This is a genomic window from Sphingobium nicotianae, from assembly GCF_018603885.1.
GTDB classification, from domain to species: Bacteria; Pseudomonadota; Alphaproteobacteria; order Sphingomonadales; family Sphingomonadaceae; genus Sphingobium; species Sphingobium nicotianae.
Window position 1 is genome coordinate 167,755 of sequence record NZ_JAHGAW010000009.1, and the last position, 57,302, is coordinate 225,056.

Annotated in this window: 50 protein-coding genes and 1 pseudogene (2 of these 51 only partly in view); 31 read left to right on the forward strand and 20 right to left on the reverse strand. The window is 65.3% G+C overall.

Annotated features, from left to right (window positions below; all coding sequences use genetic code 11):
- A protein-coding gene (locus KK488_RS14685; protein ID WP_214624446.1) for a MarR family winged helix-turn-helix transcriptional regulator crosses the window boundary here: on the forward strand, positions 1-316 show its 3' end. It extends 764 nt beyond the left edge of the window; 316 of the gene's 1,080 nt are visible here — the last part of the coding sequence; its start codon lies off the left edge, out of view; its stop codon occupies positions 314-316.
- Between the two features lie 143 nt (positions 317-459).
- On the opposite strand, the gene KK488_RS14690 is transcribed toward KK488_RS14685, so the two are convergent.
- Complete coding sequence (locus tag KK488_RS14690; protein WP_214624447.1) at positions 460-891, reverse strand: DUF6152 family protein; 432 nt, start codon at positions 889-891, stop codon at positions 460-462.
- Positions 892-1,147: 256 nt separating this feature from the next.
- On the opposite strand from KK488_RS14690, the gene KK488_RS14695 reads away from it, so the two are divergent.
- The 3 genes from KK488_RS14695 to KK488_RS14705 all read left to right on the forward strand — a co-directional run bounded on the left by KK488_RS14695 (position 1,148) and on the right by KK488_RS14705 (position 3,724).
- On the forward strand, positions 1,148-1,924 hold the full coding sequence (locus KK488_RS14695; protein WP_214624448.1) for a hypothetical protein: 777 nt from the start codon (positions 1,148-1,150) through the stop codon (positions 1,922-1,924).
- A gap of 67 nt (positions 1,925-1,991) precedes the next feature.
- A complete protein-coding gene (locus KK488_RS14700; RefSeq protein WP_214624449.1) occupies positions 1,992-2,762 on the forward strand; it encodes an SDR family NAD(P)-dependent oxidoreductase in 771 nt (256 codons plus the stop codon).
- Positions 2,759-3,724 (forward strand): glycoside hydrolase family 130 protein, encoded by a 966-nt coding sequence (locus tag KK488_RS14705; RefSeq protein WP_214624450.1) that lies wholly within the window; start codon positions 2,759-2,761, stop codon positions 3,722-3,724. The genes KK488_RS14700 and KK488_RS14705 overlap by 4 nt, the downstream gene beginning before the upstream one ends.
- A gap of 52 nt (positions 3,725-3,776) precedes the next feature.
- Here KK488_RS14705 and KK488_RS14710 read toward each other — a convergent pair whose 3' ends face one another.
- Positions 3,777-5,018 (reverse strand): MFS transporter, encoded by a 1,242-nt coding sequence (locus KK488_RS14710; protein ID WP_214624451.1) that lies wholly within the window; start codon positions 5,016-5,018, stop codon positions 3,777-3,779.
- A 195-nt stretch (positions 5,019-5,213) separates the two neighbouring features.
- On the opposite strand from KK488_RS14710, the gene KK488_RS14715 reads away from it, so the two are divergent.
- Positions 5,214-5,591, forward strand: a complete 378-nt coding sequence (locus KK488_RS14715; RefSeq protein WP_214624452.1) for a VOC family protein — start codon at positions 5,214-5,216, stop codon at positions 5,589-5,591.
- A 161-nt stretch (positions 5,592-5,752) separates the two neighbouring features.
- On the opposite strand, the gene hglS is transcribed toward KK488_RS14715, so the two are convergent.
- The 6 genes from hglS to KK488_RS14745 form a co-directional block, all read right to left on the reverse strand.
- Positions 5,753-7,090, reverse strand: a complete 1,338-nt coding sequence (gene hglS / locus KK488_RS14720) for a 2-oxoadipate dioxygenase/decarboxylase HglS (protein ID WP_214624453.1) — start codon at positions 7,088-7,090, stop codon at positions 5,753-5,755.
- Positions 7,087-8,370: an N-succinylarginine dihydrolase gene (locus tag KK488_RS14725; RefSeq protein WP_214624454.1), complete on the reverse strand. Its 1,284-nt coding sequence runs from the start codon at positions 8,368-8,370 to the stop codon at positions 7,087-7,089. Before KK488_RS14725 ends, hglS begins: the two co-directional genes overlap by 4 nt.
- A gap of 130 nt (positions 8,371-8,500) precedes the next feature.
- A complete protein-coding gene (astD, locus tag KK488_RS14730; protein WP_214624455.1) occupies positions 8,501-9,919 on the reverse strand; it encodes a succinylglutamate-semialdehyde dehydrogenase in 1,419 nt (472 codons plus the stop codon).
- Positions 9,920-10,036: 117 nt separating this feature from the next.
- A complete protein-coding gene (locus KK488_RS14735; RefSeq protein WP_214624456.1) occupies positions 10,037-11,071 on the reverse strand; it encodes an arginine N-succinyltransferase in 1,035 nt (344 codons plus the stop codon).
- On the reverse strand, positions 11,064-12,320 hold the full coding sequence (locus KK488_RS14740; protein ID WP_214624457.1) for a hydrolase: 1,257 nt from the start codon (positions 12,318-12,320) through the stop codon (positions 11,064-11,066). Before KK488_RS14740 ends, KK488_RS14735 begins: the two co-directional genes overlap by 8 nt.
- 83 nt (positions 12,321-12,403) lie before the next feature.
- On the reverse strand, positions 12,404-13,711 hold the full coding sequence (locus KK488_RS14745; protein WP_214624458.1) for an MFS transporter: 1,308 nt from the start codon (positions 13,709-13,711) through the stop codon (positions 12,404-12,406).
- Positions 13,712-13,964: 253 nt separating this feature from the next.
- On the opposite strand from KK488_RS14745, the gene KK488_RS14750 reads away from it, so the two are divergent.
- Together KK488_RS14750 and KK488_RS14755 are read left to right on the forward strand one after the other, a co-directional pair.
- Positions 13,965-14,759 (forward strand): CmcJ/NvfI family oxidoreductase, encoded by a 795-nt coding sequence (locus KK488_RS14750; protein ID WP_214624459.1) that lies wholly within the window; start codon positions 13,965-13,967, stop codon positions 14,757-14,759.
- A 45-nt stretch (positions 14,760-14,804) separates the two neighbouring features.
- The gene (locus KK488_RS14755; protein WP_214624460.1) at positions 14,805-15,260 is read left to right on the forward strand and encodes a DUF3788 domain-containing protein; all 456 of its coding nucleotides are present in this window, start codon (positions 14,805-14,807) and stop codon (positions 15,258-15,260) included.
- Between the two features lie 47 nt (positions 15,261-15,307).
- On the opposite strand, the gene KK488_RS14760 is transcribed toward KK488_RS14755, so the two are convergent.
- Complete coding sequence (locus KK488_RS14760; protein ID WP_214624461.1) at positions 15,308-16,621, reverse strand: spinster family MFS transporter; 1,314 nt, start codon at positions 16,619-16,621, stop codon at positions 15,308-15,310.
- 217 nt (positions 16,622-16,838) lie between these two features.
- Between KK488_RS14760 and KK488_RS14765 the strand changes: the two genes are divergently transcribed.
- Positions 16,839-17,249, forward strand: a complete 411-nt coding sequence (locus tag KK488_RS14765; protein ID WP_214624508.1) for a low affinity iron permease family protein — start codon at positions 16,839-16,841, stop codon at positions 17,247-17,249.
- A gap of 37 nt (positions 17,250-17,286) precedes the next feature.
- Here the strand turns inward: KK488_RS14765 and KK488_RS21610 are convergent, their stop codons facing one another.
- Positions 17,287-17,409, reverse strand: coding sequence for a hypothetical protein (locus KK488_RS21610; protein WP_284732205.1), 123 nt, complete (start codon positions 17,407-17,409; stop codon positions 17,287-17,289).
- Positions 17,410-17,422: 13 nt separating this feature from the next.
- Positions 17,423-18,205, reverse strand: coding sequence for an SDR family oxidoreductase (locus KK488_RS14770; RefSeq protein ID WP_250890459.1), 783 nt, complete (start codon positions 18,203-18,205; stop codon positions 17,423-17,425).
- A gap of 277 nt (positions 18,206-18,482) precedes the next feature.
- Here KK488_RS14770 and KK488_RS14775 point away from each other — a divergent pair, with 277 nt between their 5' ends.
- The 5 genes from KK488_RS14775 to KK488_RS14795 all read left to right on the forward strand — a co-directional run bounded on the left by KK488_RS14775 (position 18,483) and on the right by KK488_RS14795 (position 23,586).
- Positions 18,483-19,427 (forward strand): helix-turn-helix domain-containing protein, encoded by a 945-nt coding sequence (locus KK488_RS14775; protein WP_214624462.1) that lies wholly within the window; start codon positions 18,483-18,485, stop codon positions 19,425-19,427.
- Between the two features lie 104 nt (positions 19,428-19,531).
- The gene (locus tag KK488_RS14780) at positions 19,532-19,990 is read left to right on the forward strand and encodes a nuclear transport factor 2 family protein (protein ID WP_214624463.1); all 459 of its coding nucleotides are present in this window, start codon (positions 19,532-19,534) and stop codon (positions 19,988-19,990) included.
- A 151-nt stretch (positions 19,991-20,141) separates the two neighbouring features.
- On the forward strand, positions 20,142-21,413 hold the full coding sequence (locus KK488_RS14785; protein WP_214624464.1) for a sialidase family protein: 1,272 nt from the start codon (positions 20,142-20,144) through the stop codon (positions 21,411-21,413).
- Between the two features lie 29 nt (positions 21,414-21,442).
- Positions 21,443-22,732: a sialidase family protein gene (locus KK488_RS14790; protein ID WP_214624465.1), complete on the forward strand. Its 1,290-nt coding sequence runs from the start codon at positions 21,443-21,445 to the stop codon at positions 22,730-22,732.
- A gap of 23 nt (positions 22,733-22,755) precedes the next feature.
- A complete protein-coding gene (locus tag KK488_RS14795) occupies positions 22,756-23,586 on the forward strand; it encodes a dienelactone hydrolase family protein (protein WP_214624466.1) in 831 nt (276 codons plus the stop codon).
- Positions 23,587-23,969: 383 nt separating this feature from the next.
- Here the strand turns inward: KK488_RS14795 and KK488_RS14800 are convergent, their stop codons facing one another.
- From KK488_RS14800 to KK488_RS14815, 4 genes and pseudogenes are all read right to left on the reverse strand, one after another.
- Positions 23,970-25,253: an RNA polymerase sigma factor gene (locus KK488_RS14800; RefSeq protein ID WP_214624467.1), complete on the reverse strand. Its 1,284-nt coding sequence runs from the start codon at positions 25,251-25,253 to the stop codon at positions 23,970-23,972.
- Positions 25,254-25,376: 123 nt separating this feature from the next.
- Positions 25,377-25,736: pseudogene (locus tag KK488_RS14805) on the reverse strand (YciI family protein); the annotation flags it as partial.
- Between the two features lie 139 nt (positions 25,737-25,875).
- Positions 25,876-26,310, reverse strand: a complete 435-nt coding sequence (locus KK488_RS14810) for a YciI family protein (RefSeq protein WP_214624469.1) — start codon at positions 26,308-26,310, stop codon at positions 25,876-25,878.
- 158 nt (positions 26,311-26,468) lie between these two features.
- Complete coding sequence (locus KK488_RS14815; RefSeq protein WP_250890461.1) at positions 26,469-28,541, reverse strand: nuclear transport factor 2 family protein; 2,073 nt, start codon at positions 28,539-28,541, stop codon at positions 26,469-26,471.
- Between the two features lie 259 nt (positions 28,542-28,800).
- On the opposite strand from KK488_RS14815, the gene KK488_RS14820 reads away from it, so the two are divergent.
- The 9 genes from KK488_RS14820 to KK488_RS14860 all read left to right on the forward strand — a co-directional run bounded on the left by KK488_RS14820 (position 28,801) and on the right by KK488_RS14860 (position 39,522).
- On the forward strand, positions 28,801-29,781 hold the full coding sequence (locus KK488_RS14820; RefSeq protein ID WP_214624470.1) for an amidohydrolase family protein: 981 nt from the start codon (positions 28,801-28,803) through the stop codon (positions 29,779-29,781).
- 477 nt (positions 29,782-30,258) lie between these two features.
- A complete protein-coding gene (locus KK488_RS14825; RefSeq protein WP_214624471.1) occupies positions 30,259-32,913 on the forward strand; it encodes a TonB-dependent receptor in 2,655 nt (884 codons plus the stop codon).
- A gap of 209 nt (positions 32,914-33,122) precedes the next feature.
- Positions 33,123-34,049, forward strand: a complete 927-nt coding sequence (locus KK488_RS14830) for an amidohydrolase family protein (protein ID WP_214624472.1) — start codon at positions 33,123-33,125, stop codon at positions 34,047-34,049.
- Positions 34,050-34,071: 22 nt separating this feature from the next.
- Positions 34,072-35,238: a sialidase family protein gene (locus KK488_RS14835; protein ID WP_214624473.1), complete on the forward strand. Its 1,167-nt coding sequence runs from the start codon at positions 34,072-34,074 to the stop codon at positions 35,236-35,238.
- Positions 35,239-35,417: 179 nt separating this feature from the next.
- Positions 35,418-36,107, forward strand: coding sequence for a GntR family transcriptional regulator (locus tag KK488_RS14840; protein WP_214624474.1), 690 nt, complete (start codon positions 35,418-35,420; stop codon positions 36,105-36,107).
- 150 nt (positions 36,108-36,257) lie between these two features.
- Positions 36,258-37,280, forward strand: a complete 1,023-nt coding sequence (locus tag KK488_RS14845) for a helix-turn-helix domain-containing protein (RefSeq protein ID WP_214624475.1) — start codon at positions 36,258-36,260, stop codon at positions 37,278-37,280.
- 39 nt (positions 37,281-37,319) lie between these two features.
- Positions 37,320-37,619: an antibiotic biosynthesis monooxygenase family protein gene (locus KK488_RS14850; RefSeq protein ID WP_214624476.1), complete on the forward strand. Its 300-nt coding sequence runs from the start codon at positions 37,320-37,322 to the stop codon at positions 37,617-37,619.
- Between the two features lie 26 nt (positions 37,620-37,645).
- Positions 37,646-38,677: a peptidyl-alpha-hydroxyglycine alpha-amidating lyase family protein gene (locus tag KK488_RS14855; RefSeq protein ID WP_214624477.1), complete on the forward strand. Its 1,032-nt coding sequence runs from the start codon at positions 37,646-37,648 to the stop codon at positions 38,675-38,677.
- 125 nt (positions 38,678-38,802) lie between these two features.
- Positions 38,803-39,522, forward strand: coding sequence for a ThuA domain-containing protein (locus KK488_RS14860; RefSeq protein ID WP_214624478.1), 720 nt, complete (start codon positions 38,803-38,805; stop codon positions 39,520-39,522).
- Between the two features lie 137 nt (positions 39,523-39,659).
- Here the strand turns inward: KK488_RS14860 and KK488_RS14865 are convergent, their stop codons facing one another.
- From KK488_RS14865 to KK488_RS14875, 3 genes are all read right to left on the reverse strand, one after another.
- Positions 39,660-40,055 (reverse strand): DoxX family membrane protein, encoded by a 396-nt coding sequence (locus KK488_RS14865; RefSeq protein ID WP_214624479.1) that lies wholly within the window; start codon positions 40,053-40,055, stop codon positions 39,660-39,662.
- A gap of 107 nt (positions 40,056-40,162) precedes the next feature.
- Complete coding sequence (locus KK488_RS14870; protein WP_214624480.1) at positions 40,163-40,819, reverse strand: GNAT family N-acetyltransferase; 657 nt, start codon at positions 40,817-40,819, stop codon at positions 40,163-40,165.
- Between the two features lie 239 nt (positions 40,820-41,058).
- Entirely contained in the window at positions 41,059-42,114 is a 1,056-nt protein-coding gene (locus tag KK488_RS14875; protein WP_214624481.1) for a mandelate racemase/muconate lactonizing enzyme family protein, read from the reverse strand.
- Between the two features lie 300 nt (positions 42,115-42,414).
- Between KK488_RS14875 and KK488_RS14880 the strand changes: the two genes are divergently transcribed.
- The 4 genes from KK488_RS14880 to KK488_RS14895 all read left to right on the forward strand — a co-directional run bounded on the left by KK488_RS14880 (position 42,415) and on the right by KK488_RS14895 (position 48,552).
- Positions 42,415-43,629: a cobalamin-independent methionine synthase II family protein gene (locus tag KK488_RS14880; RefSeq protein WP_214624482.1), complete on the forward strand. Its 1,215-nt coding sequence runs from the start codon at positions 42,415-42,417 to the stop codon at positions 43,627-43,629.
- A 200-nt stretch (positions 43,630-43,829) separates the two neighbouring features.
- Positions 43,830-45,665: an ABC transporter ATP-binding protein gene (locus KK488_RS14885; RefSeq protein WP_214624483.1), complete on the forward strand. Its 1,836-nt coding sequence runs from the start codon at positions 43,830-43,832 to the stop codon at positions 45,663-45,665.
- Positions 45,662-47,551, forward strand: coding sequence for an ABC transporter ATP-binding protein (locus tag KK488_RS14890; RefSeq protein WP_214624484.1), 1,890 nt, complete (start codon positions 45,662-45,664; stop codon positions 47,549-47,551). The genes KK488_RS14885 and KK488_RS14890 overlap by 4 nt, the downstream gene beginning before the upstream one ends.
- A 104-nt stretch (positions 47,552-47,655) precedes the next feature.
- Complete coding sequence (locus KK488_RS14895) at positions 47,656-48,552, forward strand: LysR family transcriptional regulator (RefSeq protein WP_214624485.1); 897 nt, start codon at positions 47,656-47,658, stop codon at positions 48,550-48,552.
- Between the two features lie 121 nt (positions 48,553-48,673).
- On the opposite strand, the gene KK488_RS14900 is transcribed toward KK488_RS14895, so the two are convergent.
- Positions 48,674-49,915, reverse strand: a complete 1,242-nt coding sequence (locus KK488_RS14900; RefSeq protein ID WP_214624486.1) for an acyl-CoA dehydrogenase family protein — start codon at positions 49,913-49,915, stop codon at positions 48,674-48,676.
- Between the two features lie 12 nt (positions 49,916-49,927).
- Positions 49,928-50,536, reverse strand: a complete 609-nt coding sequence (locus KK488_RS14905; RefSeq protein ID WP_214624487.1) for an FMN-dependent NADH-azoreductase — start codon at positions 50,534-50,536, stop codon at positions 49,928-49,930.
- 514 nt (positions 50,537-51,050) lie between these two features.
- Here KK488_RS14905 and KK488_RS14910 point away from each other — a divergent pair.
- The 5 genes from KK488_RS14910 to KK488_RS14930 all read left to right on the forward strand — a co-directional run.
- Entirely contained in the window at positions 51,051-52,940 is a 1,890-nt protein-coding gene (locus KK488_RS14910; RefSeq protein ID WP_214624488.1) for an extracellular solute-binding protein, read from the forward strand.
- Positions 52,937-54,019 carry a microcin C ABC transporter permease YejB gene (locus KK488_RS14915; RefSeq protein ID WP_214624489.1) on the forward strand — a complete coding sequence of 361 codons (1,083 nt, stop codon included), beginning with the start codon at positions 52,937-52,939 and terminating at the stop codon, positions 54,017-54,019. The genes KK488_RS14910 and KK488_RS14915 overlap by 4 nt, the downstream gene beginning before the upstream one ends.
- Positions 54,019-55,095 (forward strand): ABC transporter permease, encoded by a 1,077-nt coding sequence (locus tag KK488_RS14920; RefSeq protein ID WP_214624490.1) that lies wholly within the window; start codon positions 54,019-54,021, stop codon positions 55,093-55,095. The genes KK488_RS14915 and KK488_RS14920 overlap by 1 nt, the downstream gene beginning before the upstream one ends.
- Positions 55,092-56,729 (forward strand): ABC transporter ATP-binding protein, encoded by a 1,638-nt coding sequence (locus KK488_RS14925; protein ID WP_214624491.1) that lies wholly within the window; start codon positions 55,092-55,094, stop codon positions 56,727-56,729. The genes KK488_RS14920 and KK488_RS14925 overlap by 4 nt, the downstream gene beginning before the upstream one ends.
- Before the next feature lie 139 nt (positions 56,730-56,868).
- On the forward strand, positions 56,869-57,302 hold the 5' end (the start) of the coding sequence (locus KK488_RS14930) for a helix-turn-helix domain-containing protein (RefSeq protein ID WP_214624492.1). 517 nt of this gene lie beyond the right edge of the window; only the first 434 of its 951 coding nucleotides appear in the window; it begins with the start codon at positions 56,869-56,871; its stop codon lies off the right edge, out of view.

Consider the following 57,302-nt stretch of genomic DNA (forward strand, 5'->3'; position numbering starts at 1 on the left):
CGAGACGCCGCCGGTGCCGCTTGCACGACTGATCGTCATGATGGGCCGCGACAAGAGCCAGGTCGGCCGCACCGTCGCGCATCTCGAGCAGGCTGGTCTCATCGAGCGCACCCGGCCGACCCGCCGGCGCGACATCATGCTGGAGCCGACGGCGAAGGGGGCGGATTTCTTCCAGTCGCTCTACGATCTCGCCATGCGGCGCGAGGATGCGCTGTGGAGCGGGCACGACGCCGCTGGCCGGGCCTTCTACATCGCGACGATCGACCGGCTCACCGTCAACGCGCGGGATATGCTGGAGAAGGAAGAGGCGGCTTAATTCCTGTTCCTCCCAAGCTTACTTGGGGAGGGGGACCGCGCAGCGGTGGAGGGGAGTCGCCGACAGGCGACAGGCCGCGCCATTTCCCCTCCACCAGCTTCGCTGGTCCCCCTCCCCATGTTCCATGGGGAGGAATGAGGGTGTCAACTCCCCGGCTGGTCCGGACGTGTGCCGGGGCTTTCGAGCTGCTTCTTCACCTGCCCGTTGGGAAGCTTGATCGTCACGTTGAAGCCGCCTTTGCGGCCGTCCTTCAGCGCGTAGTAAGTGAGGTCGATCTTGTCGCCGGGCTTGAGCGTATGCTTGGTCCAGCCGATGCGGCCGAGATGATTGGGGCTCATCCCCTCGAAGGCCCAATGCTCGGGGCCGGCTTTTCCGTTGATTGTCACGTAGAGAAATGTGTGCGGATTGGTCCAGTCCCAGCGCTCGACGGTGGCGCCGGTCATGGGGATTTCCTTGCCCCAGTTGAACATCGCGGTCGAGTGATGCGCCGGCGAAGGAATGGCGGTGAGCGCGAGGCCGCTCGACATCAGCACGGCAAGGCCGAGGCGCAGGGCGCTTTTTGTCGTCTGGGCCATCATTCCCTCCTGAAAAGTCTGCCGCGCCGAGTCAGCCCGGCGCCTATTGGCTCCTCCCTTGCCACGAGCGAGCCGACGTTGACAAGATCAACGGTCATGCAAAACCAGCGGGAAAACATGCCTGGGCGACATGGCTCAAATGGCGCGTCGGTGCCACGCGACATAGCGCTTGACTTGGAGTTGCGCGAATCCACTATGGCGGCCAGCAAGCGCGACCGGAGATGTCCGGCGACAGGCTGACCGGGAGGATGAGCGCATGAGGCGATCAATGAAATGGGCGATGATCCTGGCCGCGAGCGGCCTGCCGATGACGGCGGGTCTGGTCGCGCCCGCGCTGGCGCAGGACATGCCGGCGGTGAAGCCCGCCACGCCCGCCGACTGGGCCGCGATCGCCAAGCTGCCCGACTGGAGCGGCATCTGGCAGCCCGACTGGGGCGGCCTGTTCGGCAAGCCGACGCTCGCGCCGCCGGTGCTGACGCCCGAGGCGAAGAAGGTGCAGGACGCGTTCAACGCCAAGAAGGCGCAGGGCGAGAATCTGCAGCACGAGCAGGCCAACTGCATTCCGCCCGGCATGCCCGGCATCATGCGCCAGCCCTATCCGATCGAGTTTCTGTTCACGCCCGGCCGCGTGACCCTGGCGCACGAGACATACAGCCAGGTGCGGCGCATCTACACCGACGGGCGCAAGCAGCCCGAGGACCCCGATCCCGCCTTCAACGGCTGGTCGATCGGGCATTGGGAAGGCGATACGCTGGTGGTCGAGACGATCGGCCTCGATCCCTCGACCTATGTCATGGAAGGCATCCACCCGACCGAGAACACGAAGATCGTCGAGCGCATCCACCTCACCCAGCCGGATGTGATCACGATCGAGACCGCGATTACCGATCCGGCGCTGTTCGTGGGCACCTACAATCTCAAGAACAATTATATGCGCAAGCGGGACTGGATCATCCGTGAATATGTTTGCGAGCAGAACAACCGCGACAAGGCTGACGAGTTCGGCCGGCCCTCGCTGAACATCGACCAATAAGGCCGGGAACCAAGCGCTTCTCCTGCCATTTCTCTACCGACAGGGTTGTCGGGTGGAGTGGGCTTGGATGACTCGAGTCGTGGTGGTGACAGGTGCCGAGTCCGGGCTTGGCGCGGCCTGTGCGGAGGCGTTCGGGGCGCAATGTGATCGGGTGGCTCTGCTCTACCATGCGGACGCTGCTGCCGCCGAGGCGAGAGCAGCCCTAGCGCGCGCGGCCGGCGGCGAGGCTCTCACCATCCAGTGCAGCATCGATGAAGAGGCGTCAGTCGACGCGGCCTTCGATGCTGTCGAGGCACGATGGGGGTATGCCGATGTTCTGGTCAATTCGGCGGGACTCAACATGAGCGGTGTGCCTGTGCGCGACATGTCGCTGTCACAATGGCGGCGCCTGCTCGACACCGATCTCACCGGTGCGTTCCTCACCTCGCGCCGTTTTCTGCGCGGGCGGGGCCGGGTGACGGAGCCGGCGCCCGCTTCGATCGTCCATATCTCGTCCATCCACGCTTATGCGGTGCGCGCGGGCGGGGCGGATTATTGCGCGGCCAAGGGCGGGCTCACCAATCTGGTCGAGACGCTGGCGATCGAAGAGGCGAGGCGTGGCATCCGCGTGAACGCGATCGAGCCGGGCATGATCCTGACGCCGATGAATGGGCGGGCGATTACCGACCCGGCCTATCTCGCGCGGCTGGAGCACCATATTCCGCTGGGCCGCGCGGGCGAGCCGGCGGAGGTGGCGGACCTGGCGGTGTTCCTCGCCTCGGACAAGGCGCGCTACATCACGGGCGCGCGGCTGGTGATCGATGGCGGCCTGTCGCTCATGCAGGCGCTCGGCGCATGAGCGCGGCGCCGGACCACGGCGCGCCGGCCGATCCGCACGTCAAGGACGGGGTGGACGATCAGGCGAGCACGGTCGACTTCAATGTCGAGGCGATCGAGAATGTGCTCATCGAGGGTCCGCCCGCGCTGATGGCGCGCGATCTGATGAGCCCTTTCGTCTGGCAGGAGAAGGATGGCCGCTTCGGCATCATGCTGCGCGCCGTGACCAAGATGGGCGAGGCGATGACCGACACGGGCGTCATCTGGGCGGGCTGGAGCGCCGATGGCCGGCACTTCTCGATGCACGATACCCCGGCGATCGTGCCGGGACCGGACGCGCATGACGCCGGCGGGGTCGAGGATCCCACCGTGGTGCGCCTCAGCGACGGCAGCTATGTCGTCTATTATACCGGCGTGCTCGCCGACATGGCTCGTGGCGAACTGTCCTATGCGACCGGCCCGTCGCTGGATCGGCTGACCAAGGCCGGCGTGGCGCTCGCCTCCTCCAAATCGGAAGGCAACACCAAGGAAGCCACGGTCGAGCAGACGGCGGACGGTCAGTGGCGGCTCTTCTACGAATATGCGGCGGACAATGCCTCGCGCATCGGCCTCGCCATCGCTCCCGGCGTCGCGGGTCCCTGGACCGAGCAGGCGACCCCGTTCATGCCGCGCGAACATAGCTGGGACAACTGGCACCTCTCGACCGGGCCGCTGCTGACCCACAATCCGGACATGCCGGTGATGTTCTACAATGGCGCGACGCGCGACGCGCGCTGGCGCATCGGCTGGGTGGCGTTCGACCGCGATTGCCGCCATGTCGTCGATCGCGGGATCGAGCCGCTGATCACGCCGCCGCCGGTGGATGACAGGACCGCGACCGACATTGCCTTCGCCGGGTCGGTGGTGGTCGTGACAGGTCGGATCTGGCTCTATTATTCGCTGGAGGACCGCCGTCTGGCGCGGGCGACGATCCGGCGGAGCTGAGAAAAAACTCCCGATCGGGGACGTGCTCCTGCAAGCGCGGAAGCAGGTCGTTTCAGGCCGTTGCGAGACCCCGCCGTGCCAGCACCGCCGGGTTGGTCTCGCGCAGCCCGATCGCCACCAGCCCGCAGGCGAGCGACATGCCGGCCTGGATGGCCAGCGGCAGATAGAGGCTGCTCTGGTCCGCGATCCAGCCCGACAGGATCGGCGCGAACACGCCGCCGAAAATCTCGCCGATCGCCACGACGATGCCCATGGCCGCCGCCGTGTTGCGGAAGGCGAGGGTCTCCGCCGGGATCACGCCCATGAACAAGGGGAAGATGCCGATGCCGATCCAGCTCACGAACATGAGCGCCGTCATCGCCACGATCGAGCCGGTGACGTACATGGCGGCGAGCGGGCAAAGCGTCATCAGAAGGCCGAACAGGATCATCGGCGTGCGGCGGCCGATCCGATCCGACAGCCAGGTGACGACCACGCCGCCGATGGCCGGGCAGAGACCAAGGATCGCCATGATATTGGCCATGGTCTCGGGCTTGTAGCCGCGCACCTGCGTCAGGAAGAGCGGCAGGAAGATCGAGCCGAGCACGATCGAGCCGACGCCGAGGCAGGAGATGATCGCGCATAGGACGATATTGCGGTGGGCGAGCATGGCGAAGAAGCCGTCCGTACTCTTTTCGCCAGGCGCGGGCGGGGCGAGATCCGTGGGGGCGGCCGGCGGCTCGTCGATATACTTCCAGATCACCAGCAGCAGGATCAGGCCCGGAATGCCGGCCGTGAAGAAGCTCGCCCGCCAACCATACTGGACGGCAATGGCGACGACGAGCAACGGCGCCAGCGCATTGCCGAGCAGCGAGCCGAAGCCGTTCTGGACGATGCCACTGTTGAGCCCGCGCCGTTGCGGGGCCGAGGCGGCGGCGATGATGGCGAGACAGATGGGCAGGAACGGCCCCTCTGCCGCACCCATGATCACGCGGCTGGCGAGCAATGTCCAGAAATTGGCGGAGAGGCCGGACAGCACCGAGGACAGCGAGAAGATGAGCAGGGCGGCAAGCAGAAACGGCTTGCGCTTGCCGATGCTGTCCGACCAGCGACCGATGAAATAGGCGCCCAGCGCCCAGGTGAGCGACAGGCCCGATCCCAGCGCGCCGACCTGTGTGTTGTTGAGGCCCAGATCCTTGACCACGAACGGCGAGAGAAACGCCATGGTCATGCGGTCATAGAAGGCGAAGCCATAGGCAAGGCCGAGCAGCAGGACGACGCGCAGCTCGTAACCGGTCTTCCGTTGGCTCGCCATCGGCGCTTCCCCTCCGCTTTGCTTTTGGGGCGAGCATAAGCAACGCGCGGATTGGCGCAAGCGGGGCTTGCGGTGGGTGGGGAGCGGGTTAAACCACAAGCCAATATTTCTTGCAGTCATCCCAGTGGAAGCTGAGATCTCGGGCCGGAAAAGATCCCAGCTTGCGCTGGGATGACGACATCGGGGAGGATGCGCATGCCTGTCGCAAAATTATCGTTTTTCAAGGTGATCGTGCGCGATCTTGAGAAAGCGAAGCGCTTCTACGAGCGCAGCCTGAGCTTCGTGCAGGAGGATTTTTTCGACACGCCGGATTTTCTGGAAGCGGTGATGCGGCAGCCGGGCACGGACTTCGCCATGATGCTGCTCGCCTACAAGGATGGCCGCGACATCAGCGCCGCGATCCGGCACGGGCCAACCGGTTTCTTCACCGACGACATCGAGGCAGCGCATACGAGGCTGGTCGCGGAAGGGGCAATCGCCAAGAGCGGGATCATCGTGGTTGGCGCGGGGATCAGGATCGCGCTGCTCGACGATCCCGAAGGTCATGAGATCGAGCTGTGCCAGATGCCGTGAGGGCGATGAGAGCAATTCCGTCCATTTCGAGCTGAGGTTCGGGCTTGTCGAGCGCCAGAGTCGAGAAAGGCCGTGTGGCGCCGCGTTCTCGACAACCGTCTCGACTTCGCTCGACGGCCGCTCGAACCGAACGGAGAGTGCGGGCGCTTCATCGGCGCGCCTTATAGCGCCTCGATCGACGCCTCTTCCTGTGCCAGATAGAGCCCGAACGGGTCGAGGCAGGTCGCGCCCAGAGCAGCTTCGAACTCGCTCTGCGAGGATCGCGCCGACAGCCGTTCCTCGTTCGCGTCGCTGAGGTTCGAGCGAAAGATGCCCGCTGCGCTCACCGGCAGGAAATCCTCGTAGGTGATCGGCGTGGCGGTCAGCAGGCCGGCATCGACCAGCTCGTCGGGCGAACCGGACGGGAGCGGCTTTCCTTCGCGCGAGGCGTCGCGCGCATAGTGGAAATAGGCCAGTCCTTCGGTGCGCAGGATCGCCGGATCGTCCGGGAAGCGGGCGAACGCGGCGGCGAGGCGCGCCGGATAGTCGCCGGCGTCGGCGCGGGCGGCCTCCACCTCGGCAAGGATCGCATCGTAAAGGTCGTGGCCGCGCGGGGTGAGGGCGATGCCGCGCTGCTCGATCTCGCCGAACCGGGCGGTGTGGGCGCCGGCCGATGCGCCGTCGCCGTCCCGGAACCGGATCGGCTCCTCGAGCGCCTGAAAGCTGGTCTGGCGCAGCAGGATCGGCGCGGCGCGGCGCGGCGGTCCCTCGATCACGGACTTGGCCCTGATGCCGCGCGCGATCATCTCGGCCTGGGCGGCGTCGATGTCGAGCGTACGCGGGGTCAGATGGTTGATGTGGGGGCCCCGGAAGCAGACGATGTCGGCGACAAGGCGATGCGCGGCGTTGAAGGCGTCATAGGTCGCATGATCGACCAGCGCGTCGCCGTGCCAGCGGAACGTCTCCAGCGCCTGCAGGACGAAACTTTCCGCATCTTCTGAGGAAAGGCCGCCATACTGCTCGAATTTCTCGATAAAGTGGAGAGCGCCATCGGTGACGATCTGGCGTCCGGCGAGGATGATCCTCGCCTTTTCGCGCAGATCGGCATCCGCAATCAGATCGATGCGGAGCAGGGAGCAGAAGATGCGGAAGGCGCAGCGGGAGAGGGCATCATTGTCGATCGGGCGGAAAGCCGTGGAGTGAACAGGGAGGCCGGCGGCGGCGAGGTCATAATAGCCGACCGGATGCAGGCCCATGACCGCGAACAGGCGGCGCACGAGGCTAAGCTCGGCGGGCGTCCCGACACGGATGGCGCCGTGGCGCTCGGCATTGAGGCGGCCGAGCTCGCCCCTCGCCGCCAGCGACGCGCGCAGGGCCGGGTCGGCGTCGAGCGCACGGGCATTGGTCGTCGCGACGATGTCCAGCAGGTCCCCATAGAGCGGCACTTCCGCGCGATACATGGCGGACATGGCGTCTGAGAATACGAGGCGGATCTCGTCAGGGGGGATGAAATTGGTCATGGGGTGAGGGTCTCCAGATAGTCCCCGAGCGCGGTCGTCGCTGCCCAGAGCGCTTCCCAGGTCTGCGGCAGCGCGATGTCCGACGGGGCGATGCGCTCCGGCCACCAGCGCCCGATCAGCGCCTCCAGCGCGTCGGCGCCGCGCGTGTCGAGCAGGTGGGCCGAATTGACGGCACGCTCGGCCTCCTCCGACAGCAGGACGCGCAGGCGCAGGCAGGCCGGGCCGCCGCCATTGTGCATGGATTCGCGCACGTCGATGAAATGGGCGGCGTGGATCGGGCCATTGGCGCCGACATTGCGGTCGAGCCAGGCCCTGGTCGCGGGCGTCTCGGCAGCTTCCACCGGCAGGATCAGCGCGCGACTACCGTCGGGCAGGGTGACGAGCTGCGAGTTGAACAGATAGGAGGCGCAGGCATCGGCGAGCGACACCTCGCTGGCCGGCACTTCGAGGATGATCAGGTCGGCGCAGCGCTCCTCCAGTGCGGCATAGAGCGCGGCCTTGTCGGCAAAGGCCTGTTCATGGGCGAGCAGGATATTCTCATGCGCGACGGCGACCACGTCGTTGTGAAAGGCGCCGGCCGCGATGGCCTCGGGCGACTGCTGGATGACGAGACTGTCCTCGATGCCATGCGTGCGGAAGATGGCGCGGCAGGCCTCGGGCGTCTGGCGGGCGGGAAAGGGGCCGCCACCCTGGCCATAGACCATGATCTCGGTGCCCTGCTCCTCGATCGGCGAGGCGATGCGCATGAAATTGGCCGCGCCCTCGTCGCCGAAGCGGCCCGGCACCGGCTCGTGGACCGCGAAATAGCGCGGATCGGGGAAGATGCGGCGCAGCTGCGCCAGCGTCTCGGGCCATTCGTGGCTGCGATGCGCCATGGTCGAGAGATTGGCGGGAGTGAAATGGATGCGCCCGTCGGCCGTGTCCGGCGCGGGCGAGACGGTCGCGGCGTTGGCCGCCCACATCGCCGAGGCGCTGATCGCGCCGGCGAAGAGGGTGGGCTCTTCGGCCCATGCTTTCGCGCAGACCTGCGCCGGGGTGCCGTCGAAGCCGAAATGCCGCAGCCAGCCGAGGTTGGGGCGGACATGCGGCGCGAAGAAGCCCTGGCCCATGCCGAGCGAGAGCATCAGGCGCATCTTGGCGAGGCCCTGCAACGCGGCCCTGCGGGGCCAGGCGGTCTCGCCCGCGTGGAGGGTGGCGGCGAGATTGCCGACGCTCAGGCCAGCGAAATTGTGGCTCGGGCCGATAAGGCCGTCGAAATTGATCTCGCGGAAGGCCGTCATTCCCCCCTCCCGCTTGCGGGAGGGGTCGGGGGTGGGCTTGCGACGGTGAGGTTGCGCGGGGTCGGATAGGCCGATTGCCCACCCCTAACCCCTCCCGCAAGCGGGAGGGGGACAAGGTTGTTCGACGCTGTCACGCCCGCACCCCCACGCCGAGCGCGCCCTCGATGACGGGCGCTTCCATCCCCGCCACCGGGAAGGCGCAGTAATCGGCCGCATAATAAGCGCTCGGGCGGTGGTTGCCGCTGTCGCCGAGGCCGCCGAAGGGGAGAGCGGAGCTGGCGCCGTTGGTCGGGCGGTTCCAGTTGATGACCCCGGCGCGGGTGCGCTGGCGGAACCGGTCGAACTGGTCGCGCGTGCCGCCGAGCATGGCGGCGGAGAGGCCGAAGCGGGTGGCGTTGGCGCGGGCGATGGCGACATCGAAGTCGCTTTCACGCCAGATCTGCAGGACGGGGCCGAAAATCTCCTCATCCGGCGCATTCTCGAGTCCGCTCATGTCGATGAGAGCCGGGCTGAGGAAGGGCAGGGCGGGATCGCGGCGGACGAGCGGGCGGATCGCCCCGCCGCCCAGCGCCAGCAGCGCGGCGACCTGGGCCTGCACCTTGTCGGCCGCGCGATTGTCGACCACGGGGCCCATGAAGGGCTGCGGCTGGTCGAAGGGGGCGCCGACGATCAGCGTGTCGATCGTCTCCGCGATGCGTGCGAGGAGCGTGTTGGCGAGGCGGTCCTGCACGATCAGGCGCCGCGCGCAGGTGCAGCGCTGGCCGGCGGAGAGAAACGCGGACTGGACGATGATCGCGGTGGCGGCATCGAGATCGCCATCGGCGAGATCCCAGACGAGCAGCGGATTATTGCCGCCCATCTCCAGCGCGAGGATGCGGCCCGGCGTCTCGGCGAACTGGCGGGCGAGCGCCTTGCCGGTGCCGGACGAGCCGGTGAAGAGCAGGCCATCGGTGCCGGCATGGCCCGCCAGCGCCTTGCCGGTCTCGCCGTCGCCCTGGACGATCTCGAGGACGCCGTCGGGGAGGCCTGCCTCGCGCCACAGGGTGCCGGTCAGCTCGGCGGTGGCGGGGGCCAGCTCGCTGGGCTTGAAGACCACGGCGTTGCCGGCGAGCAGCGCCGGGACGATGTGCCCGTTGGGCAGATGCGCGGGGAAATTATAGGGGCCGAGCACGGCCAGCACGCCATGGGCGCGGTGGCGCAGCGCCTGGATCAGGCCATTGGTGTCGGTCAGATGCGCGCCGGTGCGCTCGGCCTGCGCCTTGATCGAGATGTCGACCTTGGCGGCGACGCTGGCGGCCTCGGTCTTCGTCTCCCAGAAAGGCTTGCCGGTCTCCTGCGAGATGATCCGCGCGACGTCGTCGGCGCGGGCTTTCACCCGGTCGGCATAGGCGCGCAGGATGGCGATGCGATCGTCGAGCGGCGTCGCTTCCCAGGCCGGTTGAGCGGCGCGGGCGCGCTGGACGGCGGCGTCAACAGCGGCTTCGTCCGCGATCGGGCCGCGCCAAAGTTCGATGCCGGTGCAGGGATTGGTGGAGATGAGGTCAGCCATGACAATTCAACCCCGGAACTCCCGCTCCGTTCGCTTCGAGCGAAGTCGAGAAGCGTTTGCGCGGCGCGGGGCGTGTCTCGACTTCGCTCGACACGAACGGAAAGTGCATGAGACCTTTCACGGCGTCGGCACGTAGAGCGCGAAGTCGCCTTCGCGCAGGCGGCCCAGCGCCATGCTGTCCGGCGCGAGATGGAGTGTCTCGCCTTCGTCTGCAATGCGACCATGCCCCTGCCAGGCGCGGAAATCGAGCAAGCGGCCGGTGGCGAGCAAAATCCGCGTGCGCGATCCTTCCGGCTGGTCGTCGATCTGGGTGATCGCGCTCATGCTGTCCTTGACGGCGCGCAAGTCCTCGACATTGGCTTGCAGGGTCGGCCCCGCGTCGAACAGGTCGACATAGCCATCATGACGAAAGCCCTCGGCCTCCAGCAGCTTCATGGCGGCCGCTCCGGCGACGTGCGGCTTGCCTATCGCGGCCTGCGCCTCGGGCGGCAGCAGGATGGTGTAGATCGGGTGCTTGGGCATGAGATCGGCGATGAACTGATTGCCGTTGAGCGCGTGGAAACGATCGGCCTCGGCGAATTCCAGATCGAAAAAGCGCCTGGTGAGGCCCTCCCAGAAGGGAGAGACGCCCTCCGGCTCCTGATAGCCGCGTAGCTCGGTCAGCACCTGCTCGCCGAACCGCTCGCGGTGCAGGGCCATGAACAGGTAGCGGCTGCGCGCGAGCAGGACGCCGAGGCCCGAGCGGCGCAGGTCCGGCATCAGGAACAGGCCGCCCACCTCGCTGGCGCCGGCGAAATCATTGACCAGATTGAGCACGTTGGTGGTGACGATCCGGTCGAGCTGGCGCGAATATTGGGAGAGGCGGGTGATCTTGTAGCTGTAGAAGGGCTTCTTGGTGCCGACGCTGGCGAAGATGAGCGCGGTGCCGGCGATGCGGCCGCTTTCCTTATTCTCCAGCACGAACATGTAGAGCTCGTCGTCCGGCTCGGTCAGATCCGCCTCGAAGCTGCGCTGGCTGCGCTCCAGACGCTGACGCAGCGCATCGCGGTCGTGCGGCAGGTTGGTGAAGCCCGGTCCGGTCTGGCCGGCCAGCTCATAAACCGCCTCGACATCCGCGGCGGTCGCTGGTCGGACGACCCAGGCTTCAGACATGCACACTCCCTTTCCGGCTCAGCACGGCGTCGAGCCGCCCCTCCGCTATGCGTAATATTGTTACGGCAGCAAGAGAGGATCTTTCGCTGAGCGAGTCAAGGAGGAGGAATTCGTCGCCGGTGTGGATGGCGCCGCCACGCACCCCCATGGTGTCGACGACCACGACATTCTCGGCCGCGATATTGTTGCCGTCGCAGACGCCGCCGGAGGGTTGCCAGTCGATGTGGAGGCCAAGATCGGCCCCGGTGTCGCGCACCAGCCCGAACAGCGCCTGATGCGGCGCGTCGAAGGGCTTGGGCGGGCGGGCGAAGTGGCCGCCGAGCCTGATCGACACCTCATGCGCGGCTTCGACCGCCGCGATCGCCGCCGCGATGCCATGCTCCGCGCGATGCTGGGCCTCCGGATCGAGTGGGCGCATGTTCCAGGAGAGCGCGGCCGTGTCGGGCACGATATTGTTCGCCCCGCCGCCCGAGACGCGCGCGACGTTGACGAGCAGGCCGGGAATGTCGCGCTTCAGCGCATCGAGCCGCAGTGCGAGATCGGCGGCGGCGACCACGGCGTTGCGGCCCTGCTCGGGCGCGCGGCCGGCATGGGCGCTGCGCCCGGCGATGGCGGCGATGAAATTGCCGCTGCCGCGCCGGGCCGAGGCGAGGGTGCCAGTGGGCGTCACAGAGGGCTCGAAGGTCATGCCGATCTGGCACTGGCGGGCGGTCTCGCGCAGCAGCGCGGCCGAGCCGAGCGAGGAGACCTCCTCGTCGGCATTGACCACCACGTCCCAGCCCAACCCGTCGATCGCGCCGGCCTCTTCCAGCGCGGCGAGCGCCTCGATCATCACCAGCAGGCCGCCCTTCATGTCCGCCGTGCCGGGACCGTTCAAGATGTTTTGGTCGAGCATGCGGCAGGTCTGGAACGCGTGATCGGCCGGGAAGACCGTGTCCATATGACCGGTCAGGATCATGCGGCGATTGGCGCCCGGGCGCTTGCGGGCGAGGAGATTGGCGCCGTGGGGAACGGGCATTTCGCTCCCCTTGTCACTCAACGTGGTGACAGCGTCGGGCGGGCGAGTCTCGATGCTGTCGGCGAGCGGCTTCAGGCGCCCCTCGATCAGCCTGCGCATCGTCTCCAGCCCGGCCAGGTTGCGACTGCCACTGTTGACCTGCGCCCACTCGACGACATCCGTCGCCATCGCTGCCTGTCGGCCCTTGAGACGATCGACGATGCGGGTTTCAGACGGGGTGAGTCCGGGCATCGACACGTCTTAGCGCAACTCGCGAGGGCGGGCCAGCGTGGTCCCGCTCCCGCCCCAGGGCGATCTCGGCGCGTTGGTGTTCGCTAGGCGGAGACCCGCCGCGCGCCCATGAAGATCACTGCCGCCAACATCGCGGGAATGGCCAGCAGCAGGCAGATGATTGGCTTGTCGAAGCCGGCGGCCAGCAGATAGCCCGCCGTCAGCGGCCCGAAGATCGAGCCGACGCGGCCGACGGTGGTGCCGATGCCGAGGCCGGTCGCGCGCATCTGAGGCGGGAAGGCATAGGCAATGGTGAGCCAGCAGCCGCAAGCCGACGCGAACAGCATCGCGCCGAGCAGCAGCGCATTGGCGACGAGCAGCGGCAGGCTCGCCGGCAGCAGGCCGAAGGTGATGATCATCGCCGCCATGCCGAACAGGGTGAAGAAGGTCAGCCGCTTGACGCCGATCCGCCCGGCGATCCAGCCGGCGATCAGCCCGCCGAAGATGCCGCCGATCGAGACATAGATGGAATAGCCGATGCCCGCCGCGGTGGAGAGGCCCATCTCCGTCACCCACTTGGTCGCCCAGTTGATGATGAAATAGAAGGAGAGCATGTTCAGCGCCTGGGCGATCGCGGTGCGCAACATCACCCAGCGATGCTCCGGCGCGAAGATCTCGCGCAGCGAGGCGATGCTGTCATTGGCGACCTGCCTCGGCGGCAGCGCGTCCAGCGCGGGGAGGCTGAGCCGCGCCAGCACCTTGTTGGTCTTGGCCAGCGCATCGGGTGGCTGGCGGCTCAGGAGAAATTCGAGCGATTCGGGTAGCCACAACCAGGAAACCGGCAGCAGCACCGCCGAGAGCAGGCCGCCGAACCAGAAGATGCCGCGCCAGCCGAACTCGTCCAGCACGGCGATCGCCACGAAGCCGCCCAGGATCGTGCCGAACGGATAGGCGGCCGCGACGAAGCTCGGCGCGAACTCGCGGCGCTTGTCCGAGGCATATTCCATCGCGATGGCGCCCGCCGTGCTGGTCATGCCGCCGATGCCGATGCCGGTGACGAGGCGGGCGAACGCCATGCCCCAATAGCCGCCGGACAGCGCGGCCCCGAACATGCCGAGGCTCATGAGGACGAGGCAGAAGAGGATGGCGGGGCGGCGCCCCTTGGTATCGGCGAAGGGTGAGACGCCGGCAGCGCCAAGGAACATGCCGGCCAGGCTGAAGCTCAGCAGCTCGCCGAGCTGGGCAGGGCCGAGCCGCCATTCCTTCGTCAGCACCGGCGCGGCCTGGGCAAGGGCGAGCAGGTCATAGCCGTCCACCATGTTGATGGAGACGGGAATGAGGATCATCAGCCACTGAACAGGCAGCATCGGCCGCGCGCCGAGCGCCTTGCGCGGATCATAGTGGCTCGCCATCCTCATCCCCCTGAAGCGATTTTTCGCCTGGGATCACGCTATGGAGGGGCGAGGGGAAGTCAAACCAAAATCCTCCCCGGAACGGGAGGGGAACCATCCGAAGGATGGTGGAGGGGCCTGCAACGCTGCGCCGGGGCCCCCTCCACCATTTGCTGCGCAAACGGTCCCCCTCCCCGTACCGGGGAGGATCAGGTTCGCCTTGCCTCGATGCGGGCTCTGGCCTTAGACTTGGGGCGGAGAGGATATCGCGACAATGAACCCCGTCATGGCCAAGCTCAACTATGTCGTCCGGGGCGAGAGCGCGGTGTTCAATGCCGCGAACCGCGCCGAGAGCTACTGGCCGATCGAGGAGCATGTCGTCCCGATCCACGATCTGCGCGCGGTGCCGGGAGACCTCAGCTTCGATCGCAACGGCTTCGTGCTGTGGAAGGGCGAGTCCGCCGTTCCGGGTGCGGCGAGCGAGGTGGAGATGAAGCGCCTCCATGCCGAGGAATCCGAGGCGCTGGTCAAGCGGCTCACCGGCGCGGACAAGGTGATCAGCTTCGGCACGATGCTGCGCACCGACAAGCCGGGCGCGGGCGACGGCAACCTCCCGGCCTTCGGCGCGCATGTTGATTATGGCGCGCGCACGGTACGCGATTTCACGCTCGACCAGATGCCGGAAGAGGAGGCCGAACGGCGGCTGGCGGGACGGCACATGCTGATCAACATCTGGCGGCCGCTCAAGACCGTCGAGCGCACGCCGCTGGCGCTTTGCGACGCGAGCACGGTGCTGCGCGAGGACCTCTTCCAGAGCGAAGTGCGCGGCGGCCTCGGCGATGCCCGGCGGCGCTCGCTCTGGGGCTTCAACCTCGCTTATAATCCCGATCATCGCTGGTATTATGCGCCGCATATGCAGCCGGACGAGGCTTATGTCTTCCGCCTGTTCGACAGCGATCCGGACGCAGTGCAGTTCACCGGGCACAGCGCGTTCGAGGATCCGACCTCAGCGCCGGGCGCGCCGCCGCGCGAGAGCATCGAGATCCGCACGATCGCTTATCTGAGCTGAGGGCAGTGTCATTTGCGATGATCCAGCGATGAGAAGGAGAGCCGCTTGGACCACTCACCTCAGGTCGGAGATCGCCTCACCGATAAATCGGCGCCGCCGGATGACGCAATGATCCGCGACTGGCTCGGTCCCGCGGCGTTCGAGCATTGGGCCGCACTGCGGGACTGGATCGACGCGTCATACCCCGGCGTCTTCGCTGCAGACTGGATTTACGGCGGCAAGAAGCATGGCTGGTCGCTGCGCTACAAGAAATCCAGGGCTTTCTGCACGTTTCTGCCTGAATACCGGGCCTTCTCCGCCGTGGTGGTGTTAGGAGCTGCAGAAAGGGAAAAGGTCGAGGCGCGGCGCGACGAGCTGAGTTCCCGTCTCATGGCGCTCTATGACCAGACCGAAACATATCATGATGGCAAATGGCTCAAGATGAGGATTTCCTCCGCCGAGGAACGCCGGGACGTGACAGAGCTGCTGGCGCTCAAGCGCCCGCGACGCGCAATCGCCTGAGGTCTAATGGCGGTTTGTCCGCCTGTAGTCGGTCGTGTTCGTCGCGATCAGACCGCGCGCTCACTCTCGTTCTGCGCCAGCCTGCCGGCCCACAGGAAGCACAGGCCACCCAGCGCAGAGCAGACCGCGACCGCGAGCATCGAGTAGCGGATCGCGTGCTCGCCATAGGTGGGCGCCAGATAGTCGTTGAGCGCGCCGACGATCAACGGGCCGAGCACCTGCCCGACCAGACCGGTGAAGAAGATGTTGATCGCCACCGCGACCGTTTTCATCCGGTCGGGCGCGAGCGCCATGGTGGCAGCGAAGATCGGTCCTTGAAAGGAGGCGTAGAAGGCTGCGGTGATGCCAAGGCCGGCGATCCATATGGCCGGCGTGTCGCTGAGCAGCATCATGACATAGGCGGGGGCAAGGATGATCGAGGCGATCGCCGGCACGCGGAAGCGCCAGCGCGGATCGCGGCGACCGAGCCGATCGGTCAGCCAACCGGTGGCCATGATGCCGACGATGCCGATGACCCCGCGCAGGGGCGTGACGATGACGCCGATCTCGGTGATGCTCAGGCCGTGGACTCGAGTCAGCAGGGCGGTCGTCCAGGTACCCGTTGCATAGAGCGCGCCGCCCATGAAGGAGACGCCGATCATGATCACCCGAAATGCGGGCGAGCGCCACAGGACGATGATCGCCTCGCCGAGCGGCACCTTGTTGGCGGCGGTCACTGGCCCGGAGACGCGATCCGGTTCGCGCACGGTGAAGTAGAACAGGATCGCAAGGAGGAAGCCGCCAAGCCCGGCGACCTCGAAGGCCACGCGCCAGCCGTACAGATCCGCCGCCCAGGCCGCGAGCGGCAGGAAGATGAGCGCGTCGATGGCACTCGCCGTCGTCAGGATCGCCAGCGCCAGCGGCCGGCGCGCGCGCGAGAAGCTGTCGGCGATCATCGACTGCGAGGGCGCCAAGCCGGCCGCTTCGCCCGCACCCATCAGGAAGCGGCAGAAGGCCATCTGGATGCCGCTGCTCACATAGGCGGTGAGCGCCGTCATCAGGCTCCAGAAGCCGAAGCCGATCGCGATGATGTTGCGCCGGCTGTAGCGGTCGGCAAGGCCCGCGATCGGGATGCCGAGCGTCGAATAGAAGATTGCGAAGGCGAGGCCGGAGATGAGCCCCAGCGCCGTGTCGCTCAGGTGCAGGTCGGCCTTGATGAGCGGCAGCAGCAGCCCCAGCAGCGAGCGGTCCAGATAGTTGAATGTCGAGATGACTGTCAGGAAGCCGATCATCCAGCCGAGCCGCGGGGTCCAGCGGTCGCCCTGTTCGGCTGTCGGTTCGGCGGGAAGGGGGGACTGGTCCGTCGGAGCGGCTTGGGCCAAGGAGCAACCTCTCGATATGCGGGCGCCGACGATCCATGGCGTCAGCCTGCCAGCCTCATATCAGGATGATCGCGCGGGTCCATGGACGAGTTCAACATATGGCCGCGAAGAAATCCGGCCATCGACCCTCAAGCGGAGGGGCTCGCGATGGACGCACGCCGGCAACCTAATGACTCGCTCCGTGTTCACCCCTCGTCGCAATTTGAGGAACCAGCTCATGGACCGAATTTTCACGAACATCGCCACAAAATGCGCCCAGCTGATGGGCCAGCCCCTCGCCTTCATCATCTCAACATTGCTCATTGGGATCTGGGCGCTGAGCGGGCCGCCATTGCACTATTCAGATACGTGGCAGTTGATCGTGAACACCGCGACGACGGTCCTGACCTTCCTGGCCGTATTTCTGATTCAGAACAGCCAGAATCGCGACGGGGCGGCGATGCAGGCGAAGCTGGACGAGATCCTGCGCGCGCTGGACAAGGCGCGGGTGGAGTTCGTCGGCATCGAGCATCTGACGGACGCGCAGATCAGCGAGATACGCAAAGCCCTTGAGGCGGACATCAAAGGAGAGGACGGCAAGCAGAAGACCGCCGCTCCCACCGTGGAACGTCTGCTTGCCAGATATTGAGCTTGTTCATCGGCGGAGCCTTGTCGGCTTCCGACCTTCAGAGCACCTCGCCGAACATCAGCCCGAGCATGATGAACCAGGCGAACAGGCCGGCGATGCCGATGATCAAACTCATCCGGCGGTGCAGCCAGGCCGGCACCTTATCCTCTCCGTCGCTCATCGCGCCGCGCGCCTCAGAGCGCGGCGATATAGCCACCGTCGAGCGGGATCACATGGCCGTTCACATAAGCGCCAGCGCGAGAGCAGAGGAACAGCACCGCGCCCTGCGCATCCTCGGCGGTACCGGCGCGCTTGAGCGGGATATAGGTGTCGATGCTGCGCTGTGTGGCCTCGGAGTCGGTGTCGTGCATGGCCGAGGGAAAGGGGCCGGGGGCGATCGCGTTGGCGGTGATGTGATCCTTGCCCAGCGCCTTGGCGAACGAGCGGGTCATGTGGTGGATCGCGGCCTTGGAGGCCCCATAGCTGTGCGCCTCCCAGTTGGGCACGTGCAGCCCGCCGATCGAGCCGGTATTGATGATCCGCGCCGGGTCAGCCGGGGTGGCCGCCGCGCGCAGAAGGGGGAGCAGTTCGCGGGTCAGAAAGAAGACCGAGCGGACGTTGACGTCCATCACGGCATCCCAATCGTCGAGCGTCGCGCTGGCGAGCGCGCCGTTGCGCAGGGCGCCGGCATTGTTGACCAGAATGTGAAGCGTCGACTCGCGCTCGGCCAGGCCGGCGGCGAGAGCCGCCGGCGCCGCGGGATCGGCGAAGTCGGCGGCGAGGCCGATGCAGGTGCCGCCCTGCGCGGCGAGCTGTGCGGCGGCAGCTTCCGTACGCGCCTGATCGCGGCCGGTGATGTAGGTCTTGACGCCGCGCGCGAGGAAGCCGCTGGCGATCATCGCGCCGATGCCGCTGGTTCCGCCCGTTACCAGCGCGGTCTTGCCTGAAATATCGAACAACGGATCCGCCATGGTCATGTCTCCAGCCTGGTCCAGCAAAGCCCTGAAGGGCGTCTAACGGCGGAAATCCGCGCTTTGCAAGTAGCTTGCGACCGGGGCGCAAATATAGCGCTTCGTGCAATTCGCGATGCCGGTTTGATCAAGCATGGCTACGGCGAAAATCGCATTCTACTTCCGACAGAGTTGTCACTTGGGGCATGAGTGATAACGTCAGGGCTTCGCAGCCGCCGACAGAGCGCGCGGCATTGAGGTCACCGGCGCGCAGAAGCCGGGGTCGAACAGGGAGGAACACCGGATGGAAACCTATAGCACCGCGGGGCTGCCGACGATGGGACGCGCGGCCGCCTGGAGCGCTCTTTACGCCACCAAGATGAGCCGCGGCGGCTTCACGCCGGGCGATCAGCAGGAGCCGTTCGACGCCGAACTGCGCATCGGCAATCTGGGGCCGGTGAAGCTGGCCCGGCTGCAGGTGGACGGGTGCAGCTTCGAGCGCTCGCAGAGCGACATCATGCGCTCCTCGCCGCGCATGTATAATTTCCTGCTGCAGGCGAGGGGCAACTCGACTTTCTATCATTGCGGTCACGAGTCGCAGCTGCAGGAAGGCGACTTCGTGCTCTGTGATACGGGCATGCCGCATTACTGGCTGACCAAGGACGCCTCGACGACGATCATGGTGCGGGTCGAGCCGGACGTGCTGCGCGAATATCTGCCGACGCCCGAGCAGTTCTGCGGCCTGCAGCTTGGCCGCGCCGTCGGCCTCACCGACACGGTCGGCGCGATGGTCCAGTCGCTGACCGACCAGGTCGAGACCGGCAATTGCGCGGGCCATGAGGGCCGCATCGCGCGCTATCTGCTCGAGATGATCTCGATGTCCTATACGATGGGCTTCGAGCAGACGACCAAGGGGTCGGCCGTGCTCTGGCAGCGCCGCAACGACATCATCCGTTATATCGAGGATCATCTGCGCGATCCGGAGCTGTCGCCGGCGTCGATCGCCGCGGGCCTGCGCGTCTCGCCGCGCTATCTGCGCACGATCTTCTCGATTTCGGGCGAGCGCGTCTCGGCCTATATCCTGCGCCGCCGGCTGGAGGAATGCGCCCGCCAGATGCGCAATCCGGCCTGGAACGGCCACACGCTGACCGAGATCGCCTTTTCCTGGGGTTTCAATTCGGCGGCGCACTTCACGCGCTCGTTCCACGAGCAATATGGCGCGGCGCCGAGGGAATATCGGCGGCAGTAGGGGCATCGGCAGGGCGTCCGGCGCAACTTCCGATTCCGCTCGGGACAAGATCGCCCTTCCTGCGCGTGGCACCGCATGCCGACTGGCCATAGCGGAGATTTCTCGTGACTCATGACGACGTGCTGAAACTGAATGCGGAGCTGTCGCTCCAGCTCGCCAATTACTGGCACGAGATCGACACCAATGGCGGCAGGCAAGCTTCGTCCTATTACACCGAGGATGCCGTCTTCCACGGCCAGTTCGCCTCTTATGAAGGCGTCGCGAAGATCCAGCAATTCTATGACTGGCGCGTGGCGCAGGGGCCGCGCCTCGCCGTCCACGGCTTCTCCAATTTCCGTGCCTGGTTCACCGGCGACGACACCGCCGAGGCGACCAACTATCTCTACCTCTACGCGGCCAACGGCGTGAAGCCGCTGCCGACCCACGCACCGATCACCGTCAGCCTCGCGACCGACAAATATCGCAGAGTCGGCGACCGATGGCTGTGCACCTACCGCCGCTTCGAGCATCTGTTCGAGGGTGACACGCCGATCACCAATCCCAAGCTCGACGACGACAAATGAGCGCGTTGCCTTTCCCCGGCGGAGTGCAGGGAAGGGCAGTGGCTTTCGTCAACCACGGCAGGTTTTCCCTCCCCTTCGGACAAGCGGTCGATCCGGCCCGCCCCTAGCAGGATAGCAGCGGAGCCACACGCGCCTCGAAGGGAGAGATGGAATGGTCGACGAAACCAGGCGTGCTGGGATCGACACGACGCTCAGCAGGCGCGGCGCGCTCGTCGGCGGCTCTGCGGCCGGCGGGCTGCTTCTCGCCACGGCCGCGAGCGCGCAGCGCAGCGCGGCGATCATCCGGCGCTATGCCGCGCCCCGGCAGGTCAAGGCCGATCACGCCGTGGTCTATCGCCGCGAGAACGAGTTCGCCGGCTGGCCGCATACCATGGGCTTCTGGAACCTGGGCGACGGCGAGATCGTGCAATATGTGACCTCGCTCAACACCAGCTATGGCAGCGCGGACGCGATCAGCCACGACAATATCGGGCGCGACGGCGGCAAGCAGGTGGGCCTGCGCTCCAAGGACTGGGGCCGCACATGGGACGGCGCCATTCCGGTGATCAACCCGCAGCAGACCATCGCCAGGGACATGGCCAATGCGAAGACGATGGGCGATCTCCAGCCGATCGACTTCCTCGACAGGAACATCCTGATCTCCAACAGCGGCGCCGGCTTCGGAACGCCGGAGGGCAGGACGGACGTGCGCGTCTCGAAGGATCGCGGCCATAGCTGGAGCCCGCCGATCCCGGTCCCGACCGACGGGCTGCATTCCATTTCGGGCATGAACTCTGTGCTGATCCGGCCGGACGGCACGGCGATGATCTGGCTGATGGAAGTCGACAAGGATGGGTGGAACCGCCATCCCTGCGTCTTCGCGCTGCCGCCGCGCGGGCGGGACTTCCACTTCCTGTCCTTCATCACCCAGAAGCGCGACCCCAAGGGCGAGGCCGACGGCGACTGGCAGAGCACGTTCCGCTTCGGCGGGCATCGCTGGTTTTACCCGCGCGGTTACATGCTGCCGAGCGGGCGCATGCTCTGCGTGATGCGCTGCCAGCGCGACCCGCGCGGCATCATGTGGACCGAGGTCCATGCCAGCGACGATGGCGGGCGGACCTGGGGCTTCCTCTCGCGCGTCAATGACTTCGGCTCGCCGGGCAGCCTGGTGCGGCTGGACGACGGGCGGCTGGTCATCGTCTATGGCAACCGCCTGATGCCGTCCGGCATCCGCGCGACGGTCAGCACTGACGAGGGCGCGACCTGGGGCCCCGAGCTCATCGTCCGCGACGATGGCGGAAGCTGGGACCTGGGCTATCCCAACGCCTGGGTGACGGACGACGGCAAGGTCGGCGTCATCTATTATTTCAACGGCAAGGATGACCCGAAGCAGGTGAATGGCGGGGTGCGCCATATCTGCCGGAGCATCTTCTCGGTCGACTGATCCAGACGGCCGGAGAGGGGAGGCGCAGCATGTCCCACAAGACGATCCCGGCCGATGGCGCGGCCAATCCATTGAAGGGCGTGACGCGCCGTACGGCTCTGCTCGGTGCGTCGGCAGCCGGCATGATGCTCGCGGCCGGCGCGGGCAGGGCGCAGTCGACGCAGATGCTCGTCAAGACCGGGCTGCCTGCGCAGAAGGCGAAGAACGCCCAGCACAGCGTGGTCTATCGCGAGGAGGACGAGTTCTGCGCCTGGGCCTTCTATTGCGGACTGTGGAAGACGGCGGATGGCAGCATCGTCGCCGGCTTCAAGCGCGTGCCGACGGCCTATGGCTCGGCGCAGGAGATCGATCACACCAACATGACCCGCAACAAGGGCGAGATCGTCGTCATCCGCTCGACCGACAACGGCAAGAGCTGGGACAGGAACTCGATCGTCCCGATCTTCGACATGGCGATCAAGTCCGAGAAGGACTTCCCCGGCGGCGCGGCGGCCGACTGGTCGGGCCTGCCGCCGCTCGACTTCAGGAGCCGCGATACACTGATCATGGGCGGCGGCGTGCCCGCGCTGTTCGCGCCCAACGCCCGATGCTGGATGCGCGCCTCGACCGATGGTGGACGGACCTGGCGGGCGCACACCCTGCTGCCGAACGACGATTTCCCGAGCCTCTCCATGCCCGGCTCGTCCATGTATTCGGTGCGGCAGGACGGCATGATGCTGCTTGGCCTGCACACCAATGCGCCCGGCGCGCTCGGGCCGCGGCCGATCGTCTATGGCTGCATCGACGGGGTGAACTGGCAGTATCTCGGCTCGATCGTCGACGAGGAGAAGGCCTCGCCTTACTATCCCGGTGGCAGCCCGTTCGCCGCGGCGCCGCATTTTTACCCGCGCGTCGTCGTGCTCAGGAACGGCAAGGTGCTGGCCTCGGTGCGCTACCAGCGCGATGCGCGCAACGTCATCTGGACCGAGATCCACGAGAGCCTGGACGGCGGGCGCACCTGGCACTGGCTGAGCCGCGTCAACGACTGGGGCGCGCCGGGCGACCTCGTGCCGATGAGCGACGGGCGGGTGGTCTGCGTCTATGGCTACCGCATGGCGCCCTATGGCATCCGCTACCGGGTCAGCGAGGACGAGGGCCGGACCTGGGGGCAGGAGTATATCCTGCGCGACGATGGCGGAAGCTGGGACGTGGGCTATCCGCGCGTGGTCGAGATCGCACCGGGTACCTTGCTCTCCACTTACTACATCAACCTCAAGAATGACCGCATCAACGTGAATGGCGGGGTGCGGCACATCGCCTGCACCGTCTTCAAGCCCTGACCGCGAGCCCTGGAGAACGACCCATGAGGACGAATGAGATGCGCCGGACCTTCCTCGCCGCGAGCGCGGCGGCGCTGGCCTTTGCCACGACGGGGGTGGCGATCGCCAAAGCGCCGAGTGTCACCGAGAAGGACGTGACGATCAAGACACCGGACGGGGAGGCCGATGCCGTGCTGTTCACGCCTGCGGGCAAGGGCGCCTGGCCGGCGGTGATCCTTTGGCACGACCTGGCCGGCCTGCGTCCCGCCTATCGCGAGATGGGCCGGAAGCTCGCCGCGCAGGGCTATGTCGTGCTGGAGCCCAACGCCTTCTATCGCAGTGCGCGGGCGACCGGCGCCGAGATCAACATGGCCGACCCCGAGGTGCGCAAGGTCCAGATGGCCTATCGCGCGGCGACGACCGATGATGGCATCGCCCGCGACGCGATCGCCTATGTGGCCTATCTGGACACGCTGAAGCAGACGGCGACGAAGAAGAAGGCCGGCACGATCGGCTATGATGTTGGCGCTTCCTATGCGATCCGCACCGCCGCAGCCCTGCCGGACCGGATCGCCGCCGTCGGCAGCGCCTATGGCCTGGGCATTGCGACCGCGCGGCCCAACAGCCCGCATCTGATCATCGGCAAGACCAAGGCGACCTATTACATCGCGAGCGCGAAGGACGACGACGCTCGCGAGCCGGACGACAAGACCGATCTCGCCAGGGCGATTACGGACGCGAAGCTGCCCGGGACGGTCGAGGTCTATCCGGCCAATCATGGCTGGGCGATCCCCGGCGGCCCCAATTATGATGCGGCGGCGACCGGGCGGGTGTGGGGAGAGTTTTTGAAGCTGCTCAAGGCGCGATTGAAGTAGCGTATCGAGGGATGCGGCGTCCGTGCTGGTGATCGACTGGGTCGATCGGGGCCGCGTAACAATCGTGCGAAGTTCACGAAGGTCACGCTGCGGGCGATATTTTTTATCCCAAAACCCCCCGGATTGGCTGCGTCATGGCAGCCGGTGATCGAGAAAAGCGATTATTCAGGACTGAGAAAGAACGCGTCCGTCCTGACATGAAGGCGGCTGTGTAGGACAGCTTTTTCGGCGGCGGAAGCAAGACGGAGCTCGTCCTACGTCAGCCAGATCGGTGCTCCCGCGGAAGCAGGAGCCCGGGCGGTCCGGGCCGTCGCTTGTGCCCTGGGTTCCTGCTTTCGCAGACACTGTTGGTTTAGGCTGCAGGTTTCCGTGCGAAGGTGTCGCTACTCGCCACACGCTTGCGCGCGGGCGGTGAGGAAGGCCGCCTCGCGGCTGTTGCGGGTGAGGCGGGCGGCGGCTTCGAATTCGATGCGGGCTTCGGCGAGGCGGCCAGCGCGGAACAGGAAGTCGCCCCGCGCAGCCGGCAACGGCGCATAGTCGCGCAGGGCCGCGAGGTCGTCTATCCCGTCGAGCAGGCGCAAGCCCGCGTCAGGCCCAAACGCCATGCTGTGCGCGACGGCACGATTGAGATCGACCACGGGCGACGGCATCATAATGCGCAGCCGGTCGTAGAGCGTGGCGATGCGGGGCCAGTCGGTCTCGGCCGCGCTCGGCGCGCGCGCGTGGCAGGCGGCAAGGGCGGCCTGCAGCACATAGGGACCGTCCGCGCCCAGCGCCTCGGCGCGGGCCAGCGCATCAAAGCCTCGGCGGATCAGCAGATGGTCCCAGCGCGCGCGGTCCTGCTCGGTGATCGGGATGAGGGCGCCGTCCGGGCCGGTGCGCGCTTCGAGGCGCGACGCCTGGATCTCCATCAGGGCGAGAAGGCCGAGCACCTCGGCAGAATCCGGGCTGTCGGCAGGCATCAGCGCCGCCAGGATGCGGCCCAGTCTCTGCGCTTCCTGGGCAAGGCGCGGCCGGACCAGATCGTCGCCCGCCGTCGCCGCATAGCCCTCGTTGAAAATGAGATAGATGACCTCGAGCACCGCCGGCAGCCGCGCCGCCCGTTCGGCGCCGCGCGGCACCTCAAAGCGCAACCCGGCCTTCACGATCGCCTTCTTGGCGCGAACGATGCGCTGCGCGATCGTGGGCTCGCTCGACAGGAAGGCACGGGCGATCTCGTCGGTCGTCAACCCGCCGACGACCCGGAGGGTGAGCGCCACCCGGGCGCTGGATGACAGCATGGGATGGCAAGCGGTGAAGATGAGGCCGAGCAACTCGTCGCCAAGATCATCGTCCATGGCCGCTTCGATCGCCTCGGCCACATCGTCGGCGCTCTCGTCGGGCGTGCGGGCGATCTCCTCATGCTTGCGCTCGCGCATCCTGTCGCGCCGGATGGCGTCGATGGCGCGGCGCTTGGCGACGGTCATCAGCCAGGCGCCCGGATTGGCCGGGACGCCGGATCGGGGCCATTCGGCGAGGGCGGCGACCAGCGCATCCTGCGCCAGCTCCTCGGCGAGATCGATGTTGCGGACCGAGCGGGCCAGACCGCCGATGAGCCTGGCCCGCTCGATGCGGAAGACCGCCTCGATCGCCCTGTCCGTCTCCGTGCCTGTCCCGTCCGCCGCCATGCCGCCTTGTCGGCGACGCGCGCCGGCAAGGCAAGCGGGGCGCGCACGGCGGGATCAGTGACCGGCGAGCTTCTCGCGAATCTCGTCGTGGATCTGTTTGGCCTCGGGCGTCATCTCGCCGAAATCGACCATTTCGTAGAAAGGCCGAATCTCGATCTCGCTCGGTCCGGGCATGGGATTGGGGCAGCGCTTCACCCAGGCGACCGCCTCGTCCATGTCCTTCACTTCCCAGATCCAGTAGCCGGCGACCAGCTCGCGAGTCTCGGCGAACGGCCCGTCGATCACCGCGCGGCTGGGACCGTCGAAGGCGACGCGCTTGCCCGCCGAGGAGGGCTGGAGCCCGTCGCCGCTCAGCATCACGCCGGCCTCGATCAGCTCCTGATTATATTTGCCCATCGCCTCGAGCATCACGCTCATGTCCTCGGGCGACGGAAGGCCCCGTTCGCTGTCTTCGGTCGCCTTGACCAGCACCATCACACGCATTGTCTTGTCTCCTTGGTTGGCCGGCACATCCTGCGCCGGTATCGTGACGACGAACGGGCTCTCTGCGAATCGACACGGGCGACGAAAAAATTTCGGCGCGGTGATGCGGGAGCGTTCGTCTCGCGGTTGGTCGTTATCGTCAGGCGACGCCGAGCTTGCCGCGATCGCCGCTGCGAGGTGCCGCCAGCTCCTCGGGCGTGACGAAGTCGGCGAGATCCTCGGCCTCGAAGAAGGGCCGGATCTCGATCTCGCTCCGCCCCGGCATCGTGTTGGGACAGCGCTTGGCCCAGGCGATCGCCTCGTCCATGTCCTTGACTTCCCAGATGGAGAAGCCGGCGACCAGCTCGCGCGCCTCGGCGAACGGCCCGTCGATCACCGTGCGGCTGATGCCCTCGATGGCGATGCGCTTGGACTGCGCACTGGGCTTGAGGCCGGCGGCGGCCACGAAGACGCCCGCCTCGACCAGCTCCTCGGTGAACCGGTCCATCGCGGCGAACGCTTCGAGCATCTCGGGGGTGGGGGCCATGCCGTTTTCGCTGGCCTCGGTGGCTTTCACGAACACCATCACACGCATCGTCTGTCTCCTTTGCTGATCCGGCCACATCGACCTGACATCGGAACGACGAACGACGCTTTCCGGAATCGACAGCGTCCTGCAAATTATTTTGGACGGCCCGTGACGGGAGGCCGATGCGCGTCCGTCCGATGGCGGGCGCCGGCGGGGCGTGGAGCCTATTTCAGCTCGACCCCGTCGACCGCAGGGCCATTGGGCGGCATCTGGTAGCCGTTATTGGTCATGCGGTTCTGCGGTTGCGCCTCGCAGGGAACGCAGTCCGGCCAATAGAGCGGAGGCTGGCGACCGCTCACCGGGTTGCGGTAGTGGAACCACATCGGCAGGATGTCCGGCCAGTTGATCGTGGTCCCGGGACCGCCGGCAAAGCCTTCTTCGCGCTTGCCGAGCGCGGAGATCAGGAGATCGGGCGGGTAGCGCTGGAGCAGCGGGCTCGGGCGCATGCCGCCGCCGGGCGCGGGCGGCTTGGCGGCCGACCAGCCGCCCTGCCAGTCGGGCATCATCATGTAAGGTTCGTCGATGGTCAGCGTCCACATCCGCCAGATACCGTCCTCCAGTACGAACTGGTCGTTGGGATACATGCCGGTCTGGATGGTGTTACGCTTGTTGGGGCCGCCCGCCGCCGCGTCATATTTGCCCGTGTTGGGATGGAAGAGGCGGGTGCGCTGGAGGGTCGAGCGGCCGTCGTGCGAGACATGGATGACGGGCTGGATGCGCCAGTGGAACGCGATGCCCTGGCGCTTGACGGTCGAGGCGTCGGGCGTCGCGCCATACATGGCGGCGGCGGCCCCGGCGATCCGGTCACGGCCGAAATAATAGCCGGCGAAGGGCGACTGCTTGTTGCCCTTGACCGCGAAGATGCCGGACATGCCCGGCCACTGGAAATCGTCGAGATAATAGCCGTAGGCAGCCGAGACATTCTCCGTCCCGTCGAAGGCGACCGAGCGCATGTAGCGGCGGCGCAGATCGGCGAGGGTCGGCGCGGCGGCGGGGGAGGCGGCGGCGATGGCGGCCGTCAGCGGCTTCGCCGCGGCAATCGTCAGGCCCTTCGTGGCGACGGGCTTGCCGGTGGCGGGATTGGCGCCGAGCAGCGCGGGCATGGCGGGGCGGGTACCGCCATTGGCCCAGCCGGTCTTGTAGTCCGCCGTCATGAGCGGCGTCAGGCGCATCTCGCGGATCTTCCACAGGCCGCCCTGCTTGACGAAGCGGTTGCGGAACACGCTGATGTCCCAGCGCGCCGTGCCCTTCTCGGCATCGCCGATCATGCCGAGATCGGTGCCGCGCGCATAGGCCTCGGTGCCGCCCGGCGAGACGCGCACGATCGTGTCGAACAGGGGATGATCGTTGAGGATGCCACGGGTGAGGCCGGCCGGGCCCATCAGCGCCATCGCCTGGCGGACGCCGGCCTTGCCCTTGTAGAGCTTGCCGCCCATCTCGATCACGCCATCGTCGGCGAACAGATCGACGACATCGTCCCACATGCGCATGTCGACATAATAGCCATAGCTGTTCTGCAGGTTGCGGACGTCGTCCTCGTCGTTGACCGCCGCGATCCGGCCCTGCAGCGCGGCGAGCGTCGTGCCGCTGGGGGGCGCGGCGCCTGCCGCCGGGGGGATCGGCACGCCGACCTCGTCATGGGTGAAATGGAACGGCACGATCGGCAGCTCCTGCTGGCCCACATTGCTCCAGCCGGTGGCGTAGCTGCCCTCATATTGGGGATAATAATGCAGCGTCGCGATCTTCCAGCGGCCACCCTCGCGCACATAGTCATTCTCGTAGAGCCCGCCTTCCATCCAGGCCTTGCCCTTGCCGTCGCCCCGGAAGGCGAGGCCGCGCCAGCGCCCCCTGGCGCTCTCGCCGTCGAGCGAGAGGTTGATCAGCGGATCGTCGATCATGTCGTTGTTGAGTGCGCCCGGCGTGGTACCGGCGGGGCCGCCATGCGCGGCGAGCCACTTGGCGATCGCCGCCGGGCCTTCGATCACCTGATCGCCCCAGACGATCCGGCCGGATTTCGCGAACAAGGCGGCCATGTCGGGCCAGAGGCCGAACTGGGCATATTGGGCATAGCTGCGCTGCAGGTCCTTGACCTGGCGCAGGGATTCGAGCCGGGTCACGTCGCGGGCGAGCGCGTCGGTGGAGTCGGCCGGGGGCTGCGCGGCCGCGCTGGCGCCCAGGCCGAGCGACGATGCCGTCAACGCCCATGCCGCGAACATGGCTTTTGCCTCACCGGTCATAACTGTCTCCTCTCCAGCGTCCGGCCCTGCCCTTGCCTTTGTTCGGGCCGGCCTGACTATCCTCAGTCGGCACTGACGTTTGCATCATTCTTGCGGCCCGCCAAGGGCTTGGTGCCAAAGCTGGCAGACAACAGGGCCGCCCTGATCAAGTCGGGCGCGCGCCGGCTGGTAGATGTTGGCGATCCCGGCTTCGGGCACGTCGCGGCTGGCGGCGAGTCATGCGGGGGCATGTCAACGAGATAGAGAAGGCGAGGATGATATGTTGAGACGTCGTACCTTTCTGGGCACCGCCCTCGGCGCGGTGGCCGCATCGGCGCTTCCCAAGGCTGCCTTCAGCCATGTGATCACGCCCTCGTTCAAGCTGTTCGACACGCACGCGCATTTCTACACCAACGACGTCGACACATATCCGATGAAGGCGAGCAACTCGCGCTACGGCCCCGAGATCATGGTCGCCAAGGCGATGCGCTTCCCGCAGACGCCCAAGGAGGTCTTCGCCTTCTGGGACGAGTGCGGCATCGCGAAGGGCTGCGGCGTGCAGTATAACAGCACTTACCAGACCGATAATCGCTATCTGTTCGACATCGCGAAGCAATATCCCGATCGCATCATTCCGGTCGTGATCACCTCGCCGACTGCCGCCGACGGTCCCGCGCTGCTCGAGAAATATGTGCGGGAGAACCGGATCAGCGGCGTGCGCTGGACGGGCGGGCCGGACAAGGACGGCAATTACATCTTCCTCACCGATGCGGCCGCGCCCGCCTGGGAGATGGCGAACAAGCTGGGGCTCGTCGTGGTGCTGATGCCGATCGGCGGCAACATGGCGCCGACGATGAAGAAAGTGGGCGAGTTCGCGGCCAAATATCCCAACGTCAACATCGTGCTCGACCATATCGGCTTTCCCAAGCCGGAGGGTGGCCCGAATTTCGGCCTGACGCCGGAGCATCGCGCGCTCGTCGCCCACAAGAATGTCTATTACAAATATACAACTTTGCTGATCGAGCAGCTCCACGCCGCCAAGGTCGAGCTGGCGCCCTTCTTCGAGCATATGGTCAAGACGTTCGGCGCCAACCAGATGGTCTGGGGCAGCGACGTCGGCAACACGCCGGGCAGCATGTTCATGTGGGTGCAGTATGCGCTCGAATCCGCCGCCGGCTTGCCGGAAGCACAGCAGAAGGCGGTGTTCTTCGAGACCGCCAACCGGATCTTCGTGCCCGGTGGCCGAGGGTCCAAGGTCTGATCCTGTCCTTGCCGTCCGCGTCAAACGACGGCGCGGGCGGCGAGCGGCCTTCCGGGGCCCGTCCGCGTTTGTTGTTGTCTCACCGATATGCGAACCGCGCTCGTCAGAGCACCGCTCGGAAGCGGCTCTGAAACTTGCTTCATTATTCCGGTGTTTCTGAAAATTTGCCTGAATCGTCTTCGGTCTTGGTTGAGATGGATGTCTTTTGACTGAGACGGCTCTGGTTTTGACTGAAACGGCTCTGAGGCGATCCATGCCGCCAAATTCCACACGCGGCATAAAGTAAATATCTGAAATCAAATTGTAAATCGTGAATTCCGGTTCGTGTAAATGACCGGAAAAGCGCAGCATTTCGCCCGCTTCGCAAGCGGGACATGCCCGACAAATTGTTACTCCGTTCCAGTCAAGCGACATGGAGCTCGGATCAATAGCAAAACTGGCAATCAAACATCGCAAATCCAAATAAGGGGGAGGATCATGGTCAAGAAAATAGCGATGGCTTCGGTGTCGATCTTGTCGCTGACGCTCGGGACAGCCGCGCTCGCGCAGCAAGGCGGCACCGCCGCCGCGCCGCAGGCGGCTCAGGCCAGCGAGGAAGGCGGGCCGAACAACGACATCATCATCACCGCGACCAAGATCGCGACGAACGTCCAGGACACGCCGATCGCGATCACCGCGGTCACGTCCGAGACGTTGGCCACCCGGCAGATCACCAATGCGGCCGACATCGGCAACGTCGTCCCCAACGCGCGCTTCCGCAAGGCGGAGGGCATTTACGGCCCGGCCGTGACGGCCTCGCTGCGCGGCATCGGCCAAGCCGACCCGAACCTCGCCGGTGAGCCGGCCGTCGCCTTCTACATCGACGACGTCTATTATCCGCTGCTGTTCGGCTCGCAGTTCGACCTGCTCGACATCGACCATGTTGAAGTGCTGCGCGGTCCGCAGGGCACGCTCTTCGGCCGTAACTCCGAGGCCGGCGCGGTCAACCTGGTCAGCAAGAAGCCGAGCCTCACCGAGACCAGCGCCTATGTCGACGTCACGGTGGGCCAGTATAATCGCCGCGACCTGCGCGCGGGCTTCAGCGTGCCGCTGACCGATACGCTGGCGATCAGCGTGGCGATGGCCTCCAAGAAGCGCCGCGGCTATCAGGAGATGGTCGATTTCAGCTGCCAGATGTTCAAGAACGGCACTCCGGAGCTGGCCGGCAGCTTCCCGTTCCAGACGCCGGCCACCAGCTTCGTCGGCGGTCGCGTGCCCGGCAGCTGCACGTTCGACTATCTCGGCGGCGAGGATACGCAGGGCGTTCGCGGTGCGGTGCGCTGGCAGCCCGCTGACAATGTCGAGCTCAACATCACGGCCGACTATACCGACCAGAATGACGAGATTCCCGCCGAGAAGATCTTCCGCACCAACTATGCGGAAACCTACGGCCTGCAGCCGAACGGAACGGTGGACGAGAGCAAGGCCAACAAGAATTTCATCACCATGGCCGACCAGTTCACGATCCCCGGCAAGACGCCGTTCCGCTGGGACAAGCGCTTCGAGATCAACGACATCTTCAAGACCTATGACAATTATTGCGACCCGTTTCCGGCGGGCTACAAGATCACCGGCAACACCTATTATACCGGCTCGATCTTCCGCGGCGGCAAGTGCTACGGCAATACCGTGCCGCTCAAGAATCGCGGTATCCAGGGCAAGCTGGTCGTCGGCCTGACCGACCAGATCGACTTCACGGTGATTGCCGGCTGGCGCAAGATGGATCAGCATTTCGGCGCCGCATCCGACGGCACGGTTCTGAATGACTCGATTATCTACCACGAGGTCCACGAAAAGCACTGGACCGGCGAGGCGCGGCTGACCGGCCAGTTCAGCTTTGCGGACGTGGTCGCGGGCGTCTTCTATTATGAAGGCGATGCCGAGCATCTCGGCCAACCGCAGGGCGTGCGCGCAGGCACGCAGCGCTATCAGCGCGTCCTCTACAGTCCGCTTTCCAAGGCGGCCTATCTTAATGTGAACGTCCGTCCGTTCGACCGGCTGACGGTCAATGGCGGCATCCGCTATTCCGACGACGCCAAGGGCGTGGACTTCTCCAGCCTGAACGACGGCACCAAGCAGGGCTCGAACGTGTTCGTCTCCGACGGCGTCGACACCTTCTTCAAGACCACCATCGCGACGAAGCGCTGGGACTGGAAGGCCGGCCTCAACTACGAGCCATGGGACCGCACGATGCTCTATGTGTCGGCCGGTTCGGGCTATCGCCTGCCGGGCTATCAGGCGCGTCCCTCTCAGCCGGGCCAGGAAGGCCAGCTGCCGGGCGAGAACATCATCAGCTACGAGGCCGGCATCAAGGCCGACTTCTTCGACCGGCGCCTGCGCATCAATGCGGCCGTCTATGCGATCACCTTCACCGAGCGTCCCGCGTCCTACTCCGGCCAGGAAGCGCAATATGCGGTCGATCCGGTGACCAAGCAGCTGATCGGCAAGGTGGCCGGCAACAGCACCGTCATTCCGGGCGGCCCGGCGGGGACCGATCAGGCTACGGCCTTTACCACCTGCCGCGCCTATAATGCCGCGACGGACGGTCCGCGCGATCCGAGCAAGGGCGGCGCGCTCAACACTCACGAGGGCGTCGGGGTGGCCTGCGTGGCGCGGCCCTATTCCTACGCGATCGGCGGCCATGCCAAGGGCGCCGAACTGGAAGTGACGCTGACGCCGATCGACAATCTCTCGATCGACTATTCGTTCGGCTACAACAAGTTCGCGGCGCAGGCGGGGAGCACCGCGCGCAACCTGCCGGGCGTCAACATGAGCGGCGGTATCCAGTACAAGGCCGAGGTCCCCGCGCTCAAGGGCAGCATCACGCCGCGCCTCGACTGGTTCTGGGAAGCCAAGACCGTCAATGACTCCAACCGTCCGCAATATGACACGCCGGCGCGCTCGGTGTTCAACGGCCGCATCACCTACGCCAACACGGACCTCAATTTCGATGTCTCGGTGGGCGCGACCAACCTGTTCAACAAGATCTACTACCAGAACGTGACCATCTTCGAGGGACTCGGCCTGCCGACCAATCTCGGCCAGCCGGCTGCCCCGCGCCAATGGTATCTGAGCTTCAAGAAGCGGTTCTGACGGTGACGGCCATCGCCCGCCTTCCTCTCTTCCGGGTGGGCGATGGCCGGACGCAAAACTGCAAGCCCGCCATCCGCACGAGGCAAGTCTCGGCGGCGCGGAAAGGGCACTGAGAGACATCAAGAGAATGAGGAGAGGCCGCTCATGGAGCGATGCCGCGCGGTCCGCGCCGGCAACGTGCGCGGCCGTCTCTTGAGAAGGAGCAATTCATGAATTTTCCGCTGTTTGATACCCATGCGCATCTGATCTCGGATGACTGGGACACCTATCAGACGCGGGGCCTGCGCCCGGACGATCCGACGCCGCCGCAGCCCAATTTCACCGTGACGGGCGACGCGCTGATCGCGATGATGGATGCGCAGAATGTCGAGCGGGCCTGTCTCGTCCAGCGCGGCCAGGTCTATGGCTATGACAATCGCTACATCATCGACAGCGCGCGCAAATATCCCGGCCGTCTGCATCCGGTCGTCATTCTCGATGCGGACGATCCGGCGACCCCGGGGGTCTATCGCGACATGGTCCGCAACGACCATGTCCGCGGGTTCCGCATGGCCCAGTTCCGCCCGGATATGCTGGACACGGGCTGGCTCTGCTCGCCCGAGGCGATGAATGTGTGGAAGACGTGCGCGGACCTCGGCACCCCGCTCACCGCCATCCTGTTCATGAACCAGCTGCCCTATCTGCTGCCGCTGGTGAAGATCATCGCGCAGATGTTCCCGGACCTGCCGATCATTCTCGATCATGGCGCGATGCCGTTCGGCATGACCCAGTTCGAGGTGGGGATCGCCAAGGCGGCCGGGCAGGAAATCGTGATGCCCAAGGCGCCGGACTTCGGCATCGAGCGGACCATCGCCATCTTCGAGGAGGTGCCGAACGTCCATTTCAAGATCACCGAGATCAATTTCGAGCGGCTCGCGGCGGAGGATGTCCGTCCGGCGCGCATCGTGCGGCGCATGGTCGACAGCTTCGGGCCGGACCGGCTCGTCTGGGGCTCGGACATCGGCCAGTCGATGCTGTGGAGCTATGAGGAGAAGGCCGCGATGGCCCGCGCCGCCGCCGACTTTCTGAGCGAGGAGGAGGCGCGCAAGTTCCTCCATGGCAATGCCGCGCGCATCTATGGACAGGCCGGCACCTGAGACCGGAAGGAGGAGTGAGAGGATGAAGTTCAGCCCCCCGCGCGCGCCCCGCCATGTCGATCACGCGATCGTCTATCGGCGCGAGGACGAGTTCTGCTCCTGGCCGTTCACCAGCGGCTTCTGGGAGAATGCGCAGGGCGAGCTGATCGCCAATTTCACCGCGCGTACGGTCTCCTATACCAGCGGCGCCGCGATCCGCCACGATGTTCTCGGCAAGAACAGCACCGGCCCCAAGACGGTCACCGTGCGCTCGCGCGATCGCGGCAGGACATGGGATGGCGCGCATCCGCAGCTCAACATGATGGCGGGGCCGGGCGGGGGCGGCGGGGCCGATGCCATGGCCCGCATGCCCGGCGCATTTGCCGAACCGGTCGACTATCTCGACAGGAACATCCTCGTCGCCAATGGCAGCGGCGGCGGATTCGCGACGGCGAGCGCGCGCGGCACGGTCAATCTGTCGCGCGATGGCGGCAAGACATGGGGACCGACGGTGCTGCTGCCGCTCGATGGCCTCGCCGCCATGACCGGTGTGCAGTCCACCCTGATCCGTCCCGATGGACGATGCCTGTTGTTCATGTTCTCGGTCGAGAAGGACAATAGTCACCGTCACCCGCTGGTCTATGGCAGCACCAACCAGGGCCGGGAGTTCCACTTCATGTCCTATATCACGCCGCGGGACGACCCCTGGGGGCAGGCCGATGGCGACTATAGCGACCCGAGCGTTGCGTTCATCGGCCATCGCTGGTTCTATCCGCGCGGCTATCTGCTCCCCAATGGCCGCATCCTGTGCACGTTGCGCTGCCAGCGCGACCCCACCGGCGTGATGTGGAGCGAGGTCTATTGCAGCGACGATGGCGGCGAGACATGGGCGTTCCTCTCGCGCATCAACGATTATGGCGCGCCGGTGAGCCTCGTCATCCTGCCAGACGGCCGGATCGTCGCGGTTTATGGCTATCGGCTGATGCCCTCGGGCATCCGCGCCACGGTGAGCGAGGATGGCGGCCAGAGCTGGGGACCGGAAATCATCGTGCGCGATGACGGCGGGAGCTGGGATCTGGGCTATCCCAATGCCTGGCTGGCGGACAAGGGCGAGATCGGTGTCCTCTATTATTTCAACAGCAAGGATGACAAGATCCAGGCGAATGGTGGCGTGCGCCATATCCAGCGCAGCATCTTCAGCATCGACTGATGTTGCCGATCTACTCCAGTGCCCCGGTCAGAAGGCCCTTGTTGCCCATCTGGAATCCGATCATGGCTGGTTTGGAAACTATTCCTGCCGTTTCAGGTCAGTCGGGCGCAGCATAAGGCTTGCGCGTGACCGAGCGTCGGGACATCATTTCGGCGCGGAAGGCTAGCGGACGAATGAACATGGCGAGCCAGATCGGCGGAGAAAGCGACAGGGGCGGCAGCCGTCGGGTGCAGCGCTCGCAGGGCTTTGCCGAAGAGGTGGTGAACATCCTGCGCGCCGACATCATGTCGCTGCGCATCCCGCCGGACACGCGCATCTCGATCGATCATCTCGCGCGCGAGCTGGGCGTATCGCAGACTCCGATCCGCGAGGCGCTCTCGATGCTGGAGGCGATGGGCCTCGTCACCAAGCGGCACTATGTCGGCTATTGCTCCGCGCCGCAGCTCAACCGCAAGCAGGTTGACGAGCTGTACGAGATGCGGCTGCTGCTCGAGCCTTATGCGGCGCGACGGACCGCGCAGCGCATGACGCCCGAACTGGCGCAGACGCTACGCACGCTGTCGGACGCGATGGAGCCGCGCGACGAGCTCGAATCCTATGATCGGTTCGCCCAGCTCGACGCCGAGCTGCACGATGCGATTGCCGCCGGATCGGGCAACGACATCATCCAGGAGTCGCTCGCGCGGCTCCATTCGCACTTCCACATCTTCCGGGCGCGCTCGCACAGCGAGGTGACGCGGGAAGCCTATGGGGAACATGTGACGTTGGTGAACGCCCTGACGAGCGGAAACGCCGATGGCGCCGAGCAGGCGATGCGCGAGCATATCCAGAAATCCTACGACCGGCTGCTGCCTTTCGCGACGGCCTGAAGGCCGCGCCGCGGTGCATAACCCTCAAACCTGCATTATCCGGAAGAATAACGGTTCCAATCCGGAAATCGCGTTGACCTCGATCCTATCTAAAATATCATATAGGAAATATGACGCGCTCCGATGAGATGCGGATGGGGAGAGAGATCGATGTCCACACAGCTCGACTGGCCGGCTTTCAGGGAAAGGGGTGACCGCCGGAGCAACCTCTTCTCGCTCAAGATCGAATCCGCCGAAGTCAGGCAAGAGGGCTGCCGGCGCGATGAGCTGGGGATTTCCGTCGACGATCTGGGGCCGATCCGCTTCATTCATCTGCGCAGCGGCGCCATCGGCATCCGCAGGACCGAAGGCGATATCAACGATGGCGACGAGCGCTGTTTCACCTTCCTGCTCCAGATCGAAGGCACCGGCGATTTCCAGCAATATGGCAACCAGATCATGCTGGAGCCAGGCGATCTCAGCCTGTGCGACAATGGCGCGCCCTATAGTTACACAGCCGATGCGGACTGCGCGGTGATCATGCTGCGCGTGCCGAATACGGTGATGCGCGAGAGCCTGCCGAGCCCGCACGAATGCTGCGGCCGGCGGCTGGGCATCGGACAGGATCTGGTCTCGACGGCGGGCGCCATGGCGCGCAGCCTGCTGGAGCAGCTCCGCCTCGGCCTCAGCGACGAATGCCGTCAGCGCGCCGCGCAACATCTGCTCGCGATCATCTCGAGCTGTTACGTCGCGTCGTTCGACCGGCTTGGCTCGCGCTCCTCGGTGATGACCGGGCGGCACTGGCGGGTGCGCTCGTTCATCGAGCAGAATCTGCGCGATCCGGAGCTGAGTCCGGCGATGATCGCGGCGCATCTCAAGCTTTCCTCGCGCTATCTGCGGATGATCTTCGCGGCGAACAACGAGTCTATCTCCGCCTATGTGCTGCGCCGGCGGCTGGAGGAATGCGCCGCGCGACTGACCGACCCGCGCTGGGCCGGGCACAGCATCACCGAGATCGCCTTCTCCTGGGGGTTCAACAGCGCACCCCACTTCACGCGCAGCTTCCGCGAGCATTTCGACATGAGCCCGCGCGACTATCGTCAGCGGTCAATTAATTCTTCCGGTGGGCAACTTGCCAATCGCCGGCGAGGCGACAAGGTGTCGGGCGAAAAGATGCTCGCCGTGGCGGCATAGCGCCGCGCCGGGCATCTACACGTTTTGACGGAAGACCGAATGATTACTGAAATTGCCAAGCTGACGATCGACCCTGCCAATGCCGCGGCCTTCGAGGCGGCGGTTGCCGAGGCGGCGACGGTGCTGCGCGCCGCCGAGGGCTGTCATCACATGGCGCTGGAGCGCGTGACCGAGGACCCGGCGCAGTACCGGCTCATGGTGCAGTGGGACAGCGTCGACCATCATATGGTGATCTTCCGCGAGTCCGAAGGGTTCAAGCAGTGGCGCGCGCTTGCCGGGCCGTTCTTCGCCGCGCCGCCGGTGGTGGAGCATACCGAGACGGTGGGGCGCTTTTTCTGAAGATATAGGCGATCGGGGAGGGTCTGATGGCGACGACATCCGACAAGGTGAAGGTTGAATTCGAGCTGATCCCGAACTGGGAGCAATGCCCGGACGGCGAGGAATATCAGCACCGCGACATTGCCGATGTCGCCTGCGACAGCCAGGATCGCGTCTATCTTCACACCCGAAACGGCGACCGCGTGATGGTCTATGAGGAGGACGGCACCTTCATCAAGAAATGGGGCGACGGCGTGTTTGGCCGCGCCCATGGCATCGCGATCCATGACGACATCGTCTATTGCACGGACGACCGGCAGAGCGTCGTGCGGGTGTTCGATCTCGACGGCAATTTCCAGTGGATGCTGGGCAGTCCCGGGCAGGTGAGCGACACGGGTTATGGCTTCCACCGCAAGCCGGAGATCCATCACAACGAGTTCGTCGAGCGCGCCGCGGGGCCGTTCAACACCTGCTGCAATGTCGCGATCGCGGCGAATGGCGACATCTTCGTGGCCGATGGCTACGGCAATGCGCGCATCCACCACTTCGACGCCAACGGCAAGCTGCTGAACAGCTGGGGCGATGTCGGCACCGGGCCGGGGCAGTTCCACCTGCCGCACGGCATCGCGCTCGACAATGACGAGAATGTCATCGTCTGCGACCGCGAGAATGACCGCATCCAGATCTTCACCCGCAAAGGCGAGTTGCTGCATATCTGGACGGACATTCGACGGCCGACCGACGTGACCGTCGACAAGGACGGGCTGATCTATGTCTCCGAGCTGTGGCGACCGCTGGAGCCGGGGCAGGGGAGCTTCGTGCATGGCTATGCCGACCACGACCTGCCGGGGCGCATGACCGTCTTCTATCCCGACGGCACGATCGCCGCGCGCTGGGGCGACAGCAGCGAGAACCGCGCCGCGCCGGGCAATTTCATCGCGCCGCATGGCCTCGCCGTGGACAGCAAGGGCAATCTCTATGTGGCGGAGGTGTGCTGCTCGTTCGGCGGCGGCTTCAAGCGCATGCCGATGGAGGATACGCTGGATCACCAGATCCAGAAGTTCCGGCGGGTTCGATAGGGCCGCATCAGTCTTCCCATTCCGTTCGCCCTGAGCCTGTCGAAGGGCCGTCCTTCTTGAAGAAAAGGACAGGGCTTCGACAAGCTCAGCCCGAACGGGGAGGGAGATAGCGAAGGATAAGCATCATGCCTGCACCACTTGTCGCCAATCTCGTCTGCGGAAGCCCGTGGCGGAACCACGACTTCGATTTCGCGCGGCTGCGGCTGGCTCAGGCCATCTATGACCTCGATGGCATCCGCGTCGATTGCCATCAGGATTATGAGGATGATGGCGGCATCGCCAATGGCGACCTGCTGGTGAGCTATACCTCGCAGCTGCCGGTGACGGACAAGGCGAGCATGGTGTTGCGGCGTTGGCTGGAGAAAGGCGGACGCTGGTTCGCGCTGCATGCCTCCAACTCGGTCGCGGGCAACCAGGCGATGGCGCGCATCCTGGGATCGCGCTTCATCACGCATCCCAAGTACGACACGTTTCGCGTGCAAGTGACCAAGGCCGATGATCCGCTGCTGGAGGGCATCTCCGACTTTGATGTCCCGGACGAACTCTACTGCATCGAGAATGTCACCAACGACTATGAGGTGCTGCTGCACACGCGCTGGGGCGGCGAGGGTTTCGGCGGCATCAAGTTCGAGGAGCAGGATCATCCGATGCTCTACAAGCGCCGGATCGGCGATGCCGGCGGCGGCATCCTCTATCTGGCGCTCGGCCATGCCAACCGGCCGTTCGACAAGCCTTTCCCGCATCTGCCCGATCAGCCCGATTATCGGGGACCGTGGGACATGCCGGTGTTCAAGACGCTGGTGAATCGCGGCCTCGAATGGGCGGCGCATCGACGAGGGTTTTGACTCTCTTTCTAAGCCCCTCCTCTTCAGAGGAGGGGTAGGGGGTGGTGGCGATGCGCAGCATCGCTCGCCAAGCGATCACCCGGTACGTCGTAAGCACCACCCCAACCCCTCCTCTGAAGAGGAGGGGCTATGTCATACTAGGCCTGTGCGGGTTTCCAGACCAGCAGTGTCCCGAGCCTCTCCCGATAGGGCCATAGCAGGATCAGGTTGAACAACGGCGTGACCACGCCGAAGGCGTAGCCGACCGGTGGAGCCGGATCGAGGACGATGTTCCAGAAAGCGATCACCACCGAGATCGGCAGGATCGCCAGCGCCGCCGGCAGCACGGCGCGGTTGGCGAGGATCAGGACGCCCGCGGCCAGTTCCATCAGCTTGACGATCAGCATGAGACCGCTGTCGACGAGGGCATGGGTAAATTGCTGCGCGATCGCCGTGGTGCCGAACGGCTGGAGATTGGGCAGGAAATATTCGATGCCCGCATAAGTGAACCAGGCGCCGAAAATCAGGCGCACGATGGTGTAGGCCAGTTTCATTTCCCCCTCCGATCAGCCTTCTTTGTCGCAACCCTATCAGAGCCTATGTCGGTTGTTGAGTGCCTGATGGATGCGACGACCCTCCCGTTGCGAGGATGATCGATGGTTCAGCCGATCGCCGGCGCCGGCCAGGTCGCGCGATCGGCGGTGAAGACCACGTGCCGGCGCAGGCGATGGCCCTGCGGCAAGGCGGGCGTGTCGAAATCGCGATCGGCCCGCCGGGTCATGCCGATGCGCTGCATGACGCCTTGCGAGCGCAGATTGCCCTCCGGTGCCCAGCTGGTGATCGTGGCGATGGCGCAGCGGTTGAAACCGTCGAGAAACGCGGCGCGAGCGGCCTCGGTTGCGTAGCCCTTGCCCCACGCCTCGCGCGCGAAACGCCACGCGGCCTCAATGCAGGAGCCGAGCGGATGGTGCGGCCGCTCGAACCGGCGCAGGCCGGAAAAGCCGATCATGGCATGATCCTCCTTGCGCTCGACCGCCCAGATGCCGAACCCGTGCGTGTCGAATCCGGCGTCGTTGCGCGTGAGATATTCGCCGGAATCGCGCACAGACATTGGCCCCGCGCCGATCCAGGACATGACCTCCGGATCGGCGTTGATGGCGGCAGCCGGTGCCAGATCCTCGTTGCGCCAGCGGCGCAGGATCAGGCGCTCGGTCTCGAGGGTCAGCAGCGCGACCTCCTTCCTCGACTTATGCGGGATTGCGACAAGTGTCGGGGTAGATGGCTCTCTCGTCAAGTCGCCGGGGAACATATTGGACATGACCGCTCTCCTCGGTGACACCAAATATCGGAAAAACGGGATCTTCACGAAATATTCTGTCGAAGATGCTGAAAAACCTCGGCTTCCACCCAGATTTCCCTCGATCCGTTCCGGCGTCGGGACGCGGACTCGCTCACGAGCCGCAGTGAACGATCATGCCAAAGAAAGAGACCGGCGGGATAGCGCAATCTGACGGTCCGGACGGCGCGTCAGCCGGATTGAGAATGGCTGTCCCTGCCTCAACTTACCGCGCACTTTTTAAGCACGTCCTCATCCAGCGTCAGGCCCAAGCCAGGCGTGGCCGGCATGACGAGATTGCCGTCGTCCACTTTCATCGGCTCGGTGAAGAGCGGCTGGCCCCAGGGAACGAGGCCGACGATCAGGCCGTTGGGCACCGCCGCGATCGGGTGGGCGAGGGCTTCCGGCGCGAGGTGGTTGACCACCGGGCAGCCATAGGCCTGCGCCATGTGCGCGATCTTGAGGAAGCCGGTGAGGCCGAGATCCTGGTCGATCATCACATTGTCCGAGCCGCGGCGCTCCAGCAGCCATTTAAACTCGTGCGGGTGCTGATAGACTTCGCCGGCGGTGATGTTCTGCTTCGCGTTCGCGCGCACCTGCGCCATGCCGTCGTAATCGTGGAAGGCGACCGGGTCCTCGATCCAGTAGAGGTCGACCTCCTCTGTCTCGCGGGCGAAGCGCAGCGCGCTCTTGACCGTATGGGCGAAGTTCAGGTCGACGATGATCCTGACGTCCGGGCCGACGACGGCGCGGATGAACTTCACATGGTCGACCGCGTCCGGAATGGTGGCGAAGCCGCAGGGCGCCTTCACGGCGCGGAAGCCGCGCGCGAGCAGGTTTTCGAGATGCGCCTGCAGCTTGTCCTTCGGGCCGCCGGGCATCAGGGCCCAGTTGGCGGAGATGGGGAGGCGATCGCGAAAGCCGCCCATCAGCCTGAAGACGGGCTGCCCGACCGCCTTGCCCTTCAAGTCCCAGCAGGCGACGTCGATCGCGCTGGCGGCACGCAGTTCCAGGCCGGAGACGGGCGCGCCGAGCGCGGCGCCGAACAGCTTGCGGTAGATCTCCTCGGCGTTGGACGGATCGAGGCCGTGGATGCTCTCGACCATCGCTTCCATCACCAGCGCCATGGCGCGGATATTGCGCGGACCGACGCGGCTCACATAGGCGATGCCCTCGATGCCCTGATCGGTCCTGAGGCGCAGCACGACATGGGTGCCGGACATCATGCCCTCGAAATTGACGGTGACCGCATGCGTCTCGCAGCCGGTGATCTTCATGCCTCTCCTGCCTTTCTGTCCGGGGCGGGCGTTTACCATGGCCTATGCCCCGTTCGTGAAAAGGCAAGGCAGGGGAACACACGGGCAACGGGTTCTTCCGATGCGGACAATATTTCGAACAGCTGTTTCAATAGACCAAGCGGTGCGAACAATGTTGCCAGCCGGGGCTGCGATCCGAACTCTCTCTCCTCGGGCCGCAGCCCCAATTGCCTCTGCGAGGCCGGCAATCACGCAGCAATTCCGGGGCTAGCGGCACATCGTCCGACGGGCCCTGCCGACGACATAATGAGGATGGCATCGATGAAGCGTTCGACCGACTATTTCCTGAGCAGCCACGGCGGCAACCTGCCGCGCCCCGCGGACTTCGATGCGAAGCTGGCGAAATATGACGATCACAAGACCGAAATCGCGGCGGAGTTGCCCGGTGCCGTGCAGTGGGTCGTCGACAAGCAGATCGAATGCGGCGTCGATATCGTCAATGACGGCGAATATGTGAAGGCGGCCAATGGTGGCGCCTACACGAGCTATATCGCCGCGCGCACAACCGGTTTCGACCGCCGCGAGCGCCCGGCAGGCTCGACTCCCAAGCGCGCCTTCGTCGCGGAGCGCGACAAGCGCGATTTCCCGGGCTTCTACGAGTCCGGCCTGTGGTTCGCCGGCTCGGGTGGTCCGATCCGCCCCGGCTTCGCCCAGCCCGGTGGCGCCATGCCGGACTTCGGCCGCTACGAGGCGGTCTGTACCGGCCCGGTGACCTATGTCGGCCAGGCCGATGCCGCCAAGGACATCGCTGCGCTCAAGAAGGCGCTCACGCACGCCGGGAAGACGGACGCGGACGGCTTCATCGCGGCACTCGGCCCGCTCAGCACCGGCGCCGGCACGACCAATCTCCATTACAAGGACGAGCGGGACTATATGTTCGCTGTCGCCGACGCGATGCGCGAGGAATATAAGGCGATCACCGACGCCGGCCTCAACGTCCAGATCGACGAGCCCGAGTTCGCGACCAGCTGGATGTTCTATCCGGACTGGTCGGTCGAGCAATATCGTACTTATCTCGATTTCTGCGTGGAGATCATCAATCACGCGCTGCGCGGGCTGCCCGAGGAGCAGATCCGCTTCCATATGTGCTGGGGCTCGGGCCACCGTCCGCACACCAACGACATCGAGTTCGGGCACATTGCCGACAAGCTCGTGCAGATCAACGCGCAGGCTTACTCCTTCGAGGCGTCGAACCCGCGTCACGCCCATGAATATCATGTGTTTGAGGATGTGAAGCTGCCCGACGGCAAGATCATCGTGCCGGGCGTCGTTGGCCATTATACCGATCTGGTCGAGCATCCCGAGCTGGTCGCCGAGCGTCTGGTGAACTTCGCCAAGCTGGTCGGCATGGAGAATGTCCACGCGGGCACCGATTGTGGCATCGGCTCGCGCGTCGGCCACGAAGAGATCGTCTGGGCGAAGCTCAAGGCGATGTCCGAAGGCTGCCGCATCGCGGGCAAGCGTATGAAAGGATAAGGGAGCGCCGTTCCCCGGCTCTCCCCGGGGAGCGGCTGCGACGGTTTCGGTTCGGACAAAACATTCTTCCGATCGTGACGCGATCTCGCAGTTGACTATAGCAACTATAATCATGTTAAATGTCTGGGCGTGGACGGAGTTGCTCAGAGTGTCGCCGAGAGTCGCGGCAGGAGAGTCGTCTCAGAGGAGAGGGGACATCGATGAGCCAGACCGATCTGACCGATCCTCTGACCGTCAAGATTGCCCCGCACATCCTGCGCCGGCTGGCGAAGCTCGGCTTCGAGCATCCATGGCGCATGGGGCTGGCGGCGGTCTCGATCCTGGCTGCCTCCTTCTTCGGCCTGATGATCCCCAAGCTGCTCGGTGCGGGTGTCGATCAGGCGAGCGAACTGCTCAAGGCCGGCGCGAGCCATGCCGGCGAGGCGCGCATGGCGCTGCTCAGAACCGGTGCACTGATCCTCGGCGCGGGGCTGATGCGCGGGCTGCTGACGGCGTCGTTCGGCTATAACAGCGAGACGGTGAGCCAGCAGGTCGGTGCCAAGCTGCGCCGCGCTTATTTCGCCAAGCTGCAGGAGCTGTCCTTCGAGTTTCACGACCGCATCCACTCGGGCGACCTGATAACGCGCGGCATGCTCGATCTGGAAGGCGCGCGGCAGTTCATCGACCAGGGCATGCTGCGCGTCCTGATGTTGACCCTGATGATTACGGCCTCGATCGTCATGCTGCTGACGACCGATTTCTACATGGGCCTGCTGGCGCTGAGCTTCGTGCCCTATGCCGCATGGCGCGCGACCACCATGGGCGCGAATTTCCGGCGCGTCTGGCTCGTGCTGCAGCAGCGGATGAGCAACCTCACCCGCACCATGGAGGAAAATCTCCAGGGCATCCGCGTGGTGCGGGCCTTCGCCTCGCATGATTATGAACTCCAAAAGTTCGATGAGATGGCGACCGAGACGCTGCGCGCGCAGCGGATGCGGATCAAGACCTTCGTCACCGCGATGACGATGATCACGCTGGCTTACTACACCTCGCTCGGCCTCGTACTGCTGATCGGCAGCCGGCATGTGCAGGCGGGCACGATGACGGTCGGGCGGCTGACCGAGTTCCTCGCATACATGACCGTGCTGGTCGGGCCGCTGCGGATGACCGGCATGGTGATGAACAGCTGGGCGCGGGCGTCGTCCTGCGGGGCGCGGCTGTTCGAGATTCTGGACCTGGAGCCGCGCATCAAGGACAAGGCGGGCGCGCATCCGCTGGTGATCAGCGGGGGCGCGAGCCTCAAATTCGATCATGTCACTTTCGGCTATGTGCCGGGCAAGCCGGTGCTCCACGACATCAGCTTCGAGGTGAAGCCGGGGCAGACGCTCGGTGTCGTCGGGCCGCCGGGATCGGGCAAGACCACGATCGCGAACCTCATCCCGCGCTTCTACGATGTCGATCGCGGCGCCGTTTCCATCGCCGGGCAGGACGTGCGCGACGTGACGCTGGAATCGCTGCGCCGCATCGTGGGCGTGGTGCAGCAGGAAGCCTTCCTGTTCGATGCTTCAGTCACCAGCAATGTCTCCTATTCCGATCCGCTGGCGGAAGAGGAGCGGGTGATCGAGGCGGCGACCACAGCGCACATCCACGATTATGTGACGGGCCTCCCGATGGGCTATGACTCCAAGCTGGGCGAGCGAGGCGTCAGCCTCTCGGGCGGACAGCGCCAGCGCATGTCGATCGCGCGCGGCGTGGTGCCCGGGCCGGGCGTCATGGTGTTCGACGACAGCACGGCCGCGATCGATGCGGCGACCGAGCAGCGCCTGCGCCGGGCACTGCAGGCAGCAACGCGCGACAAGGCGACGGTGATCATCGCCCAGCGGCTCGGCTCGCTGATGCATGCCGACGAGATCATCGTGCTGGACAAAGGCTGCATCGTCGAGCGCGGGACGCACCCGCAGCTCGTCAAAACCGGCGGGATGTATGCCCGCCTGTTCGAGCTGCAGTCACGATCCGGCGCGGAGACAGACGAGAACGCCCGGGGAGACGTGGCATGATGGGCGGTGGCGGCGGCTTCGGCGGCGGCCGAGGCGGTGGTCCGGGTGGCGCGTTCGGTGGCGCGGACGATGCCGATGCGGTATTCGGCACGGGCGAAAAATCCGGGCTGGTGCGCCGGTTCGCGGCCTTCGTCGCGCCATACAAGACGCGCTTCCTCTGGGTGATCGTCTCGGTCGTGGTCGCGACGCTGACCGCCATCTCGATCCCGATCACGATCCGCGATGCCGTCAACAGCGCGGTCAATGCACCGGGCAGCCGGCCGCTGGAGCTCGTGCTGATGATGTTCGCGGGGATCGTGCTGGCCAATGCGGCGGGCAGCTTCCTCCAGCAATCGCTCTCCGCGCGGCTGGCGCAGCAGGTGATCTTCGACCTGCGCCGCGCGATGTTCGCGCATCTGCAGGACGTCTCGCTTTCCTTCATGGACAAGACCCATGTCGGGCGCGTGATGTCGCGGCTGCAGGGCGACGTGAATGCGCTGCAGGAGTTCATGGAGAATGCTGTTCAAGCCGTGGGCGACCTGATCCTGCTGATCGGCATCGTTGTGGTGCTGATCGCCATGAACTGGCAGCTCGGGCTGCTCACCATCACCGTAATCCCGCTGCTGGCGACGGTCCAGGCGATCTGGGTGAGGCATGCGCGGGTCATCTTCCTGAAGGCGCGCGATGCCTCCTCGGCGACCAATGCCGCGCTGGCCGAGAATATCAATGGCATCCGCACCGTGCAGGAAAGCCGGCGTGAGGATGTCAATTTCGATCATTACGCTGCGCGCGTGCAGCATAATTTCGACGCGCAGGTTGCAGCCGTGCGCATCTCGCAGGTGATGATCCCGACCGTCGAGCTGCTGACCGGCTTTGCCATGGCGATCGTCATCGTGGTGGGCGGCGAGAAGGTGCTGGGCCGCAGCATCGATATCGGCGTCATGGTCGCCTACATCTTCTACGTGCAGCGCTTCTTCGACCCGATCCGCACGCTCGCCATGCAATATACGATGGCGCAGCGCGCGATGACGGCGGGCGCGCGCATCTTCGAGGTGCTGGACGCGCCGGTGCAGCTCAAGGACAAGCCGGGCGCGATCCCGCTCGGCGACGATGTGGCGCCATCGATCGTCTTCGATCATGTGACCTTCGGCTACAAGGAAGGCCAGCCGGTCCTTAAGGACATCAATATCGACGTGAAGCCAGGCCAGACCGTCGCGCTCGTCGGGCCGACCGGATCGGGCAAGACCAGCATCGCCTCGCTCACCAAGCGCTTCTACGACGTGTGGCAGGGCTCGGTGAAGATCGGCGGGCGGGATGTGCGCGACGTGACGCTCGACAGCCTCGGCAAGACCATCGCGATGGTGCTGCAGGAGCCGTTCCTGTTCACCGGCACCGTCATGGAGAATATCCGCTATGCGAGCGGGGCTTCGGACGCGGACGTGATCGCGGCGGCCAAGGCGGTGCGCGCACACGAGTTCATCGAGACGCTGCCGCAGGGCTATGGCACGATGATGGGCCAGCGCGGCAACAATCTCTCGCTCGGCCAGCGGCAGCTGGTGAGCTTCGCGCGCGCCCTGGTCGCCGATCCCAAGATCCTCATTCTGGACGAGGCGACGGCGAGCATCGACAGCTTCACCGAGCAGGACATCCAGCGCGCGCTCAAGGTGCTGTTCAGGGACCGCACCAGCCTTGTCATCGCCCATCGCCTCGCGACGGTTCGCGACGCCGACAAGATCGTCGTGCTGCAGCAGGGCCGGATCATCGAGCAGGGTGCTCATGACGAGCTGATCGCGCTCGGCGGGCTCTATGCGCATCTCTATACGAGCAATTACAGCTCGTTCGACGATGTTCAGCCGCAGGACGAGGCGGGGGCCACGCCGCCGCAATTTGCCTCCACGCAGACCTGACATCGCTCTCGACCGGAGTAAAAGGGGAGAGGGTCGGGCCTTGAAGTGACTCATGGGGCTGTGACATGGGAGTCATACCGAATCCGTCCAGCCGGAGGACTCCCATGCTTCTCGACGATCGCGAGCGAAGCGCCTTTCTCAGCGTTGCCAGCCATGGCAGCATCGGCCGCGCCTCGACCGCGCTGGGCATGAGCCAGCCGACTTTGAGCCGCATCATCAAGCGGATGGAGCAGAATCTTGGCGTCCCCTTGTTCGATCGGTTTGCGAGCGGCGTGGCGCTGACGGTCTATGGGGAATCGCTGCTGCCCTTCGCCAGCCGGATCGACCTGGAGGAGAAGCACGCGCGGGACGAGATCGGCCGCCTCAGGAGCGGCACGGCCGGCGTACTGCGCATCGGATCGCAGCCGAGCCTCGGCATTGCGTTCCTACCGCCGATATTCGGCCGGATGATCCAGGAAGCGCCGGACCTGCGCATCGAGATGATGGAGGGGACGGCTGATCTGTTGACGCCTGCGCTCACGGGCCGAAAGATCGACGTGGTCGTCGGCGATATTCCCGAGGAAGAGGATGTCCAGAAGCTCGATGTCTTCATCGAGGACACCGGCTCGGTGATTGCGGCTGTCGATCACCCGATCCGGGCGAAGGGCGAACTCACAATGGCTGATCTGACCGGGCTTCCCTGGGTTTTGCCACCGAGAGGCAGCGATCCGCGCATCGCTTTCGAGCGTTATCTTGTGGGACTGGGCATCGCGCCGCCGCATATCGCGGTGGAGACCTGGTCGGTGTCGATGATGAAGGCCCTGATCACGGACTCCGGCTTCGTCAGCTGGTTACCACGCACGATTTATGCGGCGGAGGATCGGGCGGGCCTCATCGCGCCGCTCAACGTGCCGGGCATGGATGTGGTGCGGCGCAGTTTCATCTACCGGCGGCGCATAGGGCTGGTGCCGCCCGCCGTTGTTCGGTTCCTGGAAATCGCGCGGGCGGTGCTGAAGCGGTGAGGCGCATGTAAATCCGCTCTATCGCAGATGGGCGCCGAAGACGATCGAGGCCGTGACAGGGGAGCGAGTGCCGTCTTCCCCTCCACTAGCTTCCCCTCCACCAGCTTCGCCGCCCCCTCGCTCAGCCGCCCCAGCGGCCCATTGGCGCGAGGCCGAGCAGATGGCGGCCGAACGCCATGGCGGACGGATCATATTCGTTGGCGATGTGGGAGCGGCCGGTATGGGCGTCGCGCCACATGCGCTGGATCGGGCTGTCCAGACGGACCGAGGAGCCGCCGGCCACAGCAAAGAGACGATCGATCGTGCGGGTGCACAGCTCCTGCACATAGATGCCGGTCGCGCCGGCATTGGCGGTGAAGTCCTCGTCCGGCTCGATACCGGCGGTCGCGCGATCGTCGATGCTCTTGATATAGTCCTCCCACAGCAAGGTACAGGCGCGCATCTCCAGCGTGGATTCCGCCAGGCGCATCGAGTTGGGCACCGAATTGGTCGGGATGCGGGTACCGGGGACCGTGCGGCCCTGCACTTTCTTGGTGATCATCTCCAGCATGGCGTCGGCAATGCCCAGGAACACCGGCGTGAGCGCGGTTCCGATCGTGGCGCCATAGCCGGCGGTCCAGAGCGGGCCTTTGTGCAGTCCCTCGCCCTTGGTGTAGCGGTTGACCATCGCACCGCTCATTTCCATCCGATAGGCGGGAATGAACACGTCGTTGAGGACGAGGGTGCGGCTGGCGGTGCCGGCAAGGCCCATGACGTGCCAGTCGTCGTCAATCTCATAGTCCGAGCGCGGCACCAGGCAGAAATAAGGCGTGCGGAACCGCTCGCGATTGCCGGGAGTGGATTGCGACAGGTCCGGTGCGCTGACGCCGATCATTGCCCATGTGGCGTTGACCGAACCGGACGAGAAGGGGAAGCGACCGGTGACGCGCAGGCCGCCATCGACGATCCTCGCGCGCGTGATGGGAAGACCGGAGGTGGAGGCGAGCGTGTCCGGTCCATCCGCCCAGAACTCGTCCTGCAGCTGGCGCGAGTAGAGGCTGGTGATGAACGGATGCGCGCACAGCACGCCGATCACCCAGGCGGTCGAGGGACAGACGCGCGCGACCATGCGGATCGCGCGCACCACCTCCAGGATGCTCTCCTCGGTGCCGCCATATTCCCTGGGCACATAGACGCGCCACATGCCAGCCTGGCGCAGCGCCTCGATGATCTCGTCGGATACGCGGCGGTCGCGGTCGGTTTCCGCCGCCAACTCAGCGATGCGGGGCAGCAGCGCGCCGACCCGGCTGGTCAAGGTGGAGCCGGGAGCCCAGTTCGCCGCGACATCGTCGAGCGGCAGGGCGGCTTTGGCAACGGTACTCATCGCTCGTCCCCCTCAGCCAGCGATCCAGGCGATCGTTTCACGCGCCTTCTCGATATAGGTCGGCGCTTCCTGCAGGCGCTGGCCTTCGGCGCGAATGAAGGTCACGTCGGTGATGCCGATGAGGCCCAGATTGGCGCGGAGCAGCGGTTCCTGGAAATCCGCCGCGCTGGCCGGCGGCGCGCTATAGTCGCCGCCGCGCGAGAGAATGACGAACGCCTTCTTGTTCCAGATCAGGCCCTTGTACTGGCCCTGCCCCGTGAACTTGAAGGTGCGGCCCGCCCGTGTCAGATGATCGATCCAGCTCTTGAGCTGGGTGGGCATCGACATGTTGTACATCGGGCAGCCGATGACGAGGATCTTGGCCGCCTCGACCTGCTGGATCAGCTTCTCCGACAGATCGACCGCCGCCTGGCCCGCGGGCGTCCGCTGCCCCTCCACCGTCATGAACCCCCGGATCGCGTCCGGCCCCCAATGCGGCACCGGATCACGCGCAAGGTCCAGTGTCTCAACCTCCGTCTCCGGATGGCTCGCCGCCCACGTCGCCACAAATTCATCGCTCAGCGTTCGCGTGATCGACCCATCCAAGTTCGGGCTCGACTGAATATGCAACAGCTTGGACATCTTCCCTCCTGATCGGTCCGGCCGACCGGCCCCATGGCTGATCGGGCACGGCGGCAGGGCACTTCGCGAAACCGATCGCGCTTCCCGAATGCCTATTGGCGATCAAGCAGAGCCTTTCGGAGCGATCCTTGTCTATTACAGAATCGAACCACGACCATACCAGGCGAGTATCCCTTCGCGTGGGGGGGCGGAGCGGGCGTCGTGCCGCGCCGAGATAAATTGACCTCGTCAACCAACTGTGCGACCTCTTCAGGGCAGAGCAGGCGGAAATCGAAAATTTTAGTATTTTAATTCAGAATGATGGGTTGATATTTCGGAGTTGAGACTCGCTGCTCTGCCTCAATGCAATTTTCCGGAGCAGGCAATTTTTTCCCGGCAGGGGCGATTAGGATGCAGCCAGGCTCGAAACGGGCCGGATAAAGAAAGAGACCGGGGTGGAGGGAAGAGCGTCGGCCATGCTGACACCATATCGAGCCTGTTGCCGCGTGCCTGCCGGCGACCGCGAGGCGCATCCATGATATGGCGCTCGGCCGTCGGACGCTTTCGGGGCCTCATCGCGCTCGGCGTGCTCGTTTCGCTGACCACATCGGTCCCCGCCGCAGACACAGGGGTCACCACCAGCTACGGTTTCGCGGCCTTCGGCTCACTCAAATATCCGGCGGGCTTCAAGAATTTCGACTATGTGAATCCGGACGCGCCCAAGGGGGGCGTGTTCCGCTCCGGTACGCCCGGTTACTATGACAGCTTCAACATCGTGTCGGTCATGGGCTTTCCGCCACTGGGGCTGGAGCAGCTGGTCTTCGACAAGCTGATGGTGCGCAGCCTGGACGAGCCGGCCTCGCAATATGGCCTGCTCGCCGAGACGATCAGCTATCCCAAGGATCTCAGTTGGGTCGAATATAGGCTGCGCGCCGATGCGAAGTTCAGTGACGGCAAGCCGGTGACGCCGGAGGATGTGATCTTCTCGGTCCATGTCGCGCAGACATCCGGCCGGCCGCTGATGCGTCGCACCGGAACGCCGGTGAAGGCGGTGTTCAAGACCGGGCCGCGCAGCGTGCGCATGGTCCTGATCCGCAAGAACAGCCCGACGACGCTCGCCGCGGTGGGGGAGCTCACCGTCCTGCCCGAGCATTTCTACCGCCACACCGATTTCACCAAGGCGACGATGCAAATTCCGGTCGGCAGCGGACCCTATCGCATCAAGAGCTTCGTGCCCGGCCGCTCGGTCTATTTCGAGCGGCGCGCCGATTACTGGGGGAAGGACCGGCCGACGGCGCGCGGGCGCTACAATATGGACATACGCTACGACTGGTATCGCGATACCTCGGTCTATACCGAAGCGTTCCTGGCCGGGGACTACGACTTCCGCTCCGACATGTCGGCGCTGCGCTGGGACCGCGAGGCGACCTTGCCGGCCTTCAAGCGCGGCGACCTCATCCGCGCCTATATCCGCTACAAGACGCCGATCTCCTATCAGGGGATCGTGCTCAACACGCGCAACCCCTTCTTCCAGGATCGGCGTGTGCGTCAGGCGATGCTGCACGCCTTCGATTATGAGTGGTTCCAGCGGAACATTCTTCACGGCTATCATGGCCGGGTCTCGAATTATTTCGAGAATAGCGATTTCGACATCAAGGGGCCGCCGACGCCCGGCGAGCGCAAGCTGCTCGATCCCTGGCGCGACAAGCTGCCGGCGGACGTCTTCGCCGCACCCCGGCCGCTGCCGGTGCTCGGCGATCGGACGCGGCAGCGCGCGAACCTCCTGGAGGCCGCGCGGCTGATCAAGGCGGCGGGCTATCCGATCGAGAATATGCGGCTGGTCGACACGAAGACCCGCAAGCCGATCCAGCTCGACCTGATGCTCGGCTATGGCGTGGCGCAGGAGAAATATATCACCCAGTTTTTGCGGAATCTCGATCGGCTGGGGATTAAGGTCGACATCAAACTCTACGATAATTCGACCGTTCGCCAGTTCACTGCGCGCTATGACTATGACCTGCGCATTTCGGTGCCGAACATTCCGGCGCTGATCTCGCCGGGGAGCGAGATGCGCAACGAATGGGCCTCGGACGGGCGGACGCGGATCGACTCCCGCAACCTCGCCGGCGTGGCCGATCCGGTGGTGGACGACATGCTCGACAAGCTGATCGCCGCGCAGGACCGCGAGAGCGTGGTCAATGCGATGCGGGCGCTCAACCGGGTGCTGGTGGCGGGCACTTACACGATCCCGATGCAGCATGTGTATCCGGCACCGACCGGCGTGCAGCCCTTCACCTACTGGAACAAGTTCGGCCGGCCCAGGATCGATCCCACCAACAATTTCCCGCTCTTCACGCTCGATACCTGGTGGATCGACAAGGACAAGCAGGCGGCGCTGCGCAAACGGCTGGGGAAGGACATATGAGCGGAATCTGGGGCTACACCCTGCGCCGACTGCTGTTCATGATCCCGACCCTGATCGGCATCGTGACCATCGCCTTCGTCATCATCCAGTTCGTGCCAGGTGGGCCGATCGACCAGATCGCGGCGCGCATGTCCGGCGAGGGGACCTCGGCGACGGCGAATTTCGATGGCTCCAATCCCTCCGGACCGACGGACGGAAGCGGCGCGACGACCAGCGGCCTGCCGCCCGAAGTCGCCAAGCAGCTGGAGAAGCTCTACGGCTTCGACCGGCCGGTGCATGAGCGCTACTTCAAGATGCTGAAGGATTTCGCGACCTTCGACCTCGGCACCAGCTACTACAAGGATGAGAAGGTCATCGACCTCATCAAATCGAAGATGCCGGTGTCGATCTCGCTGGGCTTCTGGACGATCCTGCTCACCTACCTGATCTCGATCCCGCTCGGCATCCGCAAGGCGGTGCGCGTGGGGACGGCGTTCGACAACTGGACGAGCTTCCTGATCATCGTGGGCTATGCGATTCCGGCCTTCCTGTTCGCGATCCTGCTGGTCGTATTCTTCGCCGGCGGCAATTACTGGAACATCTTCCCGGCGCGCGGGCTGACGTCTGATAATTGGGACGATCTCTCGATGATGGGGAAGATCGGCGACTATTTCTGGCACATCACCCTGCCGATCCTCGCCATCTCGATCGGCTCGTTCGCCAATCTCACGATGCTCTGCAAGAACTCGGTGCTCGACGAGATCAACAAGCAATATGTGACGACGGCGCGCGCCAAGGGGCTGGGCGAGACGCAGGTGCTCTATGGGCATGTGTTCCGCAATGCGATGATGATCGTGGTGGCGGGCTTTCCCCATGCCTTCATCACCGTGCTGTTCGCCTCCTCGCTGCTGATCGAGGTGATCTTCTCGCTCGACGGCATCGGCCTGCTGAGCTTCGAGGCGGCGATGAACCGCGACTATCCGGTGATGCTCGGCTCGCTGTTCGTCTTCTCGCTGCTGGGGCTCGTCGCCAACCTGATCGGTGACATCTGCTATGTGCTCGTCGATCCGCGCATCGACTTCGAAAGGCGGGACGTCTGATGAACGCCGAAGCCCCCGCCATCGCGCCGGCCGACGAGCCGGCCGTCCGCTTCTTCCGCGTGACGCCGCTCACCCGGCGGCGCTGGGCGAATTTCAGGGCGCACAAGCGCGGTTACTGGAGCTTGTGGATCTTCATCACGCTCTATCTCGTCTCGCTCTGCGCCGAGCTGGTGGCGAACGACCGGCCTTTGCTCGTCTGGCATGACGGGGCCGTCTATGCGCCGGCCTTCAAGGCCTATCCCGAGACGGCGTTCGGCGGCCAGTTCGAGACGGAAGCGGACTATAGCGACCCGGTCGTCCAGCAGCTCATCGCCAGGGACGGCTGGGCGATCTGGCCGATCATTCCGTTCGGCTATCGCACGATCGATTATGACACGGACCAGCCGCTGCCGGTCGGTCCGTCGAGCCGGCACTGGCTGGGCACGGACGATCAGGGGCGCGACGTGCTGGCGCGGCTGATCTACGGCTTTCGCCTGTCGGTGACGTTCGGGCTGCTGTTGACGGTCTTCAGCTCGGTGATCGGCATCACGGCCGGCGCGATCCAGGGCTTTTTCGGCGGCTGGACCGATCTGCTGCTGCAGCGCGCGATCGAGATCTTCCAGAGCCTGCCTCTGCTCTATTTGCTGATCATCGTCAGCACGATGGTGCAGCCCGGCTTCTTCACGCTGATGGGCGTGCTGTTGCTGTTCAGCTGGATGGCGCTGGTGCGCGTGGTGCGCGCCGAGTTCCTGCGTGCGCGCAACCTCGAATATGTCCGCGCGGCGCGGGCGCTGGGGCTGAAGAACAGCAAGATCATGTTCAAGCATATCCTGCCCAACGCGATGGTCGCGACGATCACCTTCCTGCCGTTCGTGCTCAACGCCTCGATCACGACACTGACCTCGCTCGATTTTCTGGGCTTCGGTCTGCCGCGCGGATCGCCGTCGCTGGGCGAGTTGCTCAGCCAGGCGCGCAACAATCTCAATGCGCCCTGGCTCGGCATTGCCGGCTTCTCGGTGATGGCGATCATGCTCTCTTTGCTCATCTTCATCGGGGAGGCGGTGCGCGACGCCTTCGATCCCCGGAGGTCGGCATGAGCGATCTGCCGCTGCTGGAGGTCGAGGATCTCGGCGTCAATTTCCGCTCGGAAGGGCGGATCGTCGAGGCGGTCAAGGGCGCATCCTTCACCCTGCGGCGTGGCGAGACGCTGTCGCTGGTCGGCGAGAGCGGATCGGGCAAGTCGACGGCGGCCATGTCGATCATGCAATTGTTGCCCTATCCGATCGCCTCGCATCCCACCGGGTCGATCCGGCTCGACGGGCTGGAACTGGTCGGCGCGGACGACCGGACGATGCGCCGGGTGCGCGGCCACCGCATCGCGCTGGTGCCGCAGGAGCCGCTGACTTCGCTCAATCCGCTGCACACGATCGACCGGCAGATCGTGGAGTCGATCCGGCTCCACCAGCCCGGCATCGCCAGGGAGGCGGCGCTCGCCCGCACGCTCGAGCTGCTCAAGCTGGTCGGCCTGCGTGACGCCGAGAACCGGATCAAGTCCTATCCCCATGAGCTCTCCGGCGGGCAGCGTCAGCGCGTGATGATCGCCATGGCGCTCGCCAACGAGCCGGACCTGTTGATCGCGGATGAGCCGACCACGGCGCTTGATGTCACCGTGCAGGCGCAGGTACTCGACCTGCTGCAGAGCCTGCAGAAGAAGCTCGGCATGGCGATGTTGCTGATCACGCATGATCTGGGGATCGTCCGCAAGATGGCCGAGCGGGTCTGTGTGATGACCGACGGCGTGATCGTCGAGGCGGGGAGGACTGCGGAGGTGTTCGACAATCCGCAGCATGCCTATACCAAGAAGCTGCTCGATGCCGAGCCGCGCGGGCGGCCGCTGCCGGTCGCCGAGGACGTGCCGGTCGTGGTCGGCGCCGACGATCTCAAGGTGCATTTCCCGATCAAGGGCTGGTTCGGCAAGCCGCGCGCCTTCGTGAAGGCGGTCGACGGCGTCTCGCTCAGGATAAGGCGCGGCAAGACGCTGGGCGTGGTCGGCGAATCCGGCTCTGGCAAGAGCACGATGGGACTGGCCCTGCTGCGCCTGATCCGCAGCCAGGGCGGGATCAGCTTCGGCGACGAGCGCATCGACGGACGCAACACCAGGGATATGCGCTCGCTGCGCAGCCGCATGCAGATCGTGTTCCAGGATCCGTTCGCATCCTTGAGCCCGCGCCTCACCATCGCGCAGATCATCGAGGAAGGGCTGATCAGCTACCGGCCCGATCTCGACCGGACGGCGCGGCGGCAGGCGGTGCGGCAGATGCTCGACGAGGTCGGCCTGCGCGGCAACATCCTCGACCGCTATCCGCACGAATTCTCCGGCGGCCAGCGCCAGCGCATCGCGATTGCCCGCGCGATCATCCTCAAGCCCGAGTTCGTCGTGCTCGACGAGCCGACCTCGGCGCTCGACATGTCCGTGCAGGGCCAGATCGTCGACCTGCTGCGCGACCTGCAGGAGAAGCATGGCCTCACCTACCTGTTCATCAGCCACGATCTCAAGGTCGTGCGCGCCCTCGCGCATGACGTCGTGGTGATGAAGGACGGCCAGATCGTCGAGCATGGTCCGGCCCACCAGATCTTCGAATCTGCCTCAAGCACATACACCAAGGACCTGATCAGCGCGGCCTTTCATCTCCGCGCGCGAGACGCGGTTGCGGTAGCCGTAACAACATGACCCAAAGCGACACTTGAATGTCATTTTTCCGAACTCCATCCGGTATGGCGCGATTGACGGGCCGTCTGGTTCGCATATCATGACCAGCAGGAGAGGTGCCGGGAGCCTGGACACAGGTCCCTGACCGAGGACAAGACCAATGAGTCACAGCGCAGAAGCGTATGAGAGCCGGCGCAATGCGGCTCCGGCTTTCTACACGTCCAATATTCACGGCGAAACGACGCATATAGAAGTCTACACGCGTATCCCCGATGCGGTCATCCGATCGCTCCACATGGGGCAGATGGAGATGATCCGGATGCGCTCCGGATCGGTCGCGATCCGGCGCAACGCCAGCGAAATTCGCGGACGCGGACTGCGCATGTCGACCTTCATCCTGCAGGTCGAGGGCCGCACCGCCTTCAAGCATTACGGCAACCAGATCACGCTGGAGGAAGGCGACTTCACGCTCTGCGACAACAACACCGAATATGAGTTCCGCTGCGACGGCCCCAACGAAGTGCTGATGTTTCGTGTGCCCACCTCGCTGGTCAAGGAAAGCATCCCGACGCCCGATTTCCTGTGCGGGCAACG

Bases quoted from the DNA above. Each gene is read 5' to 3' on its own strand.
- KK488_RS14810 (WP_214624469.1), bottom strand. From the start codon at position 26,310: ATGCGTGTGATGGTGTTCGTGAAAGCCACCGAGGCCAGCGAAAACGGC.
- KK488_RS14920 (WP_214624490.1), top strand. From the start codon at position 54,019: ATGAACGCCGAAGCCCCCGCCATCGCGCCGGCCGACGAGCCGGCCGTC.
- KK488_RS14890 (WP_214624484.1), top strand. From the start codon at position 45,662: ATGATGGGCGGTGGCGGCGGCTTCGGCGGCGGCCGAGGCGGTGGTCCG.
- KK488_RS14915 (WP_214624489.1), top strand. From the start codon at position 52,937: ATGAGCGGAATCTGGGGCTACACCCTGCGCCGACTGCTGTTCATGATC.
- KK488_RS14765 (WP_214624508.1), top strand. From the start codon at position 16,839: ATGGACCGAATTTTCACGAACATCGCCACAAAATGCGCCCAGCTGATG.
- KK488_RS14910 (WP_214624488.1), top strand. From the start codon at position 51,051: ATGATATGGCGCTCGGCCGTCGGACGCTTTCGGGGCCTCATCGCGCTC.
- KK488_RS14790 (WP_214624465.1), top strand. From the start codon at position 21,443: ATGTCCCACAAGACGATCCCGGCCGATGGCGCGGCCAATCCATTGAAG.
- KK488_RS14820 (WP_214624470.1), top strand. From the start codon at position 28,801: ATGTTGAGACGTCGTACCTTTCTGGGCACCGCCCTCGGCGCGGTGGCC.
- KK488_RS14860 (WP_214624478.1), top strand. From the start codon at position 38,803: ATGCCTGCACCACTTGTCGCCAATCTCGTCTGCGGAAGCCCGTGGCGG.
- KK488_RS14725 (WP_214624454.1), bottom strand. From the start codon at position 8,370: ATGACGGCCTTCCGCGAGATCAATTTCGACGGCCTTATCGGCCCGAGC.
- KK488_RS14880 (WP_214624482.1), top strand. From the start codon at position 42,415: ATGAAGCGTTCGACCGACTATTTCCTGAGCAGCCACGGCGGCAACCTG.
- KK488_RS14710 (WP_214624451.1), bottom strand. From the start codon at position 5,018: ATGGCGAGCCAACGGAAGACCGGTTACGAGCTGCGCGTCGTCCTGCTG.
- KK488_RS14855 (WP_214624477.1), top strand. From the start codon at position 37,646: ATGGCGACGACATCCGACAAGGTGAAGGTTGAATTCGAGCTGATCCCG.
- KK488_RS14900 (WP_214624486.1), bottom strand. From the start codon at position 49,915: ATGAGTACCGTTGCCAAAGCCGCCCTGCCGCTCGACGATGTCGCGGCG.
- KK488_RS14795 (WP_214624466.1), top strand. From the start codon at position 22,756: ATGAGGACGAATGAGATGCGCCGGACCTTCCTCGCCGCGAGCGCGGCG.
- KK488_RS14815 (WP_250890461.1), bottom strand. From the start codon at position 28,541: ATGACCGGTGAGGCAAAAGCCATGTTCGCGGCATGGGCGTTGACGGCA.
- KK488_RS14700 (WP_214624449.1), top strand. From the start codon at position 1,992: ATGACTCGAGTCGTGGTGGTGACAGGTGCCGAGTCCGGGCTTGGCGCG.
- hglS (WP_214624453.1), bottom strand. From the start codon at position 7,090: ATGACCAATTTCATCCCCCCTGACGAGATCCGCCTCGTATTCTCAGAC.
- KK488_RS14875 (WP_214624481.1), bottom strand. From the start codon at position 42,114: ATGAAGATCACCGGCTGCGAGACGCATGCGGTCACCGTCAATTTCGAG.
- KK488_RS14750 (WP_214624459.1), top strand. From the start codon at position 13,965: ATGAACCCCGTCATGGCCAAGCTCAACTATGTCGTCCGGGGCGAGAGC.
- KK488_RS14840 (WP_214624474.1), top strand. From the start codon at position 35,418: ATGGCGAGCCAGATCGGCGGAGAAAGCGACAGGGGCGGCAGCCGTCGG.
- KK488_RS14925 (WP_214624491.1), top strand. From the start codon at position 55,092: ATGAGCGATCTGCCGCTGCTGGAGGTCGAGGATCTCGGCGTCAATTTC.
- KK488_RS14845 (WP_214624475.1), top strand. From the start codon at position 36,258: ATGTCCACACAGCTCGACTGGCCGGCTTTCAGGGAAAGGGGTGACCGC.
- KK488_RS14715 (WP_214624452.1), top strand. From the start codon at position 5,214: ATGCCTGTCGCAAAATTATCGTTTTTCAAGGTGATCGTGCGCGATCTT.
- KK488_RS14775 (WP_214624462.1), top strand. From the start codon at position 18,483: ATGGAAACCTATAGCACCGCGGGGCTGCCGACGATGGGACGCGCGGCC.
- KK488_RS14735 (WP_214624456.1), bottom strand. From the start codon at position 11,071: ATGTCTGAAGCCTGGGTCGTCCGACCAGCGACCGCCGCGGATGTCGAG.
- KK488_RS14740 (WP_214624457.1), bottom strand. From the start codon at position 12,320: ATGCCCGGACTCACCCCGTCTGAAACCCGCATCGTCGATCGTCTCAAG.
- KK488_RS14895 (WP_214624485.1), top strand. From the start codon at position 47,656: ATGCTTCTCGACGATCGCGAGCGAAGCGCCTTTCTCAGCGTTGCCAGC.
- astD (WP_214624455.1), bottom strand. From the start codon at position 9,919: ATGGCTGACCTCATCTCCACCAATCCCTGCACCGGCATCGAACTTTGG.
- KK488_RS14745 (WP_214624458.1), bottom strand. From the start codon at position 13,711: ATGGCGAGCCACTATGATCCGCGCAAGGCGCTCGGCGCGCGGCCGATG.
- KK488_RS14705 (WP_214624450.1), top strand. From the start codon at position 2,759: ATGAGCGCGGCGCCGGACCACGGCGCGCCGGCCGATCCGCACGTCAAG.
- KK488_RS14800 (WP_214624467.1), bottom strand. From the start codon at position 25,253: ATGGCGGCGGACGGGACAGGCACGGAGACGGACAGGGCGATCGAGGCG.
- KK488_RS14905 (WP_214624487.1), bottom strand. From the start codon at position 50,536: ATGTCCAAGCTGTTGCATATTCAGTCGAGCCCGAACTTGGATGGGTCG.
- KK488_RS14885 (WP_214624483.1), top strand. From the start codon at position 43,830: ATGAGCCAGACCGATCTGACCGATCCTCTGACCGTCAAGATTGCCCCG.
- KK488_RS14695 (WP_214624448.1), top strand. From the start codon at position 1,148: ATGAGGCGATCAATGAAATGGGCGATGATCCTGGCCGCGAGCGGCCTG.
- KK488_RS21610 (WP_284732205.1), bottom strand. From the start codon at position 17,409: ATGAGCGACGGAGAGGATAAGGTGCCGGCCTGGCTGCACCGCCGGATG.
- KK488_RS14785 (WP_214624464.1), top strand. From the start codon at position 20,142: ATGGTCGACGAAACCAGGCGTGCTGGGATCGACACGACGCTCAGCAGG.
- KK488_RS14870 (WP_214624480.1), bottom strand. From the start codon at position 40,819: ATGTCCAATATGTTCCCCGGCGACTTGACGAGAGAGCCATCTACCCCG.
- KK488_RS14865 (WP_214624479.1), bottom strand. From the start codon at position 40,055: ATGAAACTGGCCTACACCATCGTGCGCCTGATTTTCGGCGCCTGGTTC.
- KK488_RS14770 (WP_250890459.1), bottom strand. From the start codon at position 18,205: ATGACCATGGCGGATCCGTTGTTCGATATTTCAGGCAAGACCGCGCTG.
- KK488_RS14690 (WP_214624447.1), bottom strand. From the start codon at position 891: ATGGCCCAGACGACAAAAAGCGCCCTGCGCCTCGGCCTTGCCGTGCTG.
- KK488_RS14850 (WP_214624476.1), top strand. From the start codon at position 37,320: ATGATTACTGAAATTGCCAAGCTGACGATCGACCCTGCCAATGCCGCG.
- KK488_RS14830 (WP_214624472.1), top strand. From the start codon at position 33,123: ATGAATTTTCCGCTGTTTGATACCCATGCGCATCTGATCTCGGATGAC.
- KK488_RS14835 (WP_214624473.1), top strand. From the start codon at position 34,072: ATGAAGTTCAGCCCCCCGCGCGCGCCCCGCCATGTCGATCACGCGATC.
- KK488_RS14825 (WP_214624471.1), top strand. From the start codon at position 30,259: ATGGTCAAGAAAATAGCGATGGCTTCGGTGTCGATCTTGTCGCTGACG.